Here is a 57671-nt window from a genome sequence, read left to right on the forward strand (position 1 = left end):
ATTCATAAACATATAATGTGAGAGTTATGTAGAATATAAGATAATATGGGAATAACTTTTTAGTTAATCCTTGAATATAATTTGGTTAAAGGAGAAAAAATGAGATCAAGAGGAATATCAGCTTGTATTCAAGAAAATAACTATGAAACTCCTGAAACAAATGCGGATGCGAGATGTTTGGAGACAACATGCGAGGAACTGTTTAAAAACGTATCGTCAAAATTAGAAGATCAAGTAGGATCAGATGTATATGCAAGCTGGTTTCAAAGACTTAAATTCCGATCAGTATCACACAACATAGTATATCTATCTGTCCCAACTAATTTTCTAAAAGCTTGGATTAAAAATCGCTATATTGATACTATAACTAAGCTTTTCCAAGAGTCCATTAGCTCTATACAAGGAGTTGAAATTATTGTTAGATCCGCGGCATTAATGCCTTCTGAAACATCGTCATCTTCTGCCATTGCGCATACTACGGCAAAACCACCTATAATAAATACAGGAAAGATTTCTACCATCCAAGGTAAACAGTCTATTAATCCTGTATTTGGCTCACCTCTTGACAGTAAATTCGTTTTTTCAAACTTTATAGAAGGACCTTCTAATCGTGTGGCTTTAGCAGCTGCACATACAATTGCAGAAGAAAATTCTAGTTCATGCACAGTAAGATTTAATCCTTTGTTTATTCATGCTTCTGTAGGTCTTGGAAAAACACATCTTTTACAAGCCATTGCAAATGCTGCAATCAAAAAGCAAAATAATCTTCGAGTAGTATACTTAACTGCTGAGTATTTTATGTGGAGATTTGCCACAGCTATACGTGATAACTATGCACTTAATTTTAAAGACTGTCTTCGTAATATTGATCTGCTTTTAATTGATGACATGCAATTTTTACAAGGAAAATTAATCCAACATGAATTTTGTCATTTATTAAATTCCCTTTTGGATAGCGCAAAACAGATTGTCGCAGCAGCTGACCGCCCTCCTTCTGAACTAGAATCTTTAGACTCGCGGATACGTTCTCGTCTTCAAGGAGGAGTTGCAGTGCCATTAGGAGCACATGACATTGAAATGCGTCTTACAATATTGAAAAATCGACTTAAAATGGCAAAAAAAGATAATCCTAAATTATATATATCAGAAGAAATCCTGCAACGTGTTGCACAAACTGTAACAACTAGTGGACGCGAATTAGATGGAGCATTCAATCAGCTTGTTTTCCGCAATTCATTCGAACCTGTACTAACAATCAAAATGGTAGATGAATTGTTATCACATCTAGTAAGCGCAGGAGAAACAAAAAAAATAAGGATTGAAGATATCCAGCGTATGGTATCTAAACACTATAATATCTCACGCACTGATCTTTTATCTAACCGTCGGGTACGTACTATTGTAAGGCCTCGCCAAATCGCTATGTATCTATCAAAAATTATGACACCCCGATCTTTTCCAGAGATTGGTCGCCGTTTTGGAGATAGAGATCATACAACCGTCCTTCATGCTGTGAGAAAAATAGAAAAATCAATGGAAAAAGACACTGTAATAAAAAAAGAAGTAGAATTACTAAAAAGACTAATATCAGAGTGAGTTAATGATTATAAAAGTTAATTTGAATTATATTATCTCAAATCATCAAGAAAGCATTTAATATTTAGATTAGGTTCTATCATGCTTTTTAATTATAAAATAAATTATTAATATTATGATTATATTCGTTATATTTATCAATAATTAAAATTAATCTTATAAAGATAAATCGTAAATAAAAATATTATATTAAGTTAATAAAAGATTATTAATCAAAATATTACAAAGAAGATGCACTGTATTAATAAAAATTCATATGGCTAATTAAATAATTGATGAATTACTAAAATTGACTAATTCATCATTATTACTAATGTAGGATGACTTATTGATTAGTTGTTAGTGTAATTTCATATAGATAAATTAGCGACTATTGAATCAAGCATCAACATTCCTAATTGTGTACATCTTAAATTTGAAGATCCTACACGTTCTATTAAACCTTGTTCTCGAAGTCTCATCTCACGTTGAATATCTAAATTTCTACCTGAAAATCTTTTCCATATACTAATATCTATACCTTCTCTTAATCTCATACCCATCATCAAAAATTCATCAGCTTGTTGCTCTAAGCTTAGAAATTCTTTTTCGATAATAGCATTGTTATTTTTTTCTATCATCTTTAACCAACTTTCTGGATGTTTTTCTACAGATATTGCGATGCGATAAGGATCAATATTAATGCGACTATGAGCTCCTGGTCCTATGCCAATATAGTCACCACATCTCCAATAATTAAGGTTATGTAAGCTTTCATTTCCAATACTAGCATGATTTGATATTTCATAAGAATAAAGATTATATTCACTAGTTATATCTTGAGTTAAATTATACAAATCCGATGATAATTTTTCATCAGGAAGAATCATAATCCCATCTTTATGTAATCTGTAAAATAAAGTTCCTTTTTCAATTGTTAATTGATACAAGGATATATGATCCATCCCATAATCAAGAGCTTTACGCAATTCACTTTCCCATTTATCTAAACTTTGACCTGGAAGTGCGTATATAAGGTCAAATGAAAAACGCGGAAAAATATCACGAGCTAGATTTATAGCTCTTACAGCATCAAAAGAATTATGATTTCTACCTAAAAATTTCAAAGAGTTGTCATCTAAAGATTGCACACCTAGCGAAACACGATTAATTCCAGAATTCCTATAGCCTAAAAAACGATCTGCTTCAACACTAGATGGATTTGCCTCAATTGTAATTTCAGCTTTTGATTGTATGTTCCAATGCCTTGCAATATTTTCAAGGATTATAGCAATATTTTGAGGTAATATTAGAGAAGGAGTGCCACCTCCAAAAAAAATGCTGGAAACATCTCTAGGGCCAATTAATTGCCTCATCCAGTTCATCTCTAGAAGTAAAGCATGGATAAAACTCTCTTGATTGATTTCATGTCGACGAACATGACTGTTAAAATCACAATAGGGACACTTTTTAATACAAAAAGGCCAGTGAATATAAATACCCAAAGCATTAGGATGAATTTTTTTTTGCGACTCGTAATGATTCATCTTAAATCCATGGAAGAAAATTATCTACAACAGCCATTGATAAAAAGCTTAAATGCACGAGATCTATGAGAAAGACTATTGAATCCATCATCTCCTAATTTATAATGATCTCTTTCTCCTCCACAACCATTCTTTTCTTCTTCTGTCATTTCTCCAAAAGTAAGATAACATCCTACTGGTTGGAAAATAGGATCATAACCAAAACCTAATTTTCCACGTGGAGGCCAAACAATCGTTCCATCTACTCTGCCAAAAAAACTCTCCATATGACCATCCGGCCAAGCAATACATAAAACAGAAACAAAATGTGCAGAACGTAATTCAGGGATAGTAGCACCTTTAGCAACAAGAATATTTTCAATCTTTTGCATCGCCATATAAAAATCACGATTATCAGATTCTGTTTCAGCCCATCTAGCGCTATGTATTCCTGGCTGACCATCAAGAGCATCAACAACTAATCCAGAATCGTCAGAAAGAGCAGGCATAAATGTGCTTTTAGAAGCGCTTAAAGCCTTAATAGCGGCATTATCTTCAAAGGAATTACCTGTCTCTTCTGGTATAATCAGGCCTAATTCTATAGAAGATTTAACAGAAAATCCCAGAGGCATAATAAGATTGCGAAGCTCGCTTATCTTATCATAATTATGACTTGCAATAACGATTTCTTTTTCACTTATTTTACGCACTTATTGTTTAACTCCAGATATCACATCCTTTTGTAATTTTATCAAATCATCAATTTTATCCTTTGCTAAAACCATCATAGAAAGCAAATGATCTTGAGAAAAAGAATTTCCTTCTGCTGTTGCCTGAATTTCAACAATATCTCCAGAATCAGTCATAACAAAATTAGCATCAACATCAATTTTGGAATCTTCATCATAATCAAGATCAACTATAGCGTTGCCAGAAGAAATCCCACATGATATAGCCGCAACATGGCCTTTAATTATTTGTGATAATTGCAATTTACTACTACGATCTACCATATGTTTTAAGCAATCATATAAGGCAATCCATGCACCAGTGATTGCTGCCGTACGAGTTCCTCCATCAGCTTGAATAACATCACAGTCCACAATAACCTGGCGAGATCCCAGAGCAGAAAGATTAACAACTGAACGAAGTGAACGACCTATAAGGCGTTGTATCTCTTGCGTTCGCCCTCCTTGTTTCCCAATAATGGATTCACGTTTAACGCGATTTCCCGTAGAACGTGGCAACATTCCATATTCTGCAGTAATCCATCCCTTTCCTGTATTTCGTAGCCAAGCAGGAACTTTATCTTCAAGTGTAGCAGTTGTTATTAAGTGAGTATCGCCAAACTTTACTAAGCAAGATCCTTCAGCATGTTTAATAACTCCTCGTACGAAAGATATTTCCCTCATTTGATCTGCTTTTCTACCAGATAAACGCACTATTATTTCCTCCATTATTTTCTAATATACTTAACATAATTAATATAGAAATAAACAATGAAATGACTATTTGGCATATAATTGACAAATAAGTTATATTTAAATGATCTATACAAAACACAAAAAATATCAAATTTGAAAATATTGATTAAGAAATAAATTGATAAACGACTAATAGTGTTTAAAAAACAATTAAACATAATTCTATAAACTTAGTTTTACGATTTAAATACTGATGAGGATTTTTTTAATGTATGTTAATGTGTATTGAATATATCCAAATTGAAAATATCTATGTCTTCCAGAAGGCTGATAAAACATGAAGAGATATGAGATAACAAACGCTCTCCTTTTTCAGCAGTTGCAGATGAAGCACTACCAACGACACCTGCAGAATTTAAATCATCCATACTCCAACCAAAACTATGTGGACCATATGCACGCAAATACTTAAATTTTTGCATGAATTCCGTTTGACGTGAGGAAAAATTTTTAGCTAAATTCATATTAACCAAATGAGGTGCTAGCGCAAGCATCATACTAGTTTCAGTTTCTCCTCCATGTATACCTATTTCCTTTTCATAAGCAGAAATAATATCATTTGGAATGACAAATCTTGACCAACTTGTATATGCCACCAACATTGAAAAACGCACTCGTGATTCTATAGCAACAATAGGTAAAATCGGTGAATTACCACCATGTGCATTCAACATTATAACTTTAAATATACCAAAATTATGTAATTGATTTATAATATAAAGCCAACGTTCTATAGCATCATTATAAGATAACGTCTTAGTTCCATCAGCGTACATATGTTCAATTGAATAACCAATAGATTCTGCGGGCATAAAGGTAACCGGAAGTTTAGAAGGAAGTATACTTATCACACGTTCTACCAAACCATTTACAATAATAGTATCAGTATCCATTGGCAAATGTGGGCCATGTTGCTCGTATGCACCTAATGGTAAAACTACTATCCAATCTTTGCGTTCAAATATGTTTAGGCTAGATGAATTATCTCCAAACTTCAATGAAGGATGCACCATCTTAAATTATACTCCTTAACTTTTAAAAACATTTGTAGAAAAAAAATTTGAAAACTATATATTACTACTATCCCGTTATTTTATGTAATATGATGATCATTCAATATTATTTTAATATATTTATAAATGGAAATCCTACATGCGTCTAGGTGGACAAATTACAGCAGCTATTGAGATACTTACTGACATCAATAATTATAAAAAGACAGCAATAAATGCCTTAAAAGATTGGGAAATATCTCACCGTTTTGCCGGATCAAGTGATAGAGCATCAATTAATAATATTGTTTATGACGTGATTAGAAAAAGATTATCTAGCGCTTATATAATGGATGATGATAATCCTGCTTCTCTAGTTTATGCAATTATAATCAAGGAATGGAATATCCCTTTTGAAGAAATAACTATCATATTAAAAAATGATCGTTTTGCTCCTCCTCTTCCCAAAGAATCAACTATTGCATCATTAAATTGTCGTCAATTAGAAAACGCACCTTTACATATTCAAGGAAATATTCCTGAGTGGTTACAAGCATCGATACAATCAAATTTTAAATCAAATTGGCTCTTAGAAGTCAAAGGATTATCAGAGCGTCCTCCATTAGATTTAAGAACTAATACACTAAAAGTCAGCCGTCAAAAATTATTAAAGAAACTCCAATGCTATGACATAAATTACTCGCCCATATCTAGGTTCGGACTACGTATACCTGCAACGAAAAGAACATTACGTTTACCCAATATAAAAAATGAAATTTCATTCCAGCGCGGATGGTTCGAAATACAAGATGAAGGATCACAAATAGTATCAGATCTTGCGGCAAGAAAAAGCGGTCATCAGATTCTAGATTTTTGCTCTGGCGGGGGAGGCAAAACATTAGCACTATCTATGCTATTAAACAATAAAGGGCAAATTCATGCTTGGGATAAAAACAAAAATAGAATGGCTCCCATAGTTGCTCGTATCAAGCGTTCTGGAGCCCATAATATACAACTACACAACAACTTAAAATCTTTGCAACACTTATACAAACACTTTACAACAGTTTTAGTTGACGCACCATGTTCGGGAACCGGAACATGGAGAAGGCGCCCTGAAATAAAATGGAAATTATCAATAAAAAATCTTCAAGAAAGAATCGAAGAACAAAAACATATATTGCAAGAAAGCTCAAAATTCGTACGCCCTGGCGGATATCTTATTTACATCACCTGTTCTATACTTCCCGAGGAAAATATACAGCAAATCCATATTTTTTTAGAAAATAATCCTTTTTTCAAAATTGATCCCATAATCGATGATTGGAATACATTGTACAATATAGAAGCACCCAATTCACTTTTATTAGAAAATGGATGTTGTACTCTCACACCAGCTTCAACTAATACAGATGGATTTTTCTTTTGTAGACTGAAACATCATACATAATAATTTTTATGATAAATTATATTAATAAAATAGCTTCATACAAGTATGATACAATTAGAATAATCATCTATATGACGATTAAATATCTCTTTAAAGTAAAATTACTCATTATCTACCATAAGACGTAAAATCTACCATGAGATGTAAATATATTCGTTAATATAAAATAAATAATTAACAAATAAAGCCCAAATACATAAAATTAAAGCTAATTTGACATAAAGACGGAATAAATATATGCAAAAATTTTAATTATGTCGAATTTCTCTTGGAGAAAATAATGAAATATATTTTATTTATACGTTTTTTTACTAGTATTATTATATTTTTAATTAACCCATTAAGTTTGCCTAATGCTTTAGCAGCAGTTAATCCAATTGATGTATTACAACACTATGCATATGTTGCCCATGCAAGATATGAAGACGCACTCAACAGCGCCAAACAATTAGATAATGCAATTGATGCTCTTATTGCTTTCCCATCAAAGGAAAAACTAGATGATGCGCGTCTTAAATGGATCAAAGCCCGTATTCCATATCAACAATCTGAAGTTAATCGTTTTATTAGTCCAACCATCAATGAATTGAATAAAAAAATAAATGAGTGGCCTATTGATGAAGGTTTCATAGACTATGTTGATATTTCATATATTCAAGATGACAATGAAAATGAATTATACAATGCAAATATAATAGCTAATTCAAAAATTTCTGTAAATGGACAAGAAATAGATATATCTGTTCTAACACCTGAACTAATTCGAAAATTACACGGAGCAAACGGCGTATCAAGAAACGTGACAACTGGATATCACGCAATAGAATTCCTTCTTTGGGGACAAGATCTGCAAACAAAAACTCGAAAGGCTGGAGATAGGCCTTACACAGATTTTAGCATAAAAAAATGTACGGGAGGAAATTGTAAAAAACGTGCTGATTATCTAAAGATCGCTTCCACATTGCTAATATCTGATTTGGAAAAAATGGCAAAATCTTGGAGTGCTGAAGGAGAAACAACTAAGCTTCTGATGAAAGATATAAAGTCAGGATTAAATTTGATGATCAAGGGAATGACTTATATGTCCTATGGTGAATTAGCAGGTGATCGTATGAATCTTGGCTTAGTATTACATGATCCTGAACAAGAAATAGACCGTTTTTCTGATAATACTCATGCGTCTTATTTAAATAATATCATTGGAATTGCATCTAGTTATACAGGAGAATACACTAGAATTAACAGCGAAAAAATAAGCGGCGCTTCTATTTCAGATCTTATAAGAAATAATTATAAAAATTTAGATATAGAAATAAATAATAAATTATATGATACACTAAAAGACGCATATATAATGGCAGAACATGCATCACACGTTGAATCATATGATCAAATGATTAATGACAACAATCCCATAGGGAATAAAATAGTACGTAACGTAATAGATGATCTAATTAGACAAACAGAATCATTGAGAAAGCTACGAATTGTCTTTGATCTAAAAGAAGCGGATGTGACATAAGATTTTTTCCAATATACTGCTAATTAATATACTAATAATTAATCCAATGTTTTTGATTAAAGTATTTCATACAGATAATTATTGAAAACATTGGATCATATTATATATTAAAGCATCAGTAATTTACCAAATAACTGGGCGCAATTTATAAATATTTTATACTATTGATAACGTTAAGATATCTTTCAAAAAGTAACGTGCATTTGTTATTTATGTTTAAAATAAAAATGCTAATGATTACTGCTCATTATTGATTATTTATAATATATTCATGACTCATTTTTAATATAGTTAAAAAATACATATAAAAAATATTTTCCATATAATTTAAAAATAGCCGCCTTGAAATTACACATTATGTCATAAATTTAGCTTGCAAATAATCGTAATTGTTAATTTTACTCTTGCTTCTGGATATTATTTAAGCAATATATTACTTATTGATTTTTTTATAACGACTGTTTGTTTTTAAACATAATATATCATAAGCGGGCGTAGCTCAGGGGTAGAGCACAACCTTGCCAAGGTTGGGGTCGAGGGTTCGAATCCCTTCGCCCGCTCCAATGTGTAGTAAAATTATTGTAACGGGATGTTGATAATATTTGACAGTTGTAAATGCAATAGGCATAATATACGATATATTTTGCTTGCGATCAAATTTACATTTAGTATTATAGTTTTGTAGATAAATACATCAGTATAGCTTTTTATACTATAGTAAGATATAATAGTTTACTATAATAATAAAAATATCTTCCAATATATCCATAAAAGATAGAATTATCTATCCTTCATAGTTAATTCTAACTATGGGCAAAAATATCAATATTATCCCAGCCAAGCAAATCCAATTCAGCCCTACTTGCTATAAAGTCAAAACAAGAATTAGCCAAATGCATTCTATCCAATTTCTCAAGCTTTTCAATTAATTTTTTGCGCAACGCATGAAGATAAATAACATCTGAAGCAGCATATTCTAGTTGTTCATAAGATAGAACATCAGCATCCCATTCTGATGATTGTTTTGACTTTGATATCTCAACCCCTAACATTTCTTTTAAATTATCCTTAAGTCCATGATAATTAGTGTAAGTTCTCACTAAACGAGAAGCAATTTTTGTGCAAAAAACTGGAGCAACTACAAAACCAAATTTATTCAATAATACTGCTATATCAAAACGACCATAATGAAAAATTTTTTCTCGCTTTCGATCTGAGAGCATAATCTCAAGATTAGGGGCATTTTTTTGATCCTTAGAAATCTGTATAATATCTGCAGTCCCATCTCCTGGAGATAGCTGAACAACACAAAGCCTATCTCGGCGTGGAACCAAGCCAAGTGTTTCCGTATCGACAGCAATAGCATCAGTATACATATCAATACATTCGACTGGGATATCACCATTATGAACACGTATATTAGACATAATTTATAATCTAACCTTCTTAACATTTATAAAATTATGCATCAATCACGGATCATGACAACCAAAATATTCTCAATTTAGTAGACATAAAAATTAATATATAACAAAGTCCGGATAAAATATGCATCTTTATTTTACTGATTCAATAAAAATTAAATTAATCACTAATCATCACATAATCTACAGCTTAACAAATAATATGTCGATTTAACAATCAGTTTGTTTAAATACAATGATTTAATTTCCTAATAGATAGAAAAAATAAAAAATTACATGATATAATTTAAGGGAAACTATATGTAGCAATTATTCATCATCTCTATCTAGTCTAAAGCTGTATAATTTATGAATTTACATTTTGTTAATGATAAAATTATTTTGAATAATTAATCGGCTATGAATCAAAATTATAAAAAAATTAGTAAAAATAGCACTTTTGTTTATTAAACGAACATTAAATTTTATCAACATGACATATTTTAAACAATTCTTATTCATACTGCTTCTTGCAGTTATCAAACTCCCTACTTATATGTATTATGCAATCGCATTAATATTGCGTTCATTTACTAAGTATTATTAGGGACTGCAAAAGGAAGGCTCTTTAAGAGATCCAAACAGTCTGCTTAAAAGGAGAAGTAATTATGTCAAAAGTCATAGGTATTGACCTCGGGACAACGAATTCATGCGTTGCTGTCATGGATGGAAAAAATGTACGAGTTATCGAAAACGCCGAGGGTGCTCGTACTACTCCTTCTATGATTGCTTTTACAGATGATGGGGAAAGGATAGTAGGACAACCTGCAAAACGTCAAGCTGTAACCAATCCTCATAATACAATATTTGCGGCGAAACGCCTTATAGGACGTCGTTATGATGATTCTATCATAAAAAAAGATGCTGAATTAGTGCCTTATAAAATAGTTAAAGGGAAGAAAGGAGATGCTTGGATTGAGGCTCATGGTAAACAGTACTCTCCTTCTGAAATATCAGCAATAGTCTTACAAAAAATGAAAGAAACAGCTGAAAATTTCCTAGGAGAAAAAGTGGATAAGGCAGTTATTACTGTGCCAGCGTATTTCAATGATGCCCAAAGACAAGCAACTAAGGATGCTGGTCGCATAGCTGGACTTGATGTATTGCGTATTATAAACGAACCAACAGCAGCTGCACTAGCATATGGATTAGAAAAAAAAGAAGGTAAAACCATTATAGTATTCGACTTTGGTGGGGGAACTTTTGATGTTTCAGTCTTGGAAATAGGTGACGGTGTTTTTGAAGTAAAATCAACAAACGGAGATACATTCCTAGGGGGAGAAGATTTTGATTCTTGCCTCGTAGAACATATATGTAATACATTTAAAAAAGAAAATGGCATAGACCTTAAGAAAGATACTCTTGCACTACAAAGGCTAAAAGAAGCGGCTGAAAAAGCAAAAATTGAATTATCCTCAACACAAAAAACGGAAATAAATCTTCCATTTATCTCTGCTAATAACTCAGGCGCACAGCATCTAAATATGAGTATAACACGTTCCCAATTTGAAGCTTTAGTTGGTCATCTTATACAGAAAACTATTGAACCATGTAAGAAATGTTTGGAAGATGCAGGTTTATCACCTAGTGATATTGATGAAGTGGTACTAGTTGGCGGTATGACTCGTATGCCAAAAATTCAAGAATCAGTTCAAAATTTCTTCAAAAAATCTCCTAACAAAGGAGTTAATCCTGACGAAGTTGTTGCTATGGGAGCAGCTATACAAGCGGGAGTTCTTCAGGGCGATGTAAAAGACGTTCTTTTATTAGACGTAACTCCTCTTTCTCTTGGAATTGAAACTTTGGGCGGAATTTTCACACCCCTTATTGAGCGTAATAGTACAATTCCAACAAAAAAATCACAAGTATTCTCAACCGCTAGCGATAACCAGTCAGCAGTAACAATAAGAGTAAGTCAGGGCGAAAGAAAAATGGCATCTGATAATAAGCTATTAGGGCAATTTGACTTGGTGGGCATACCTAATGCTCCTAGAGGCGTCCCTCAAATAGAAGTAACATTTGATATTGATGCTAATGGAATAGTTCATGTATCTGCAAAAGATAAAGGAACAGGAAAAGAACAGCAGATCCGAATTCAAGCTTCTGGTGGACTCTCTGAAGAAGAGATTGAGAAAATGGTAAAAGATGCAGAAATGCATTCTGAAATGGACAAGAAACGACGTGAAGACGTTGAATCAAAAAATCAAGCAGAAAGTCTGATACACTCAACAGAGCAATCACTAAAAGAACATGGTGATAAAGTATCTGAAGAAGACCGTAACTCTATCCAAGAAGCAATCGATAAGCTAAAATCTGCTGTCAATGATACAGAGTCTGATGAAAATTCCATTAAGGAAGCAACTCAAAAGCTAATGGAAGTTTCTATGAATCTTGGAAAGGCTATATATGAAGCACAAGAGAAACAAGCTAAAACAGAAAATTCCTCTCAGGATTCTACTAATGAAAAGGAGGATACGAAACCTTCCAAGGATGATATAATTGATGCAGATTATGAAGAAATAAAAGATGAAAAGAAAAAAACCTAATATTTCTTAATAAAAATCATTAAGTCATTAGAAGAAATCCGGCTGTGTCACAACAACCGGATTTCCATTATTTAAGGATAACTTTAGTATGAAAAAAGCTGATTACTATAAAATACTAGGTGTAGATCGTAATGCCAGCGATCGAGAGCTTAAAGCTGCATTTCGAAATATGGCAATGAAATATCATCCGGATAAGAATCAAAATAATCAAGAAGCAGAAGAAAAATTTAGAGAAGCCAACGAGGCGTATGAAGTTCTTCGTAATCCTCAAAAACGCGCTCTTTATGATCAATACGGACATGCTGCTTTTGAAAATGGAGGCCCTTCATCTCAAAGCTCTGCTGGATTTGGATCTACAATGAACAGCAGCAGTGTTTTTGCCGATATTTTTGAAGATATTTTCGGCGCAGCTTCAGGTTCATGGGGGAATAAACGATCATCCTCGACAAAAGAACCTGGAGCAGACCTTCGTTATAATGTGGAAATTTCACTTGAAGAAGCATTTTCTGGAAAAAATATGCAAGTCAGAATTCCTAGTATTATTAAATGCAATACTTGTGATGGATCTGGAGCAAAGCCAGGAACAACTCCTAAAACTTGTAATACCTGTAGTGGTTCTGGAACTGTATATACCACTGCTCAAAGCTTTTTTTCAATTGAAAGAACATGTCATAGTTGTAAAGGGTCAGGACAAATTATATCTAATCCTTGTGCTAAATGCTATGGACAAGGTCGCGTAGAAGAAGAGCAAATCGTATCTTTCGATATCCCACCAGGAGCTGGTGATGGAACTCGTATCAGGTTATCAGGTAAAGGTGAAGCAGGTCTGAATGGCGGAAATGCAGGAGATCTGTATATTTTTATATCTGTAAAGAAACATCAATTTTTTCAAAGGGATGGTGCAAATTTATACTGTAAAGTGCCTATATCTATGATTACTGCGACAATTGGAGGTAAATTTGAAGTTGCAACTCTTGATGCTACGCAATCTAGGGTAACAGTGCCAGAAGGCACACAGACAGGAAAGCAATTTCGTCTTAAAGGAAAAGGGATGCCAATCCTCCATTCTGGTCGAAAAGGAGATCTATATGTCCAGATTCAAGTAGAAACACCACAGAAATTAAATAGCCGTCAGCGCGAGATATTAGAAGAGTTTGAAAAAATATCTTCAAAAGATAACAGTCCTCAATCTATAGGATTTTTCTCAAAAATGAAGGATTTCTTTGACACACTTGGAGGATGATTTTACAAATTAAAGAGTCAAATATTATACTAATTGCTTTATAAGTAGTTGGTCAAACTTTAATATACAAATAACGATATATTAAAATTATAAGATTAAATAGCTTGCAAAACTTTTTAGATTAGCTTGCAGATTATCGATTATTTTCAGTCTATAAATATAAGATATCTTTTAATGATATAGCGCACATAAATACTAAGAGTATGGAATAGATTTAGATACGCGAATATAATAAATTAATAGGTATATTAAAAGTTATAAAATAGAAAGGAAAATGAATTTACATATAATATCATAAATTGTGGAGGAGAGAGGGGGATTCGAACCCCCGATACCAATAGGTACTCCGCATTTCGAGTGCGGTACATTCAACCACTCTGTCACCTCTCCAAATTGTTATTCAAATATCATTAATATTAATGTTATAATCATAAGAAGTATTATTTGCCATCATACTTTTCTTGACATAAGATGAAGGTTTGATTAGCTACTAATAATAGCGGAGTTTGTCTACTATTGGAATAGATAGTCTCATGATTATTATCCCACTTCAACGGATAATTTAGTCGTTATTGGCATAATTTTAATTTTCTTGTGTAAAAACTAGAATATTATGTATAATTTATTAAAGGATGAAAGGACATGAATTATGTTTGCAGTGATAAAATCTGGAGGTAAACAGTGCCGAGTATCTGCCAACGATATTGTCACTGTAGAAAAGATCATTGCTGAAGATGGTGATAGTTTTAGATTTGATACAGTTCTGGCAGTTGGAGATGGTTCATCTATCTCAATAGGAACTCCTTGCGTAAAAGGCGCTTATGTTCAAGCTGAAATTGTAAAACAAATTAGAACAAAGAAAGTTGTCGTTTTTAAGAAACACCGTCGGCAGAATTACAGAAGAACGCGTGGACATCGTCAGGAAATGACTGTTGTCCGCATAACCGATATTGTATCATCTTAAAGAAGATATGTTGGGAAAAGATTGTATAGGAAGAAAGTATAATGGCACATAAAAAATCTGGTGGATCTACTCAAAATGGAAGAGACTCAGCTGGTCAAAGGCTAGGGGTGAAAAAATTCGCAGGAGAAACTGTGATAGCAGGAAATATTATTATACGTCAACGTGGAACACGTTATCGTCCTGGCAATAACGTAGGTATGGGAAAAGATCATACTATTTTCGCACTTGTTGATGGGAACGTGAAATTTAAGACTAACTATAAAGGACGTCCATGCGTATCTGTTATTCAAAACAAAGAAATTTCTAAATAATTTTTAATATTGACATAATTTATATATATATGGTTTTTAAGTACTATCGTTTAGATCTGTATTTGTCTAATTAAATTATTGTGAAATAAGTTTATGGTGCTTTTTATATTAAGAACATATCTTTTACGATATAAGCGCATAGACATCAATTATAGTCTGCTTGCATAATTTTTTTATTTTTAATTAAATAATAAACATTAGGAGCTTCCGCAAAGGATTTTTTTTATTTTATTACAAAAAAAATAATATTTTATAGGTATGGCAGGACTGCATGAAGTTTCTAGACGAAGCAAAGATTTATATAAAATCTGGAGATGGTGGTGCAGGATGCGTTTCTTTTAGGCGGGAAAAATTTATTGAATTTGGCGGACCGGATGGAGGCAGCGGTGGAAACGGCGGAAACGTATGGATCGAAGCTGTAGATAATCTCAATACCCTCATAGATTTTCGATATCAACAACATTTTAAAGCAAAATCCGGCAACAAAGGTATGAGACAAAATAAAAGCGGAGCAAAAGGAGCAGATGTCAATATTTTTGTTCCTGTTGGAACACAAGCTTTTGAAGAAGACGGTAACAGCATTATTTGTGACTTAGTAGAAAAAGGACAACGTATTCTATTAGCACCTGGAGGCAGTGGCGGTTTTGGCAATACAAGATTCAAGTCATCAACTAATCAAGCTCCTAAATATGCTAATCTAGGCTTACCTGGACAAGAAAAAATAATTTTGCTTAAATTAAAAGTAATAGCTGATGTTGGCATTATTGGGCTTCCTAACGCAGGAAAATCAACTTTTTTAAGAGCAGCTACAAAAGCAAAGCCAAAAATTGCAGATTATCCATTTACCACTTTATATCCTAACTTAGGATTAGCAAAAGTAGGATACGATGAATTTATACTAGCCGATATTCCTGGAATTATAAAAAATGCTCATAAAGGCGCAGGAATTGGCGATAGATTCCTGAAACATACAGAACGAACACACATTCTATTACATCTTATCTCTGCTCTTGAAGAAGATGTAATAGATGCATATGAATCTATATCACACGAGTTATCTGCTTATAATAGCGAATTAAGCAAAAAGTTAGAAATAGTTGCACTATCGCAAATAGATATGGTTGACCATAATGTGCTCGCAAAAAAACAAGCTGATCTTTGCTACATATGCAATCAAACTCCATTTGCATTATCGTCTATTACAGGCAGAGGAATATCAGATATATTACAATATATTCACGATAAAATCATGTTCTTGCGCGAAAAAGAAAAGGACTAAAAATCTTTTTTTTTCACCATATGCTTTTACTTTTAATCTTATTTAACCCGGAATATTAGAGGGAAAATATCTAAATAAGTAGATATAACCATCCTATTGCGGTGTTATTCGAACATAATTAAACGTTTAATATAAAAAATAATTAATAAATTGAATTAAGGTATTAAGAAATAAAACATATATCTTTAAAATTTAAAAAATATTGATTCGAATAGATATTGAAAATAATTGCTTTTTATATAATACGTTTTCAATATTTTACAGAAAATATTATATATAATATCATTATTATACATAATTTTTTCATATATAAATAGCAGCAAAATAAAAAACATGGATCGTATCTAAATATTTAAAAGGGAATAAAGATATAAAATAGATCAAACTTTAATATATTATATATTTAAAAATATTATATTGTCTCTTAAACCAAGAGAATAAACATACATGCAAATAAATAAATATCTCAAAAGTGCTATACGCATGCCTAATGCAAAATCAGGCATGAAAATCGGATTATTCGGAGGAACTTTTGATCCTCCGCATCACGGACATATATCAATAGCTAATATTGCCATTAAGAAGCTTGATTTAGATCAATTATGGTGGATTATTACACCATATAATCCTTTTAAGAATTGTAAGTCGATATCACCTCTTATAAATCGCATTGAATTAAGCAAAGCATTAGTAAAAAATCCAATTATACGTATCACCGCATTTGAATATTCTCTTAATCATACAAATAATACTATTGATACAATACTTAAGATAAAAGCTCATAACAAATCAGTTAATTTTGTATGGATAATGGGAGCAGATAATATAACAAAATTCCATCGTTGGTATCAATGGAAAAGGATTGTAACAACAGTGCCTATCGCAATTATTGATAGATGTGGAACAACTCTAAATTATATATCATCTCCAATGGCAAAAGCATTTAAATATGCTCAATTAGATGAATCAATAAGCAATAACTTATGCAAAATAGCAGCACCGTCTTGGATATTTATTCATAACAAACACCACTTAATAAGCTCTACACTCATCAGAAAATATAGAAATGATATCGACTTAAAATAAATATTTTATATTAATTGAATAGATGAGCCAAACATAATGATGAAATTAATAAAATATGCTCAGAAAACATAATTAAGATTTATGATAATAATTGATTGGTGCGCCCGAAGAGATTCGAACTCCTGACCCCCAGATTCGTAGTCTGGTACTCTATCCAGCTGAGCTACGGGCGCAAAAATAATATACCCTGTTCTATGTAAAGCGATATTAATTAGATTGCAATAATAGTTTATAAAAAAAGTCAAATTTGATAAAAAATCAATAATATCTTAAAATAGATAAAAATGATATCTAATCAGGAATTATTAATTTGTATATTAACCCATAACAACATCATATACATATACAGGAAAAAGTATATATATGTAGCTTTGTTTTTATTGCTTATATAAACCTAATTTAAAATAATATTATACTGCACTAAATAAATATAATCTAACCATTACCACCAATATTTATAATAAGATACATCCCATTACAAGTCTAATCAATAAGAACACATAATCAAATGAAATATATCATATACATGTCAAAAATGTTATATAAACATCCTAATTTTGAAAAAACAATTCAAATTAAACCAACATAATATATAAAATAAATATTGAATAAGTATAAAACTAAAAATTTCCAAAACAAGCTTCTAGCAACTTAATTTGCGTTTGAACATGATTTATATTATCAGGGAAACTATCAAAATTATTACCATAAATTTCTTTATCTAGAGATATTATCCTATTCTGAAGATGCAATGAACGTTCTACAAGGTTCTTAAAAAAACACGGCATATCATTCCATTCAGGACTATCATAGTCTATCTCATCAACATTAAACTGTATTTTCTTCTTCTCTGTGATTACTTGCTCAAGGGACATTTCTTTATCTTCAAAAGCACGTTGCAATAATAACCAAGAAATCATTTGCATCAAACGCGTAGTTAAAAGAACTGATTCAGAAATATATAATGAAGATGAAACACGAGGTAATAATTTTGATAAAGAAAGTCCCTCCTCATCGAAATAAGAAGACGCTTCTTCTACAAGAGACATGCTCTCCTCATAAAGAACCCTCAATCGAATAGAAGACACCGTCCTATTAATAAAACTAATCGAACCCGAAACAAGATTAGACATAAATTAATCCCTATTTACAATTCACTAAATCCATAGATTCCAAATATCAAAAATAAGCTAAACATATTATAGAATATAAAAACTAATGACTATAGACATGTTATAGATACTACATCATAAAAAAATAATTTTTATGATTTTTAAATAGCATATAACCTTTTTCCAAAATTATTTTCCATTACCAGATTCTAAATTTTCTTTCCAACATCCCATGCTTGCCAAACTATTCATATGAGCACGATGTGATAAAACTCTTTGAGCAGCAACTACATTTTCTTTCTTACCCTGCCACGTACGTAATGCAGTTTCTTGCAATGCACGACCATAAGAAAAACTTAACTTCCAGGGGCAATTACCCACTAAGTTCATTGCAGAAAGACGAGATGTAGCATCTTTTTCTGACTGACCTCCAGAAAGAAACGCTATCCCTTGAACAGCAGATGGAACAACACGTTTAAGTGTTCTTATTGTTTTAGTAGAAATCTCTTCATCTGACACCATATCTCCATCTTTCCCCGGCAATATCATATTAGATTTCAGAATCAATCCCTCTAAACAAACCCTCATATCAGATAATTCATCAAATAAAGTACGCAATACAAATTCTGTTACTTCTGCACAACGGTCAATTGTATGAGATCCATCCATTAAAATTTCAGGCTCTACTATTGGCACAATTCCAAAACTTTGACAGGTAGCTGCATAACGAGCTAATATCTGCATATTGGACTTAACAACAGCAATACTTGGCAACATATCAGAAACAGATAAAACAGCACGCCACTTAGCAACACATGCTCCAACTTCTTTATATGATTTCAATCGCATATCTAAATCATCTAATCCAGCTACAACAGTTTCTCCCGGATACATCGGACAAGGTTTTAAACCACGATCTACTTTAATACCTATCAATACACCAGCATCATTAATAAGATCTACAAACGAGGTTTCATCCTGAGTTTTCTGATATAAAGTTTCTTCGTAAAGAAGAATAGTAGAAATATATTTCATAGCTTCCTTAGAGCTAAACAACATCTCTCTATAATCACGTCTTGAATTTTCTGTTGACTCCAAATTGATTAAATTAAAACGCTTTTGTATAGTAGCATTGGATTCATCTGCTGCTAAAATTCCTTTTCCTGTCCGGAATATTTTTTCAACAATATTCTCAATTTCTTCAGCCATTTAAAACTATCTCCGTAAAATATAAATCATATAGGAGGAATACTTCCCCGATTGCAACTTAAGAACAAGTAAAAATATACAATAATACCTATTTGCCGGATCATACTTTTAAGCATTCAAGCCATTTTAGAAGATAATCCAACGATACCAGGCAAATTCTTTCCCTCTAACCACTCGAAAAATGCACCTCCAGCAGTAGAAACATAGGTAAAATCATTAACAGTCCCTGCATGAGAAAGGGCAGCAATAGTATCGCCACCACCAGCAACAGAAACAATTCTTTTTTCTTTTGTTAATTCAGATATATAACGAGCTATTTCAACTGTAGATTTATCAAATGGCATAACCTCAAAAACACCTAACGGACCATTCCATATCAAAGTTTTAGAATGATAAATTACCTCTTTGATATATTCTACTGTCTTACAACCAATATCTAATACCATAAAATCTTTTGGTATAGATTTTATTGAAACATTTTTCGTTGCAATGCCTTTTTTCAATTCTTTTGCAACAACAACATCAATAGGCAAAATGATTTCACAACCAGATTTATTAGCTTCAAATAATATCTGACGAATACTTTCAGAAAAATCAGTCTGGCATAATGAAGTTCCTATGTCTAACCCATCTGACACTAAAAAACTATTAGCCATACCTCCAGCAATTACTAATTTATCAACTTTCTTTGCTAAATTGATTAGAAATTCAATCTTTGTAGAAACCTTAGATCCTCCAGTAATAGCAACCAATGGTTTTTTAGATCGCTTAAACAAACTATCCAGCATATTTAGTTCTTTTTGCATAGATAGACCAATGAAAGAAGGTAATGCTCGAGATAAACCATCAACTGAAGCATGAGATCTATGGACAACAGAAAATGCATCATTCACATAAAAATCACCATTTTTTGCTAGCATACTAACAAAATTTGGATCGTTATTTTCCTCTCCAGAATGGAATCTCACATTCTCAGCAAGAATAATACCACCATCTGATAAATAGGATAAATCATCATTTAATGAACTACCAATACAATCTGTAACAAAAGTAATTTTTTTTTTGATAATATATTCTGCTATAGGTACAAGCTTGATTAAAGAAAAACTATCATCTTTACGATTTTTAGGACGACCTAAATGAGAAAGAATAACAATTTTTGCTTTTCTTCTTACTAGTTCAAGGATAGTAGGCACAACACGCTCAATACGAGTAAAATCAGAAACTTTACCATCTACAAAAGGAACATTCCAATCAACTCTCAATAAACAACGACGCCCCACAACATCAGGCAAATCATCAATGGTCCTAAGTTTCCTCATAAGATCAACTTTCATACTAAAAAATCACATAACAATGAAAATAAAGAAAGTCCTAATGGGAGATTATCCCATATCTTTTATCAAAAGAAAAAACAAATAACATACTAAGAAGATTAATATATTATATATCTAAATAAATTTCCCCATAATAGAAGCTGTATCCAACATTCGATTAGAAAAGCCCCATTCGTTATCATACCAAGAAAGAATGCGCACCATATTACTAGAAACGACCTTTGTCTGATCAGCAGCAAATATAGATGAACAAGGATTATGATTAAAATCAACAGATACCAATGGAAGATCTACATATCCTAAAATATTTGATAATTCATTATCAGAATATGATTTAATTGCATTATTTATTTCGGCAGCAGTAACGTTACGACTTGCAATAAATTTTAAATCTACCATTGAAACATTAGGAGTAGGAACTCGAATGGCTGAACCATCTAATTTTCCTTTTAGACTTGGTAAAACCAATTCTACAGCCTTAGCAGCACCTGTAGATGTAGGGATCATCGAAAGAACTGCAGCACGAGAACGATAAAAATCACTATGCCCTGCATCTAATATATGCTGATCACTTGTATAAGAATGAACAGTTGTCATATAACCTTTTTCAATGCCAAAAATCTTATCACAAACATATACTATTGGCACTAAGCAATTAGTAGTGCAGGAAGCATTAGAAACTATTATATCATCTTTATTTAAGGATTTATGATTAACACCATAAACTATAGTCTTATCTGCATCTTTACAGGGAGCAGATACTAGGATACGCTTAGAACCGTTAGATAAATGTATAGAAGACTTCTCCTTGGTAGTAAAAAATCCTGTACATTCCATTGTAACATCAACACCATCCCAGGGCAATTCTTTAGGATCACGAAGGTTTGTAACCTTTATTGGACCAAATCCAACATCTATTGTATTCCCAGTAACTTTGACTTTACCTTGAAATTTTCCATGGACAGAATCATAACTAAGCAAATGAGCGATTTTTTCTATAGAATTAAGATCATTAATAGCGACAAGCTTCACATCATCACGATCATATTCGACTATAGAGCGAATAATGCTTCTTCCAATACGTCCTAATCCATTTATAGCAATCTTGTTAACCATACTTTCTTTACTCCGGATAATTAAAAAATCATCAATATAAGCAGCATATTAAGCCGATAATCTTCTCTCAACAACAGATACTATAGCATCAGAATCTATATTAAAATGACGGTAAAGAAGGTCACAGGAACCAGACATACCAAAGCCTTTCATACCAATAAATTCCCCATCAGATCCTATTAAAGAATCCCAACCTTGACGTATACCTGCTTCAACCGCAATATTTATAGGAGATGAACCTATAATTTGTCTACGATATAAAATAGTCTGCTCGAAAAACAACTCAAAACAAGGAACTGAAACCACACGCGTAGAAATATTCCTAGCAGTTAAAATATTGCACGCATCAACTGCAATCTTTAATTCAGAACCAGAAGCAAAAATAGTAACCTGAGGATTACTACAAGAAATAAAATCATAAGCCCCTAAAGAACAAAGATTATCCTCTTTAAATTCAGAACAAAGGAAAGGAAGTTTTTGTCTGCTCAAAGATAACACAGATGGACGCTGTCTTTCTTTAATAGCTATCTGCCAACATTCCAAAGTTTCTATTGAATCTGCTGGCCTAAACACTAGAAGATTAGGGATAGCTCTCAATGCTGCCATATGCTCAACAGGTTGATGTGTTGGGCCATCTTCACCTACTCCTATAGAGTCGTGAGTCAAAACATGAATAACCCCTATCTTCATCAAAGACGCCAATCTAATAGACGGCCGACTATAATCAGAAAACACCAAAAAAGTGCCAGAATATGGGATGAATCCTCCATGCAAGGCAATACCATTAATGGCAGCAGACATAGCATGTTCACGAACGCCATAATGCAAATAGCGACCTGAAAAATCACCTGCATAAACAGAATTCATTTGACTAGGCTTAGTACAATTAGAAGATGTTAGATCCGCTGATCCTCCTATTACTTCGGGAATACAGTCATTAATAACATCTAAAACCATTTCAGAAGAATTCCTAGTAGCTAATTCAGGTTTAGACCGCCAAATATCTTTCTTATGTTTTAACATAACTTCATCAAAATTTTTAGGTAATTTCCCTGAAAATCGACGTAGAAACTCCTCACGAACATTGCTATTAATAGAATCAAAATATTCTTGCCAATTTTTTCTTATTTGAGACAGATTATATCCAATTAAACGCCATTCTTTCATTATTTCATCAGGGATATAAAAAGGATCTGCATCCCAATCCAATTCTTTACGAACAGCAGCTACTTCATCTCTTCCTAAGGCAGAGCCATGGACTTTATTGGTCCCTGATTTTTTCGGAGATCCAAAACCAATAATAGTCTTACAGGCAATCATTGTAGGCTTATCTGAAGTTTTTGCTTCAAGCAAAGCAGATGCGATAGCATCATGATCATGACCATCAACAGATAATGTATTCCATCCAGAAGCACGAAAACGAGCATGTTGATCAGTTGAATCAGACAAGGAAATAGAGCCATCTATTGAAATTCCATTATTATCCCAAAGCACAATCAATTTATTAAGACCTAGATGACCTGATAAAGAAATAGCTTCTTGGCTAATACCTTCCATCAAGCAACCATCACCAACTAACACATATGTATGATGATTGATCAATGAATCGCCAAATTCATCTCGCAATTTACGCTCAGCAATAGCCATTCCAACAGCATTAGCTATTCCCTGTCCTAGAGGGCCAGTAGTTGCTTCGATCCCAGATATACATCCATATTCCGGATGACCTGCTGTTTTTGAGCCAATTGTTCGAAATAGTTTTATATCGTCAATTGTTATATCCCTATATCCCAGAAGATATAATAACGAATAGTATAGCATAGAACCATGCCCCGCTGATAAAACAAAACGGTCACGATTAGGCCATAACGGATATTCGGGATCAAAAACCATGAACTGTGAAAAAAGTACAGTTACTACATCTGCCATTCCCATAGGCAATCCAGGATGACCAGAATTGGCATTTTCTATAGCATCTATCGATAAAAATCTTATAGCATTTGCCATTTTTTTATATTTATAATTCGAATCCATATGTATCACATATTTCCCTCAAAAACTGCACCTATTTACTTTAAATATCTCTCCAATAATCACAGAAACATTCTAGAAAACAAAACCATAATAAAATATTCCAAAAGTATGGCTAAATAATATAGATAATGCAATTACCATTTGATGATCAATGTTAAATGATAACATCACAATAAACTAATAAAATTATTTGCTCAATAAGAGCACTATAAATTAATTGAAAAAAGAAAAAACAATAAATAAACAACTTATACTAAACTATACATTTAAAATATTGATTAATTAACGTATAATTAATGGGTATTTTAAATATAAAAACATGTTTTAAAACAATCATAGCTTTTTTATTTATACTAATAAAAGTTATGTAGAATAGAACAAAGGATTATAGATGAATAGGAGAGAAAAGAAACATCTATTACGTAAACAAAAATCCGTATTACGTGATCTTTTATCTCTCAAATATCGTCACAGTAAAAGCGTTGCTTTAGCAATTCTAGGAGAAAAAAAAATTTCTATAAAGCCAGGAATGAAAATAGCAACTTTTTATCCCATTAAATCCGAAGTAAATGTAAATATTCTTGTTCAAAAGCTTAAAAAAAAAAGATGTTCATTTTGCATGCCATCTTTTAAAGAAGATAAAATGATTTTTCGCCAATATACAAACAAAAAAAATCTTGTAAAATCAAGGTTTAATATTCTATCTCCTACAATAAATTCCCCAGAAATTGATCCTGATATTATCCTTATTCCACTTATTGCTTTCGATTCTGTCGGAAATCGCATAGGATACGGCAAAGGAAATTATGATTTTGCAATAGCTAATGCTCGACTTAAAGGGAATAATCCTTATATTGTGGGTATTGCATTTGACATTCAGGAAACATCATATATTCAAGCTGAACCCAATGATATTCGAATGCATGCAATTCTCACTGAAAGTAGATTTTGTCAATTTAACAATAATATATAGGGGAAATATGAGACTTTTATTCCTTGGTGATATAGTTGGTAAAACAGGAAGATCAGTTGTATACGAAAAACTACCTAATCTTATTCGAGAATTTAAACTCGATTTTGTAATAGCAAATGGAGAAAATAGTGCTAGCGGATTTGGCATAACTGAGAAAATATTTCTTGATATAATTGATGTCGGAGTTGATGTAGTAACAACAGGGAACCATGTATGGGATAAACGAGAAGCACTTATATTTTCTCAACGATATCATAATTTCCTACGACCTGCAAATTATCCTACCGGAACACATGGAAACGGATATGGTCTTTATAAAGCAAAAAACGGATCAAATGTTTTGGTTGCAAATATTATGGGACAAGTTTTCATGAACCCAATACTAGATAATCCGTTTATGGTATCTAATAAAATTTTGGAAACTTGTATTTTAAAGGAACAAGCAGATGTCATAGTCTTCGACTTTCATGCAGAAACCACCAGTGAAAAACAATGTTTTGCACATTTTGTAGATAATCGTGCTAGCATTGTAGTTGGAACACATACTCATATTCCTACTGCGGATGCCCGTATTCTTTATGGAGGCACTGGTTATATATCTGATATCGGAATGTGTGGAGATTATAATTCATCAATTGGGATAGATAAAGAAGAACCCATAAATCGCTGTATTACAAAAATCCCCAAAAATCGTTTTGCTGTTGCAGAAGGGGAAGCAACATTATGTGGGATATGCGCCGAAATTTCAGATAAAAACGGATTAACTGAAAAGATAGCTCCTATTAGGATAGGCCCTAATATTAAGGAAACAATTCCTGACTTTTGGAACTAATTTAAAAACAAATTCAGCATGCAATATAGCATATTAATAATCAGAAATCACATATAGGAAAAGAGAATATAACATGGCTGGACATTCACAATTTAAAAATATTATGCATCGCAAAGAAAGAAAAGATGCTATGAAATCAAAAATTTTCTCTAAACTATCTCGTGAAATAACAATTTCAGCTAAATTATCTGGACCAGATCAACTGGAAAATCCGCGTCTACGAGTAGCTATTCAAAATGCTAAAAACCAGTCTATGCCAAAAGACAATATCGAACGCGCTATCAAAAAATCTAGCAGCAATGACTTGGGGAATTATATTAACATTCGATATGAAGGATATGGTCCTGGAGGAGTTGCTATAATAATTGAAACATTAACCGATAATCGCAATCGTACTGCTTCTAATATACGTTCTATTTTTACCAAAGCAAACGGATCTCTTGGAGAAACAGGATCAACTTCTCATTTCTTTGAACAAATAGGAGAAATTACTTACCATGAAAAAACTGAAGATGCTGAAGTAGCAATGGAAGCTGCCATTGATGCTGGTGCCAATGATTTTTTTGCTAAAGATAAAGATTTAATCTTTTACTGCGATTTCGAAAATATAAGCCAAGCATATAAAATATTAGAAAAACATCTCGGCGAAGCAAACAGCGTGAAAGTAATATGGAAACCAAAAAATCTGATAAAAATATCTAATGAAGGCTCGGCTAGATCAATTATCAAAATGATTGATAATCTTGAAGATGATGATGATGTACAAAATGTATATTACAATTTTGAAATTGAAGATGAAATTATCGATAAAATTGATATTACCTAATTTTAAAGATAAAAATGAACTAAATCCAATATCTTTTAATATAATTATGACGGATAAATGTATTTTTTAAAATTTTTCACTTCTTAGCCTTGCATTATGAAAAGTGAGTTAAATTTAATTAATAATGCGTCCCATTAATAGTTAATAAATAGTGCATATACTGCATTTTACGACTATATTTTATTTATCTGATATTTAAAGAAGACCATTGCCAATAACTACTTATTATCGATAATGCAATTATTACTGAAAGACTTTTTTTAAAAAGAATATCACTATAATAAAACAATGGATTAATACTAAAAATTAATTAATTGCAACTATATATAAACGTGTCTACTGTCTGCAGTAGTTTTTGATAGTATAAATATAAATCATCAAGTAACAAATCAGGCATTGTTAAAAGACTTATAAATTCCTCAATAATTTCTTAAGATATGGCACTTATCCACATCTGCAAGCAGCTAATAATAGTCAAAAAAATAAGTATGATCGCTGATAATAAATTATCAGTATTTAAAAAAGTAAAATCATGAATTATTAGATTGGCCGCCTTAATAAGGCTTAATAAGGCTTAATAAGAAAAAAATATATCAAATAATCTGTTAATTACATGAAAAGAAAATGAAAATAGTTCATAGTAAAACATATAAAAAAGGTAAGTCTACGCATTTCATAAGCAATTGATCATTAATAGTTAGAATTTGGTATTATATGCAAATTATTTATTTTACCTGATAATGGCGGAGAGGAAGGGATTCGAACCCTCGATATGATTTCCATATACACCCTTAGCAGGGGCGCGCCTTCAACCACTCGGCCACCTCTCCGATAAAGGAGATATGTTGATTAAATAAAATAATCAAGCACTTTATTTGATTTAATATATAAAAATATAATATTATGCTAATTAAATATCAAAAATGATGTAATCTATCCAATAACATAATAAATAGTAATAAGATAAACGATCACCTCAAAATGATATCTAAGTAAAATTTAATTTTATATCTTATAATTTTGATGCATAAATAACTGATTCGATGTTTATCGAAACATTTAGTCTTTTAAATTAATATACTGTATTAATTATTATAATTTTTCTGTATACTGTTGGATAGGTAGTTATTAGAAAGATCAAAAACAGGAATTTTAACATCCTTAGGCATAATTTGTTTTAGATAATCAAATAATTCTATAATCAATTTTCTTTTATTTTCATCATCTTTATGAGTTAAATATAGATTTATCAATTTACGTACATATTTATCAATAAAAGGTTGAGTAAAACGATTTTTAATGTGCTTCATCCAAATATCTTTTTCTTTATTATCTAAGGTATGAGGGAAATTGCGCGCCCTATATCTAAAAAACAATGGGTTCAATCTCTTATCAATAAATTTAATGTCCAACGTAAAAAATTTTTCCGGCTCAGTAGAAATTATTATATCCATCATCTTGCGATCATGATCACAGAAAAAACCATCATATAATTGAGTATCAACGTCTTCTAAAGGAAGAAAAGGATTGGTATTATCATATATTGAAATTACTTTTTCTCTAAGATCACTTTGCTCACATAATAACTTCAAGTTATCTAAACATCTCTTTTTATCAATTCTAACTTGCTTAGCATTTTTTGATGGATCAATAACTGTAATAGGTGCAATAATCGGACATTTATTAAGATGAACTAACTTCAATGGTATAGCAGAAGCCCCATTCAATTCATCACGAGAAGTATATAAACGTGCACGTAACTCATAGCTATCTAAATCTCGAAATACCTGCATATCACCGCTTAAATCACATACGATAACATAATCATTATAAATAGGATGCCAAGCTATAGGAGCAATCATAGCAGTGTTAGCGCGATAAGCTCCAAACATGCCTGAAACATGTAATAATGGATCCATATTATCTATATTAATCAATCTCCTTAAACAATCTTTATTACGATAATTATAAAAATAATCAAATAATTTTGGTTGCGCCCTACGAACTAATCTAGCTATCTCAAGAGTTCCACGAACATCCATCTCTGCATCATGAGCTTTAAATTTAAAACCATTATAAATAAGCATGTCTTCAAGCTTAAAACTAGGCAATCCATCATCCATAATAGGCCAATTAATACCATGTGGACGAAATGCATAGCAAGCTCGAACAACATTTAATAAATCCCAACGAGAGTTTGCATTCTTCCAGGACCAACTATAGGGATCATAAAAATTGCGATAGAAAATATTTCGACTATATTCATCATCAAATCTTATATTATTATAGCCAACAATGCAGGTATTGTGTTTGCTGAAAAATTCATGAATATGCCGAGCAAATTCAGATTCTATAAGGCCCTCACGTAATGCTTGCTGTGGCGTAATACCTGTTATCAGTACTGAATCTGGATCAGGAATATAATCATCAGCCGGCTTACAAAAAAAAACTTTGCTATCTTCTATTTTTTCAAATTGATTATCAACTATAATAGCAGCAAATTGTGATGGCCGATCTAAAGACGGACTGTTACCAAACGTTTCATAATCATATATTAAAAAGTTCTTATTCAAGTTTTTACCACCTATTTAAGATATTAATATATAATTCAAATAACCTTCTTTATTATAAAAAATAATACAGCAATACAAATTATAGACATTTATATATCACTGTTAACACATCAAATATTTAATAGAAATCCTGATAACAGATGGGTTGCAACTGTTATATGAGCGACAGTTAATTCTTCTGAATCAAGAATATCGAAAACTTGATTTTTAACTACTTGCAATTTATCATTCTGCATAATATCAGAAACAGATACCCCAGCAGTAATCGCCTTAGCGATCATTTCACGTCGAGCGGAATACATCCAATCTAAACCAGCTGAAAGTGCAACATTATCATAATGATCATCTACAACAATATTATTGGCAACTGACAATAATCTATCAACCCCTAGCCCCTCTGAAATAGCAGACCACATATCCAAAACTAATAATAATCCAGTATCACATGTTTCCGATATATCAATTAAATCAGGAACTACCATCAAAAATTGCATACGGACAATCTTTTCAGCAATATCATGAGGAAAATAACTTTTAGTTAAATGCATAACCCTGCTATTGAAACGATCTTTCCACTCTATAGGTATATTTCCCTGTAAAAAATTATTTAGATGATCAAATGCAGTTTGAAGACGTCTGACTGAATTTTCCATATCTCCGTAAAATGTACCATTTTTTATCAGAAGACGTGTAATATTGATTAAAATCAATCTAATCTCTTCATATATTTTATTCTGAAGTTCTCCACTAATCTTATTATCAAGTATATCTACTTCTCTCCAAATTGATTCTAATCCATAACCATAATATGCTATTACAGCAGAACGAACTACGTTTTCAATTGAACAACCGGTTTCTTTTGCTAAACTTATAACAAAACATGAGCCTCCATGATTAATAATTTTATTAGCTAAAACTGTGGCAATTATCTCTCTACGCAACTGATGACTCATAACATCTTCGAGATATAATTGACCTAGCTCTTGGGGAAAATAACTAACCAAACAAGCGGAAAACCAAGGATCATCTATTAAATTATTTTTTAATAATTGTTCTGATAAATTAAGCTTAGCATACGAGAGTAAAACACCTATTTCTGGACGAGAAAGAGGTATTTCATCGCAATTACGCTTTTCAAAAGAAGCAAAATCAGGCAAATGCTCTACTTCTCGATCCAAAGAACCTTCTTTCTCTAGAACAGTCATCAGTTGTGAATAATTCCACATCATAGACATTCCCTTACGATACTCCAAGGAAATAGCTAAGGATTGTAGATAATTATTACGCAAAACAAGATCTATAACTTCAGAAGTCATTGAAACCAAAAGTTGGTTTCTATCTTCTAAAGTTAATTTGCCATGACTCATTGCTGAAGCTAATGCTATTTTTATATTAACTTCTAAATCTGAACAGTTAACCCCACCTGAGTTATCAATTGCATCGGAGTTAATACGACCGCCATTTAATGCATAAACAATACGAGCCCTCTGAGTAACTCCAAGATTAGCACCTTCACCTATAACCTTTGCCCTCACTTTATCAGCAGTTATACGAACTAAATTATTTGTCCTATCTCCTATATCAGCATCATTCTCTTTAGGGGCGCTAATATAAGTACCAATGCCACCAAACCATAAAAGATCTACAGGAGAACTTAAAATTGCTGAAATAATTTCAGAAGGAGTAACAGAAACCTTCGAAAGATTAATTATAGCCGCCGATTCTGGAGTAAGTTTTACTGATTTCAATTTTCGTGAAATAATCATACCACCTTTGGATAACACATCACGATTAAAATCCTGCCAACTTGAAGATGGAGAATGAAAAAGCCTTTTACGCTCATTAAAGGTTGTATCCATATCTGGATCTGGATCTATAAATATGTCTCTATGATCAAAGGCAGCAACAAGCTTAATCTTCTTAGATAATAGCATACCGTTTCCAAATACATCTCCAGACATATCACCAACTCCTGCCACAGTAAAAGGCATGGATTGAATATCAATATCAATTTCACGAAAATGTCTCTTAACAGCTTCCCAAGCACCACGTGCAGTAATTGCCATTTTTTTGTGATCATACCCCATAGATCCACCAGAAGCGAAGGCATCATCTAGCCAAAATTTTGATTCTCGAGCTATGCTATTTGCTGTATCAGAAAAAGTTGCTGTACCTTTATCTGCGGCGACTACAAAGTAAGGGTCATCCTCATCCAAGCAAACTGTATTCGCAGGATGAATTATTTCCTTTCCTGCAAAATTATCTGTAATAGATAATAACGCACGAATATATGTTTTATATGCCTCACGTCCTAACCTAATAATCTCATCTCGATTACCATCAATCGGCAATCTCCTAGGATAAAAACCTCCTTTGGCGCCAACAGGAACAATAACCGAATTCTTAACTTTCTGTGCTCTAACCAATCCAAGCACTTCTGTACGATAATCCTCTGCTCTATCAGACCAACGCAAACCACCCCTAGCTATTCTACCAAATCGTAAATGCACTCCCTCAACCTCAACCCCATATACAAAAATCTCCCGATGGAGTTTCGTAGCATCTAAGTTATTTATTTTAGAAGAATCAAACTTAAATACTAGGGCAAAATCATATTGATGTTTTTGAAAATAATTAGTCCTCAAAGTAGCCATGATTAAATTAACATAACAACGCAATACAGTATCATCGTCTAAACTAGAAACATTTAAAAGAGCGTTTTCTATTCCTTGCAAACTATTTTGAGTAAGTTTTTCTCTCATCTCTTCCGACAAAATAGGATCAAAACGATTTTTAAAAAGCTCAAATAGCAAACTGCTGATTAAAGGATTCTTACTCAAAATCTGCGCAATAAAATCTTGTGACCATGTAACAGATGCCTGGCGTAAATATCTAGCATATGCACGTAAAACACCGATCTCATATACCCTTAAATTAGTTGAAAGTATCAAATTATTGAAAGAATCATTATCTACCCTAGACTGGAAAATATACTTGAAAGCCTCTATAAGAGCATCTATATGATTGATAAAATCAACACGAAGAGTATTAGCTGGCTTCAACTCCATCTGATATAAAACAACAAGATGTTCTCCATCATCTGCTATCATTTTAATTTCAAAGGTATCTTCGCTAATAACAGTAAAACCCAAATTTTCAAGAAGTGGAACACGTTTTGATAGGGGGAAATGCTCATTTGCATGAAAAATCTTAATTTGAATGCTATTGCCTTCCCTGCAAGAAAAATCTATGCAAAGTTTTTCCCTTCCCTCGGCACAATTTATAAGATAATGCAAATCATCAACAGCTTTCTCTGGAGAAAACAAATCTTGAAAAATTTGAGGGAATACGAAGATAGGAGCCTTCTCTCCTGCTAATTTACTAAATTTTTCTTCCCATCTGGATACTATAGAACGCACACCTTCTTCAAGAGAAGTCTGAGATGGCTGCGGAGTTTTACCTCCTGTACGACCTATAACAAAATGTATTCTTACCAATCCTTCTTCTAGAAAGCTGGAGTAAAAAGCAGATACATGACCTTCATAAACTTCTGATAAATAATTCCCAATTTTTACGCGAATAGAAGAATCAAAATTCTCACGCGGTATATATACAAGCAATGAGACAAAACGATTAAACCTATCTATCCTTGGAAGCACTCGTATACGCGGTCTATCTAAAATATCAATTATTTGCTCACAAAAAGAAGCTAGAAGCATTGGATCAATTTGGAAAAATTCATCCCTAGGATAAAACTCCAATGTGTTCTGTAACATACGCCTTGAATGACTATTATAATCAAACTTAAGCAAATTCTGAACTTTAATAATTTTTTCACGTAATAAAGGGATCTTATAGGCACTTTGTGAATATGCTAAATGAGTAAATAATCCAACAACACGCAATTCACCAGTTAAATTACCATCTTCATCAAAACATTTAATGCCTATGTAATCCATATATGCCCGACGATATACAACAGACATAATATTAGATTTAGTAACAATTAAACAATCTGGACCTTCTAAAAAATCACGAACTTCTGGTGTTATAAGCGTTTTTTCCTGATCATTTCTCAAAACTAACACATCAGAATTCCTTAAAATTCCCAATCCAGATTCGTTAATATGATCTAATTTTAATTTTTCCCCATCGCTAATAAGAGAATAATAACGCATCCCAAGCAACTTGAAATTATCATCTTTTAACCATTTAAGGAAGTTCATCGCCTCAATCATGATGATCTTGTTTTTATTACTAATCCTTATTAATTCAGCAAAAGAGTTTTGTACTTTATTAATATAAGAAATCATATCTTTAGAATCTTGCGAAACTAATTTAAGCTGTTCAGTGACAAAAACTAAACCTCTTTTAAGTTCTTCTATCTCAGTTTGCGAAATCTTCGAAATATGAATCTGTATTAAACTTATTTGTTGTTGAATTAGATCAGCATTATCAGGATCGTATAATTTTAAATCAGAATTTTCATCTTTTACAAAAATGGGATGGATAGCCATGAGAATATGTTTACGACTTGCCAATATATCCCCAACGATGGATTGATATAGAAAGGGAATATTATCCATTACAAATGTTAAAATGGTTGTAGGTATCCCACTAGGATTAACTCCCTCTATCTCTCTTATATCTATATATTCACTAGAATGATTTAGTTTCAAAAAAATCTCTTGTGAAGAAACGGCGACTAAAGCTAACATTAGAGGGGTATATTTTTCAAGATCATCAAGACTTGCTTTACCAAACAATGCAAAAGGACTTAAAGCCGGAAGTCCTAAAACAGCTATCTCATCATTGATTTTGTCAATGATTTTATCCCGTTTTAAATCTCTAGAAATCACTGTTTTCCCCTTTAAAAAAATCATTTTTATATATCATGGTCAAAGTATCATAATTATAGTAGTTTTTATAACAAATCACTGGCAATAATATCTTAAAAAAATAATAAAAAATACCAAGGATGATACTATCATGCAGCATATATATTAGCATATTTAAAAAATGTATCTAAAATAGATAATAACCATTGTAATATGATTTTTTATATATATTCAACTATCAAATTTATAGAATAAAACTATATGAAGTGCTAATTAATCTTTATAAAAATAATTGCAAAGGATAGATTAATGTCTGATTTTCCAATAACATTACTTAGAAGTCATCGTAATTTCATTGCAGATAATTATGATAGAAAATTATTCCAAGAACTTGCTAATCAGCAAAATCCTAAAACAATGATTATATCTTGTTCTGATTCACGTGTTGCACCCGAGACAATATTCAATGCAAAGCCAGGAGAATTATTTGTGGTAAGGAACGTTGCCAACATTATTCCACCATATGAACCAGATGGTAAACACCATGCAACATCTGCTGCAATTGAATTTGCAGTTCAAGGTCTCAATATAAATCATATAGTGGTTATGGGGCATGCTAATTGCGGAGGGATAAAATCAATCTTAGACCCTATAAAAAAGCCACTTTCTCCTGGAGATTTTATCGGAAAATGGATGGATGTTATAAGGCCTATAGCTCAAGGGATAGCTGAGGATAGTATTTATAAAAAACAAACTATCCTAGAACAACTTTCAATACGCAACTCCATAAATAACCTAAGAAAATTTCCTTGGATTAATACTTTAGAAAAACAAAAAATACTATATATACACGGCGCTTGGTTCGATATTAGCTCTGGGGAATTATGGATACTAGATCCTAAAAGAGATAAATTCATTGCCTCACATGATAATTTATAAGATTATATAACGTCATATTATCAATGGCGAAAATGTCTTATCCCCGTAAAAACCATTGCTATATCATTATGATCTGCTATTTCAATTATTTCATCATCTCTAACAGATCCTCCAGGCTGAATAACAGCAGTAACTCCTGATTTAATTGCTGATAAAATCCCATCGGGAAAAGGATAAAACGCCTCAGAAGCAATAACTGATCCATGTGTTGTTATTTTATGGTTTCCAGAATTAATAGAAATTCCTTCAGATTTTATTGCTGCAAAACGAGTCGAATCTACCCTACTTGTTTGACCGGCACCAATACCAACTGTACGACCTTCTTTAGCATATACCACAGCGTTTGATTTCACATGTTTAACTACCTTAAAAGCAAATTTCATGTCACTAATCTCTTGAGGAGTTGGAAATCTCTTAGTAACAACTTTCAATTCTTGATCATCTGCCATGATGTTATCACGTGTTTGCACAAGTAACCCCCCAGCAACCGTTTTGAACATCATTTCTGAAACACGAGGATCTGGCAATTCAGAGATATTTAAGAAACGCATATTTGGCTTTTTAGAAATTATAATTTCAGCCTCTTTAGAAATATTTGTAGCAATTACAGCTTCAGTAAAAATCTTTATTATCTCGCTAGCCGTATCTTGATTCAATATCTGATTAAATGCAATGATCCCACCAAATGCAGATACAGGATCAGATGCCAATGCTCTCAGATATGCTTCAACAGTAGTATCAGCGATTGCTACACCACATGGATTAGCATGTTTTACAATGACACAAGCTGCACAATCATCAGGATGAAATTCCGAAACAAGTTCACAAGCAGCATCAAGATCACTGATATTATTGTATGAAAGCTTTTTTCCCTGTAGCAAAGACGCATTAGCTACGCCTGATCTTTTCCCTGCAATAGTAGAATAAAGAGCTGCTTTTTGATGAGGATTTTCACCATAACGCATCTCTTGCTGTTTCACAGCCGTAATATTTAAATATTGAGGAAAATCCTCTTTCTCAGAGCGAGAAAACCAATTATAAATTGTCGAATCGTATGAAGCTGTTCTGGCAAAAGCCTTAGAGGCCATTTTTGTACGAAAATCTAAAAATGTTTTTCCATTATTAGAATCTATCTCATCAAGAAATGGAGAATAATCCGTCGGATTAGTCAATACAGTTACATATGCATGATTCTTAGCTGCTGCCCTAATCATGGATGGGCCACCGATATCAATATTCTCAACTATCTGTTGATAGTCGTCTTTATTACAAGATTCTTCAAATGGATATAAATTAACAACCACAAGATCAATTGGTTCCAAACCATATTCTTTCATAGAAATAATATGATCTTTATTATCACGAACGCATAGAAGAGCTCCATATATATTTGGATGTAATGTCTTAACACGACCATCCATTATTTCAGGGAAACCAGTAATATCAGAAATATTTATTACAGGAATATTTTCCTTTTCAAGCAATTGGCAAGTACCACCGGTTGATATAATCTTAACTCCATATGAAATCAATCGTTTAGCAAATTCAACGATACCTGTTTTATTATGGACAGAGATAAGAGCCGTATTAACAGATACTCCGTCTTGATCACAATATTTCTTATAATCGGAATTCATAAAATCCCTATCCTCCCTAATATAAACAATACAAACAAACGTAAAGATAATATCTTCATCACTTATGTTGCACTACAAACAACTAATACCATGATATAGTGGCAAAAATTTAACAAATATTTTACTATATTATTTATCTTTTCCATAATAAAAAACCATACACATTTATAATAGTATCAACTCAATCTAAAACAATCCTTCAAAACCAAAACTAAATTGTTCATATTTCATAACCTTATGTTAAGAATGCATTAAAGCTATGTAATACGACGTAACAAAGCCGCATAGAACCCATCAATGCCTGAAGGAGCTCCTTCTATTTCTATATCTTTTAACATATCTGGGATAATTCGTAGCCATCCTTCGGGAGTTATAGCCATAGCAATATTTTTCCAATCATCTCTTTTTAAAGGAACAAGTTCGACTGGGAATAAAGAATTTTTCAATACCTTTTGCACAACTTCTTCACTATCTTCTTTATCTAAAGAACAATTAGAAAAAACAACCATACCATTAGGTTTAACAAGACTTAATCCATGTAAAAGCAATCTTTCCTGAAATTGTGCTAATTTCACTATATCTTCTGTATTTCGGGTCCACAATACATCAGGATGACGTCTCATCGTACCTGTAGATGAACATGGAGGATCAACCAAAACAGCATCAAATAATTTTTTAGGAGAATAATCAAAAGCACTAGATTCGATAATATCTGCAGATAAACGCAATCTTTTTAAATTATATTGAAGTTTTCTTAAACGATTTTTTGAAATATCAATGGCCGTTACCTTAGCTCCAGCCATAACAAGCTGAGCTGTTTTTCCTCCAGGAGATGCACATAAATCTAAAACAGAAAGCCCATCTAATTTCCCGAATAATTGAACAGGTATCGAAGCTGAAGCATCTTGCACCCACCATTCACCTTTTTCAAAATCAGGGAGAGAAGAAATATTTCCTCGAAAGTTCCTAAGACGTATCCCACCTGTAGGCAAAACAACAGCATTTAACTTTTGTGCCCAAATCGCAGCATCAGATTTTACTGTTAGATCAATATAACTTGGCTTAATAAAAAAATCAGATATAACACTTACAATTTCATTGCCATAAAAACATTCCAAGCGATCTCCAAACCATTTAGGAATAATTGATATAGCTGAAAAACGCTTCAATAATTCCGTTTTTTCTCTAGAGACTCTTCTCAAGATAGCATTAACAAGTTTAGCAAAGTGTTTGGTTTTTTTATCGCGTTTAACTTGCTCAACAGATAAATCTACCACTGCATAATCCGCCACATCTAAATACATAATTTGGGCAACAGAGATGCGTAATAATTGTCTTAGACAATTATTACTCTTTTTTGGAATGCTAGAAATAAGAAAAAAATCAATTACAGCATCAATACGTGGCAAAAAACGTAATGTAGCGCTTAAAATAGCATGAACTAGTGACTGATCCTCACGAGATAATAGACGAAATGCATGATCTCCATGCTCTGCATCCAATAAACGAGATAGAGAAATATTTTTAATCACTACGCTATATAATAATCTATAAGCAATGAAACGAAGGTTCATACCAGGCTTCAATAATACCACCTATCAATAAAAACCATATGAATAACCTCAATTAAATATATAAAATCCATATTTCAATAACCACTACACAAATAAAAGCAAATTGCAAAATCTTAAAATGATAAATAATAGCTTCAAGTTAATATGGAGAATAATAAATATTGATATAAATCAACATATAAATATCTATATACTAACAAGTAACCAATAACATATAAATTTAATATTATAATCACAAAAAGACGTTGTAATGAAACTATGAATATAATGCCATACAGTAAAATTATTGCTTGAAATAATTTAAAAATATATGCGAAAATTAAATAAATATAACTAACGGTATGCCATGAGTAATCATATAGAAAAAAATATTTCATCTATTGCAAAGCGAGCTTTGGAAGAGGCAGAAAGACGCAGATCCTTAGCTAAAAATAATGCATTAAAATCAAAAGAAATTGGAGGAATAGAAGGGCCGGAACCTACTCGTTTTGGGGATTGGGAAAAAAATGGATTATCAATAGATTTTTAGAATTATAATCACATTAATTTCACTGGAATAGTTTCTTTATTTTATAATAAATAATAGTTAATTATAATCTATAAAAAACAAAATACGAACAATTATTATTTTTAAAGAAACATAAAAATATATATTAAAAGTCTTATAGCACATTATTAACGGAAAAGGCTTGAAATAGATTGCTCTTGGAAAGTTCGGCTTATAGCCTCAGCGAGCAAATTTGCAACAGTAACAAAACGTATCTTAGAAGAAGAATTTACCGAATCATTTGCTTGTATAGAATCAGTAATAACAAGCTCTTTTAGTTTAGAAGATTCTATTAGTCCAACAGCCTCACCTGATAAAACACCATGAGTAATATAAGCTGTAACACTAGAAGCCCCATGTTCATACAAAATATCAGCAGCACCACAAAGCGTTCCACCAGTATCAACAATATCATCAATAAGAATACAATCTCTATCCTTAACCTTTCCTATGACATTCATAACTTCAATTTTCCCTGGATGCTCACGCCTTTTATCGACAATTGCCAACAAACATCCCAATCTTTTTGCAAGAGAACGAGCACGAACAACACCTCCAACATCGGGAGATACTACCATAATATTAGAGATGTTATAGCAACGCTTTATATCACGCTCTAAAATTGGTAATGCATATAAATTATCAGTTGGAATATCAAAAAAACCTTGAACCTGTCCCGCATGTAAGTCCAAGGTCATAACACGATCAGCTCCTGCCTGCGTTATTAAATTTGCAACAAGCTTAGCAGATATGGGTGTACGAGGACCTGCTTTACGGTCTTGTCGACAATATCCAAAGTAAGGGATTACAGCTGTAATACGACCTGCTGAAGAACGCCTCACAGCATCTATCATAACAAGCAATTCCATTAAATAATCATTTGCTGGGCAAGAAGTAGATTGAATAAGAAAAACGTCTTCTCCCCGTACATTCTCTTCAATCTCAACAAAAACCTCTCTATCAGAAAAATATCTAACAGCAGCTTTCCCTAAAGATATCTTCAAATAGTCACAAATATCTCCTACAAGCTTCCTATTAGAATTACCCGAAAAAATTTTCATATAATAAAATACCTCATGAATCGCAAAAACATCCTTAAATTCAATTGTTATTCCGTATGATGTTTTATAGTCAATGATTGATTCAAATCATTAAAGCCTTAATGCGAATTGTGAATTTATAAAAATAAAAATCACTTAAATAAGATTAAAACTATAATGATATACATGGATTAATATTGAAACACGTTATTGCCAATAATATAGCTATAAATATAAAAATCAATCAAATATGAAACAGATAAATATAAATAAGTAGGAAAATATTATTAGATAATAAATATTACTAATAAGGGACTTATAATTTTTTATAATGATAATTCACAAAATCAATATTGTCGCTAAAAACATCATTAAATCATATTTTTAGTCAAATATAAAAGGAATAAGATCTATCTTTTCATGAGAAATAGCTAGAACTTTAAACAACTCTCCCATGCTTTTTCTATCATGATTTTTCCCCATCAAACGCAAAACGGAATCTAATACATCAGTTGATTGTGCTGAATTACTCATAAAAGATAGCATTCTTTGCCAAATTCCTAAACCTTCCAAAAATTTTCTTTGAGTAGTACATCCATTGATATATAATTTATGAAGTTTAGCAACTGAAGATAATCGCTGGAAATCAACATGACTACTAAGATCAGCCATCCCTGGATTCATCAAAGGATGATCATATTTATGATCCTTAATTGCCTGCATAGTATCACCTATACCAGATTGTAAATGACCATAATCAATAATAAGAGCCGTTCCTCCTTCTAACACTAATCGATTAGAAACCGATCTCATAGCATCATCACGAAATGGAGAAACTTCAAATATCGATCCATAATCATAATCACAAAAAGAAATAAAATTATCTTCTATTTCTAGATCTATCTCACTAAAAACGAGGCATTGATTACTATCTATATCAATCGCACGCTCACGTATTCCATCCTTTCTAATAATGAATTGTTTAATTGGCAAGCTATCAAAAAATTCATTAGCGATAATAAAAGTAAACCCATTTGGAACATCATTAAGATCAAAATGCCAGCTAATTTTATCTATAAAAGACGATAACTTTTGCTTTTGAATAAACCTTAATCTCTTGCTATTTTCTACAAAATGAATAGATAAGGCAGAAAAAAAATATGGTTTCAATTTGCGAATTACACGAATAATATCAAGCATCATGGTACCTCTACCAGGACCCATTTCTATTAATCTCACACTATTTGGAGAACCATGTTTTTCCCAAGAAGATATTAAAAAAATTGCCAACATCTCACCAAAAATTTGACTTATTTCAGGCGCAGTAATAAAATCTCCCGATGAACCAAATGGATTACAAGTATTATAATAACCAAATTCATGATCAGAGAGGCATAACAAAAAATATCGATCAACAGTAATCGGGCCATTAATTTTGATTAAATTTACTATTTTTTCTGTTAATTCATTACTCAATAAACGTCTTTTCTTTCTAACCTAATTGCATTAATGATAATTATGCATCCAATAATTAACATTGGCAGAGATAATAGCATACCCATTGTTAACCATCCACCTAAAATGTATCCCAATTGATAATCTGGTTCACGGAAAAATTCCATAAAAATTCGTGCTATGGCATAACCAGAAATAAAGACTCCTGTTGCCAGGCTCTGCCTTTTCAGGGCTCCGCAATAAACTATCAATTGCATTATAAAAAAAAGCACAATACCTTCAAAAAATGCTTCATATAATTGACTTGGATGACGCGGCAAACTACCACCAGAAGGGAAAACCATAGCCCATGGAACCCAAGAAACCCTACCCCATAATTCACCGTTTATGAAATTAGCAATTCTTCCAAGAAATAGACCAAAAGGTGCAGATACTGCAATAAGATCAGAAAACAACCAAAAAGAAATTTTATTAACACGAGAAAATAATAGTATTGACACAAAAACACCTATTAATCCACCGTGAAAAGACATGCCACCTTCCCAAATATAAAATATGCGCAACGGATAATCTAGCAATAGTCCTAAGTTATAAAAAAGCATATAAACTATTCGCCCACCAGCAATCATACCACAAATCATCCAAAGCATACAATTTGCTTGGATATCATTATTTATGTGAACCAGGTTCTCTTTGTTTTGTCGCGCTGTCCATAATGTATCCCTATTTAACAAATTTCGTATATGCCAAATACTGAACAATATTCCGAAAAGATAAGATAAGCCATACCAACGAATAGAAATTGATAGAAATGGTATTGATATTGCCACAGGATCAATTGACGGATACGTCCAAATAAAACAAAGCATGATTATATTTCCTATTAACTACTATTATTAACGCTAAAAATATTTTACCGTAACACTTTATAGTATTTATTTAGTAAAATATGTATGACATATTATAAAATAAACTAATCAATTGTGTCATTTTATTTTTAGGATATAATTTAGGCCAATTATTACTAAAGGATATGATAATGTCTTCTAAATCAGATATTTTTGAAAAAACATGTAGATTCGTAGATTCTGCCTCTGACACAATAAAAGACATAACTAAGGAAGCAGAAGAATTCGCTCATGTTAAAATACAAAACGCCCTTAATTCAATGGGAGTTGTAAAAACAGATGAACTTGAAGCAATTAGATGCATGGCATCTAAAATACATGATGAGTTATCTTCTGTAAACGAGCGTTTAGATAAAGTTGAAAAAGATATTTTAGATCTAAAATCTATATTAGAAAACAAGTAAATCGGAAAGCGGCATATTGATTTATATTAAAAATCAAAATAGACCCATTTTGTTGCAGATCAAATAAATACCTTTTGAATAAGTGATATTTTTATATTTTAAAATTTAAAACAAATATATGGAAATCTAGTTCTATGTATATAATAAATTGCATTATTCATTGGAAGAAATTTTAGTTATAATCAAGATTGAAAATAGATACCAATATCACACAATCATAAAGCATAAAATATAAGTTTATAATATTATACAATTATGCGAGTGATAAATAGCGATAATTTGATGAATATATTTCATAAATTCATTATGAATTAGAGCATAATAAAATTTTATGAATATATATTATTGCCATGATATTAATTAATTAGTACAATTGTTTATTAAAGCATCTTATTAATCTAGATTTATCTTTTTTATACAGGTTATTAAAAATATCCATATGAAAAAAATTGTAAATATAGCAATTCAGATGGATCATATATCTACCATCAACGTGACAACAGATTCAACTTTTGCAATAACATTAGAAGCGCAAGTACGTGGTTATAATTTATTCCATTATACACCAGATCAGCTTTATATGCGTGATAATAAGGTTTTTGCAAATGCAGAACCAATGTCTTTACGTGACAATAAACAAGACTATTACTATCTTGCAAAAAAAGAGATAATTGATCTTTCTCAAATGGATGTAGTTCTCATCCGCCAAGATCCACCGTTTAATATGAATTATATTAGCAGCACTTACCTTTTGGATAAAATAAATACGAAAACATTGATAATAAATAATCCGTTTTGGATACGAAATTCTCCAGAAAAAATTTTTGTTACAGAATTTATTGAACTAACCCCTCCAACTCTAATTTCACGAGATATTACTCAAATAGTTAAATTCTACTCAGAGATTAAGGATGTAATTATTAAACCTTTATATGGCAACGGAGGAGAAGGAATTTTTCGTATAAATCAAGGAGATAGAAATTTATATTCTTTAATCGAAATGCTATTATCACGATATCCTGAGCCATTGATTGTCCAATTATATTTGCCACAAGTTCGAAATGGGGATAAACGCATTCTTCTGTTGAACGGCAAACCAGTTGGAGCAATTAATAGAATACCCTCTGAAAGTGAAAATCGATCAAATATCCACGTAGGCGGCAAAGCAGAACTTTCAGAACTAACAAACGCAGAAAATAATATTTGTCGTCGCATCGGACCAATACTGCAAGAACGAGGTTTGTTTTTTACAGGCATTGATGTAATCGGCGATTATATAACAGAAATTAACGTTACTTCACCAACTTGTATACGTGAGATTCATAAACTAGGGGGAGATAACATAGCATCTCTTTTTTGGGATAAAGTTGAAACACTATTTGAAACTTTAATAAAGAAATAATATGAAAATAAAACACTACTAATTTATAATATTTTAGAGATAATAGAAATATAAATCAAAAAATAACATTAATATCAATTATTTATACAAATTATCTACCAGAAGACACAATTGCCTTATTAGTGCAATAATCAGCAGCAAATCGTAGCTCACGTAAATCTTTAACTTTCGAAATGGAATCAAGATATAGTGGATGCTTCTTAAACGCATCCAAGGATTGTTGAGAATCAAATTCTCCATAAACAACTAAACTTATCTCCTTACTCCAATGATCAAAATGAAGATTATCACCAATTTCTATGCGACGCGCATATGGAATACCAACTAGGATAGCAAGACCCGAACGAACAGCATCGTAGTTTTCTGGCAAAACAGTAAAGAAAACAATATGACGAATAATAGGAATATTCTCCCAAAATATATAATAAAACAGTCATTTATACTCGACTTAAACTAAAATATGCAATTCACGAAGTCAAACTTTTAATTATAAAAATAATTACTGTTAATATGGTACGATTGGGTGGATTCGAACCACCGACCTCAGGTGCCACAAACCTGCGCTCTAACCAACTGAGCTACAACCGCATATGGAAACAGAATAATACACTATAAAAATAAAAAAAGGCCAGACTTATTATTTATGGAAAATCTATAAAATCGTCAACTTATTTTAAGTTAGCTGCCCTAAAATTATATTACTAGATTAAAAATGATACAAGAACAAAAATCATTCAATAGGCGCGTTAACCTTACTAACAGATTAACGTTAATTATTTTAGATTCAATCTTTCAGATAAAATATTACTAGTTATTCTTATATCGAATGTTAAATAATCGTCAATCAACTGGTTTAACATAGATGTGAAACAAGCGTTTTAAATAGATATGTGATGGATGAAGAAATGATAAAAATACAAAGTTGATTCCTTTTCGTAATCATGTACAAGAAAATAGGAATTATTACAGAATACAAAGATAATAAAGTAGATCAATCCATATTTAGATAAAAAAATTAATTATGGGATAGTTGAATTGTAAAATTCCATATCAAATTAGGATAATACTAAGAGCGCACGAATGAGTATCGATTACATCAACTCTAAAACTAAGAATATTAGTGATAAAAATTGCACTGATACTAAGAACAATACTTCTGAGATAGACATAAAATCTAAATCCATAACAACAGATTTTAATGTAGAAAATGCTATCAATAAAGAATCTTTAAAAGAATTGCCTATTATAGACAGCAAAAAGAAAATTGAAATTGATATGCATACCTCTGGGGAAAAATCTGAGTCAAAAAATGAGTTTTTATTTGATCCAAAACATAGTACGGTACGATTTACGTGGAAAATAAACGCTGAAGGATATATTGTTGATATTTCGAAGGAGTTTCCTCAAACTATTGGGCAATATACTCACAAAGTTGTTGGCATGCGCTTCTGCGATATTAATAATCTATTGCGAATTGATCCTAACAACTATTTATATGAAATATTAAAACAGCAAAATACCTGGTATGGAAAAACTACTTTCTGGCCTATAGAAGGGACGAAATTACATGTTCCAATTGACCTATCTGCCTTACCAATGTATTCGCAAAATCATGAATTCAAAGGATTTAAAGGACTGGGCATTATTAACATCAGCCAAGCTAAAAATGATCCACACCAATTCGGAACAAAATTGGACTCAATCTTTTCTGAATCACATAACAAAACAGAAGATAAAAGTGCTATTAAAAAATATGAACACCCTATCGCCTCTTCTAAAAAAGTACCACTTTGCAGTAAACCCACTATTCATACTATAAAAGAACAAAGATATATAGAAAATAATACAGATCTAGAATTTTCAAAACACACAATATCTTTCCCTGAAAATCTTGATGTAAAAAACAAGATGGAATTTATATATAAACACTATCTTACCAAAAGAGACATATTAAAATCTGCAAAACAATTGTCATACTCAGTAGATGAACCTTCTTTTACTGTTAATAATGATAGTATTCATACAATTAATTTAAATACATATGTAGAGAGCATAAAACCACAAATTAATACTATCGATGATGAATACGAAAAAGCATTCCATTATAGACATTATTCATTATCTACATACTTCGGCGAAAATAAAAATTTAACCCCTGAACATGCCGATAAATATCATATTCCTTTGCTTGTACATTCAAATGGCAATTTATTGTATGCAAATCCCTCTTTCCTTCTTTTAACAGGATACAAAAATATTGAGGAAATTGAAAAATCAGGAGGAATAGATAATTTATTGAACGCTCAAAAATTACCAAATAGTAAAAGAACTTTGGGCTCTATCTCTTTATATCATATTGATGGCACAAGTATTACTGTAACATCTCGTTTACATTCCATTCGATGGAATGGAGAGAAATCTCTGGCTATTACTTTTGTCCATATTGATAGGAATAATAAAATTTATAGGCCTATTGATAGCAGTAGAATAGATAATGGGAAGAAAGAAAAATGCAATTTAAGTAATACTGAAATTGAAGCAATGCAATTATTCTCAATTCTAGAATTAGCATCAGATGGAGTGGCTATAATTAATGGAGATGGAAAAATAATCTCCGCAAATCAGGCAATCAGCAAGTTATTTGGTTATTCTTCAAAAGATCTATTAGAACAAAAAATCAGTAATTTTTTTGTACGTGAATATCAAAATACAACAAACAGCTATATATCAGAGATTTTAAAACTTAAAGCTGGAGATAAGATTGAAAAAACAACTATCGGTCGCACTAAAAAAGGAGAATTAGTTTCTTTACGCATTACAATAACAAAATTACCTTTTTCCATATATTACTGCATGATAATTCATGATATTTCTGAATGGAAACAAGAGAAAAAAAAATTATATGATGCTAAAAAAACAGCAGAAAAAGAAAATTCATATAAAAGTGATTTCTTGGCACGTATTAGCCACGAGATAAGAACACCTCTTACTGCTATTATTGGCTTTGCCGAAATTATTAAAAATCAAAAATTAGGACCTGTTGGTAGTAATCGTTATATAGAATATGCTGATTATATAAATAAATCTGGCAATTTAGTCCTAGATATCGTCAATGATCTACTTGATATATCAAAAATAGAAGCTGGACAAATGGACTTTCATTTTGAATCAGTATCATTAAATGAAACAATCTCAGAAGCAATTTCTCTAATTAATTTATACGCTAATGAAAAACGCATACTGATACGCACTTCTTTTTCTAGTGAAATACCTAGAATATTTGCAGATATGAGATCCATAAAGCAAATTGCTCTCAATATATTATCTAATGCAATTAATTTTACACCTTCGGGAGGGCAAATTATAATCTCCACTGCCTATATAAGAAATAAAGGTGTAATCCTTCGCATAAAGGATACTGGCATAGGTATGAACAGTTATGAGTTAGAAAAAGCAATGCAACCTTTTAGACAGATTATTAATCCTACGCGCGTAAGAAAAGAAGGAACAGGATTAGGGCTCCCTCTTACCAAGGCAATGGTAGATGCTAATATGGGTAAATTTTCCATCTTTTCAACCCCATCAAAAGGAACATTTATAGAGATAATATTCCCTGTCAATACTCACAATAAAGTTTTATAGATCTGAAATAAATTTTGATGTGATAATATAAAATGACATCAGATAAAGTATAAACAAAGTACATCATTAAAAATGATGATTAGTAACCTTATATCACAATGACTAAATCATAGATAAATTAACTACTCCCATTCAATGGTAGCAGGAGGTTTGGAAGTTAAGTCATATACGACTCTGTTAATTCCAGGAACTTCATTGATTATTCTCGTAGATACTTGACTTAAAAAGTTCATATCATGCTGATAAAAATCAGCTGTCATGCCATCAATTGATGTAACAGCTCGTAAAGAACAAACATACTCATATGTACGGCCATCACCCATAACTCCCACAGTCTGCACAGGTAATAAAATCACAAATGCCTGCCAAATATCATTATAAATTCCTGCTTTAAGGATCTCATCACGATAAATAAAATCTGCCTCACGTAAAATAAGAAGTTTATTATCAGTTATCTCCCCAATACAACGAATAGCAAGACCTGGTCCTGGGAATGGATGACGCTCTATAAAATGATCTGGCAATCCTAATTCTTTACCAAGAAGTCGAACTTCATCTTTAAAAAGTTCTCGTAATGGTTCAACAAGATGCATATTCATATGTTTAGGCAATCCTCCTACATTATGATGAGATTTGATAACAGATGAAGGACCTCCAAAAAAAGAAACACTTTCAATAACATCAGGATATAAAGTTCCCTGACCAAGAAACTTAACATCCCCTATTTTTTTTGACTCTTCTTCAAAAACTTCTATAAATAGTTTTCCTATAATTTTACGCTTGATTTCTGGATCAATAACATTTTTCAACTCTCCAAGGAAACGATCTGATGCATCTACAACAATCAAAGGAAAGTCCGGATAATCCTTAAATAGACTAATAACATCATCTATTTCATTTTTTCGCATCAATCCATTATCAACAAGTATACAAGTCAGATTTTTTCCTATAGCTTCATATATAAGAAATGCTGCAACAGAAGAATCAACTCCTCCTGACAACGCACAGATCACACGATCATTTCCCACTTTATCCTTAATAGAAGATATAATTTCTTCTCGATAAGAAGACATAACCCAATCACCTTTAATGCCAGCAACACTATGTAAAAAATTAGAGATCAATTTATCACCATTTAAAGTATGAATTACCTCAGGATGGAATTGAACGGCATAATATTTTTTCTTATCATCTGCAATAAAAGCAAAAGGAGTACTATCTGAAGAAGCAATTACTTCAAATCCTTCTGGGATGCTATCCACTTTATCACCATGACTCATCCAAACTTGATGAACAGATCCTTTTTCCCAAAGCCCATCCAATAACAAACAATCTTTCTTTATCTCAATGAAAGCACGACCAAATTCACGATTTTGTGATTTTTTAATTTTACCGCCAATGGACATACACATGATTTGTTGTCCATAACAAATCCCTAACAAAGGAATTTTAGAATCAAATATTTCTTGCGGGATATTAGGGCTATCGATATTCAATGACGATGCAGGACTTCCTGAAAAAATAATAGCTTTGGGCTTTAATTTTAAAAAATATTCCAACGATCTCTCAAAGGGAGCTACCTCGCAATAAACATTGTTTTCACGTACACGTCTTGCAATAAGTTGGGTAAATTGACTTCCAAAATCAATAATAAGCACTTTTCCTGATTTTTTATTAACCATTATTCATTACTACTTCTTATTCCACATTTAATTATCCTAATTTGCTAGAAAGAAATCACTAGTTTGAACAGCAACATAGTAATAACTAGTTTACTGTATATAATTTAAATCTAATAAAGGTATTATATAAAAATAATTTTTTAAATTTTATATTTAAATTCATCTATATCAGGTTTTAACCCTACTAATTTTTACACGATCAATATTATGGCCGTCTAGTCTTATAATTTCAAAATTTAGATTCATTTCAGTAAAAACTTCCTTTTCTTGAGGCAAATGTCCTAGCTTCCATAAAATAAATCCCGCCAAAGTAGAATAGCGATCATCTTCATCTACCAAATCAACTCCAAATAATTTTGATGCTTGACGCACATCAATCCAACCATCAACTATTAAAGAGCCTTCTTCACTTACAGTAATATCAAGTTTTTCATCATCTTCATCGGGGAAATAACCCGCAATAGCTTCTAGAATATTATCAGGTGTTATCATACCTTCTAAAACTCCATATTCGTCTAAAACCATAACAAATGTCTTCGAAGATTTGCGTAATCTTTCTATTAGTTTCAAAGCACTAACATTTTCATGAACAAATAAAGGCTTTCTAATAGATCTTTCTAAATTTATATTTCCATCTTCAAGAAGATCCCTTAATAAATCACGAGCAGATACAACTCCTATAAAATTATCTAAACTGCCTCGAGCAACAGGGAATCTAGAATGTCCTAACTCGAGAATTTTCCATTGCAAATCGTCATTAACATGATCTATATCAAGCCATACAATCTCAGTTCTAGGGGTCATAATTGATCTCGCAGGTCTATCAGCAAGTGTTAAGACGCTTTGTACCATATCTTTTTCCTGCTCTGATATGATTTGCTCCTTATCTTGAGATGATACGTCAAAACCTGTATTGATATTAAATCTCTGTTGTTGGACAGGTTTACCTCCTAATAATCGTAAAACTGCATCTGCGGCACGAGCTCTTAATCTTGATGAAGACATAAGCCTATCTCGATTACGTCTTGCCATTTGATTTAGCAGTTCAATAGAACCAGAAAAAATAATAGACGCATAAAGATATCCTTTTGGCACATCAAAATGTAGTCCTTCAATGATAAGGAAAAAACCTATCATCAATAAAAAACCAAGACAAAGTATAACTACATTTGAATGCCTAGAAATATAATTAATTATCGGCTTAGAAACAGCCATCATCATAAAAACTGAGATAACTACAGCAATTGCCATAACAATAAAATCTTGTACCATGCCAATCGCAGTTATAATACTATCTATAGAAAAAATAACATCTAAAACAACAATTTGCAGCACGATAATCTGCCAAGATACAGGCCTGATAAATTTTTGCTTTTTATCAAAATGATCACCTTCTAATCGATCATGCAACTCTGTAGTTACCTTAAACAATAGAAAGAAACCACCAATAATTAAGACAATATCACGCCCAGAAAACTCTAATCCACTCATAGACAACAAAGGCTGTTGTAACATAACCATCCAATAGGATATAGATGCAAGCAAGCCTATGCGAGTTAACATTGCAAAGGTTAAACCAAATATTAAAGCTCTTTCCCTCTGAAATTGAGGTAGCCTATCTACAAGGAGAGTAATAAAGATTAGATTATCTATGCCTAGAACAAGCTCAAGAGATATCAGAGCAGCAAGACCAATCCATGCGTAATAATCGTATATCCAACTAAAAAGCATCTAATTAACTATAAGAACTAGATTGCAATATAATCTACTTATCACTGGATTAAAATCTCCCTGAATTTTGATAAAATAAATAAATTGATATAGACAAAACAGAAAAAACATTTAGCAATCAAAAAAAATAAGTAAAAGAAATGATATAAATTAAACTGAAAAGAAAGCCATCTGTTACATAAACTGTCGAAAAAATACAATTCTCAATAAAAATCTCATTCATTCACATAAAAAAATACAAGGCTAGGATAGTTTACTTTAAAATTAGAAAAATGCAATATCAGCATATGATATTTGGAATTAACATATATGATTTTGCATGAATAATAGCAACAATAAATCTTATAAAAAATGTAATTTATAATATAGTTAAAAATATTCCAATATATCGAAAAAACTTCTTTCCTTTATAAAAGCAATCTACACATTTATAATTGATAAAACCTTAAAAAGATATAAATTTATAGATATATTAGTAGGCTTTTATAACACTATATGATAAAGTTTTAGTGTCAATATTATACTGATTTTGAAGTCATATTTATGTAGACATATCGGTATTATCTTATACATTGAAAGGTGCTTATGACATACGTAGTAACAGAAAATTGCATTTCATGTAAGCATACAGATTGTGTGGAGGTCTGTCCTGTAGATTGTTTTTACGAAGGAGAAAACTTCTTAGTAATAAATCCTGAAGAATGTATCGATTGCGGAGTATGCGAACCTGAATGTCCTGTTGATGCTATCAAAGCTGATACTGAGACTGGATTGGACTTCTGGCTGGAAATAAACTCAAAATACTCCTCTCAATGGCCAAACATCACAGAAAAGAAAGATCCACTTCCTGAAGCAGCAGAAATGGACGGAGTAGAAGAAAAATATAAAAAGTATTTTTCTTCTACTCCTGGTGGAAATTAATAAAATTCAATCCAATATTTAACTATTAATAAATTATTTTGTGTATCTAAAAAAGTTAATTCTTGATTAAAACCTACTTTATAGTATACAATGGCCTCTGATATCTTTAAAACAGATGATTTAATTTATATAGCGGATTAATTATGATTTGTGGCTAATTACTAGAGTTTTTATGATTTTTTCTTGATTATTCTTGTATTTTAGAAACTAACTTAATCCTATTTTTATATTGTAATTAGAGGGGGAGGAATGACAATCCAGCATAAAGGTTCTTTCGTACGCCAAGGCTTCAAAACAGGAGAGCATATCGTTTATCCCGCTCATGGTGTAGGCACTATAACAGAAATAAGAGAACAAGAAGTTGCTGGTATGAAGCTTGAGCTTTTTGTGATTGCATTTGATAAAGATAAAATGTGCTTAAAAGTTCCAGTTGAAAAAGCAATTGAAATCGGAATGCGCAAGCTTTCGGAAGCACATTTTGTAGAGAGAGCTCTCAAGCTTGTTCGTGGAAAAGCTAGAGTAAAGCGAACAATGTGGTCTCGCAGAGCTCAGGAGTATGATGCTAAAATAAATTCCGGAGATTTGATAGCAATTGCAGAAGTTGTTCGCGATCTGCACAGAACAGATAATCAGCCGGAAAAATCTTATTCTGAACGCCAACTTTATGAGTCGGCTTTAGATCGTATGGTAAGAGAAGTAGCTGCTGTAAATAGCATTTCCGAACCAGAAGCCATAAACTTAATTGAGCTTAATCTTTCTTCGAAAAAATCCAAATCCAAAAAGGAGATAGGAGGAAGTCAAGAGGAAGCTGCGTAGTAGCATTAATTTGTGTTTAGAGATAATAAATATGGATATTGCCTATATGAGATCAGATTTATTATAACTTATCTATAATAAAACTAAAAAAGGGATTAATATCCGTGACATTTCGTTCAGTTTTATCTGTTTTTTACAATATATTATTATTTAGGTTTGAAAAAATTTAGATCATTGTTTGCTAAAAATTATAGTACTACAATTACTTATTTTAAACATAATGATAACAGGATGATTTGCCTCTCCTGGATTTATCATTTTTAAAGGGAATAATCATCTATGGATCAGCAAGATTACAAAATAAGCGCAGTAGTTAGAAAAAATGTTGGGAAAGGCCATTCCCGTTTACTCCGCAGAAATGGCAGCATCCCTGCTACCGTCTATGGAAACAAATCTGAGCCTAAATCAATAGCATTGCCTGTAAAGGAAATATCACGAAGATTGCATAGTAAGAGGTTTACGACAACTGTTTTGACACTAGATGTTGAAAATGAGCTGATTAGTGTTCTTCCGAAAGATTATCAGCTTGATCCTGTAACTGATAATCTTATGCACGTTGATTTTCTAAGGATATATAAAGATTCTAATGTTTCTGTACAAATTCCAGTTCGTTTTATAAATGAAAATAAATCGATTGGAATAAAACAAGGGGGAATACTAAACGTGATCTGCCATGAGATATCCCTGCTCTGTCCAGCAAATAAAATACCAGATTCAATATCTGTTGATATTGGCGGATTGAAGATTGGTGACAGCATTCACCTTAAGGATTTATCTTTCCCAGAAGGAATTTCTCCAGTATCTAATTGTAACATTACAATAGCTACAATTGTAGCCAATACATCAGATTTATAGATATACACAAATAAATTTAATTTTATTTGATAAAAGATAACATATTATTTAACGCATTGTCTTCATTTTTGAAATATAAGAACGGTATTAATATATAAATACTGTTCTTACATTTTAGTTTTGAGTGATTGCCGTTTAAAGGGTTGGTGTATACTTTTATTAAAAGATAAAGTTATAATATTGCATATAATCTTATAATCTTAGATAGTATTTGATTATAACTTGTCTTTATTGTTATCTATGACGCGCAATCCTAGCTCACGAAGTTGGCTAGGACTCGCAGCAGAAGGCGCTCCCATAAGCAAGTCGCAAAAATTTTGGCTCATAGGAAATAACGATATATCTCTAACATTTTTTGCATCTAAAAGAAGCATAACTATCCTATCTATTCCAGCAGCCATACCACCATGCGGAGGCATCCCGCATTGAAAAGCACGATATAATCCTCCAAAACGATTTTCAACCATACATTTATCTATACCAACGTTTGAAAATGCCTTAATCATTAATTCAGATATATGATTCCTAATTCCACCAGAAGCAATTTCAAATCCATTACATACCAAATCGTATTGGAAGGCCTTTACAGATAAAAGATCTTTCTTTTCAAGAGATGCCATCCCTTCTTGCGGCATAGAAAATGGATTATGAGCAAAATCTATTTTCTTTTTTTCTTCATTCCATTCATAAAAAGGAAAGTCTACAATCCAACATAGCTCAAAACTATTATTATCAATAATTCCTAATTCTTGAGCTATATGATTACGCGCTTCCCCAGCAAATTTATAAAATATTGATGGATTTCCAGCAACAAAAAAACATGCATCTCCATCCTTCATATTAAGCTGAGAACGAATATCTTCGGTATTTTTATGGCTAAGATGCTTAGCAATAGGACCTGATCCTATCAAAGAGCATCCTTCTAATTTCCATAAAATATAAGCAAGTCCAGGGTGTCCTTTAGATTGTGCCCATGCATTCATACGATCACAAAAAGCACGATTAACAGCCTTTTTAGCAGGGATTGCCCAAATTTCATATTCTGAATTAGAAGCTAACATATTAGAAAATAATTTAAAACCAGACCCAATAAAATGATTTGTAACATTAGCCATAGTAATAGGATTGCGCAAATCAGGCTTGTCTGATCCATAAATACGGATAGCATCGTCATATTTAACTCGTGGAAAACTCTGAGTCACACTCTTTTCATTGGAAAATTCCTCGAAAACATCACGTATAATAGGCTCCATAGTAGTTAAAACATCTTCTTGCTCAACAAAACTCATCTCAATATCAAGCTGATAAAACTCTCCTGGCAATCTATCAGATCTAGGATCCTCATCACGAAAACAAGGAGCTATTTGGAAATATCGATCGAAACCAGATGCCATTAAAAGTTGCTTATATTGTTGCGGCGCCTGAGGAAGAGCATAAAAAAGACCTTGATTAACTCTGCTTGGAACAAGAAAATCTCTAGCTCCTTCTGGAGAAGAAGCTGTCAAAATTGGCGTAGAATATTCAACAAAGTTATTTTCATTCATACGACGCCTCATAGATGCAATAATCTGAGATCTTTTTACGATATTTTTGTGCAAAGTATCACGACGCAAATCAAGAAATCGATATTTAAAACGAATATTCTCAGGGTATTCTTTCTCTCCAAAAACCGGCAAAGGAAGATCTTCTGAGACAGAAATAATCTCTATCTCCTGTGCATATACTTCAATTTCACCAGTTATAATATTTGGATTGATAGTATCTTGGTTCCTAGATTTAACTAAACCATCAATTCTAATAACCCATTCACTACGCACAGACTTAGCAAGATCAAAACAAGAAGACTCAGGATTTGCTACTATTTGCGTTATACCATAATGATCACGCACATCTAGAAAAATTACACCTCCGTGTAGACGAACACGATGAACCCAGCCTGCAAGACGCACAAAAGAGTCAACATCTGAGATTCTAAGATCTCCACAATAATGAGTACGATAACGATGCATAAGACACAAAAAACCCTATAAAATAACAGTAAAATTAATATCAAGAAAGAAAGCAATTATTGCATATATAAAATGAATCATTCTTTTAAAGTTGTACTTGCTATACACAATATAATTTTTATGATCTTTCATAAAATAAAAAACTTCCCCATATAACATCACATAACGTCACCATTAAATGAATTGCAATTCAATATATAAACAACCATTGCTACTTCTATCTAAAAAAATAATATTAGAAACTAACACAGTTTCATCCATAAAACACAGCAATTTAATATAAAAAATCCAAAACTTAAAAAGTACAAGAGATTTGGATATATATTAAAGAAAAAATATCCTATGCTAGCATGAATTATATTAATTTCGCTATAAACCTTTTCTAATACGCATAAAGTCCACGAAATAAGAAAAAAGATAGTGACTATCTTGAGGACCTGGAGAAGATTCTGGATGATATTGAACGGAAAAAACAGGCTTATCAATAATGCGCAATCCACAATTGCTTTTATCAAACAGTGAAATATGAGTCTCTTCTATATTTGCCGGCAAAGTTTTGGAATCTATTGCGAAACCGTGATTCATAGATACTATTTCTACTTTTCCAGTTAAGAGATTCTTTACAGGGTGATTTGCACCATGATGCCCCTGATGCATCTTAACAGATCTAGCACCAAGTGATAGTCCTAACAATTGATGTCCCAAACAAATACCAAAAATAGGAAGACCGAAATCAATAAGATCACAAATAATAGGAGATGCATAATCAGCAGTTATAACAGGATCACCAGGACCATTCGAAAGAACTATCCCATCTGGAGAAAAAGACAATATCTCTTTAGCAGAAGTATCTGCTGGAACTATAGTTATTTTACAGCCTAAATCAACTAAATGTCTTAGAATATTGCTTTTAACTCCATAATCAACGCAAACGACGTGATATATAGCATCATTTTCATTAAGGAAAGAAGCCTCTCTTCCCCATTGCCAAGTTTTCTCCAGCCAAGATATATTTTTAGGTGCTGTAGCACGCATTACTAATTCAGAATCTTTTAAATAATTATAATTTTGAACCCTTGATTTTAGATCTTCAATATCGAATTGACCATTGGGATTATGGGCTATAACAGCATTTGATACGCCATTATCGCGTATCCAAATAGTCAAAGCTCTAGTATCAACACCCGATAATCCAATAATTCCACAGGACTTTAACCAATCATCAAAATGCATATTCGAACGATAGTTTGAGGGATCTGTAATCTCAGATTTCAAAACAAGTCCAAAAGCTCCCTTGAATTTTTTTGTAGATAAGTATTCAAAGTCCTCATTATTGACGCCAACATTTCCTATGTGCGGAAAGGTAAAATTAACTATCTGGCCTAAGTAAGATGGGTCAGTTAAAATTTCCTGATATCCAGTTAAAGATGTATTAAAACAAATCTCAGCCTGTATAGAACCAGTTGCACCACAGCCCATACCTTCAATAACACTACCATCCGCAAGAACTAAAACCGCTGTATTATTCTTAATATTCCATCGAGCAGTCATAGCCATATAATTAATCCAATCAAATAAAAATATAACATCATTCTCACATAAATATTATATACATACCTATATATGACATATAAAAAAATATTTATTAATTATATTATATTGTATATATTAAATGAAAATGATATTCTTTACTGCAAGTAAAAATATGATTTTTGTGTTTATAAGTCAATTTTATATTCTAAATAAAATTAAATTCGTATATTCGCAAATTGTTTTTCATAATATATTACAATATATTGCGTTCCAATGAACTAAATA

42 protein-coding genes and 5 tRNA genes are annotated in these 57671 nt (G+C 31.9%); 21 read left to right on the forward strand and 26 right to left on the reverse strand.

The genetic code is table 11. The annotated features are described in order from the left end of the window. Positions 1-99: 99 nt before the first annotated feature. Positions 100-1596, forward strand: a complete 1497-nt coding sequence (gene dnaA / locus LAM_RS00005; RefSeq protein ID WP_007556618.1) for a chromosomal replication initiator protein DnaA — start codon at positions 100-102, stop codon at positions 1594-1596. Positions 1597-1946: 350 nt separating this feature from the next. Here dnaA and hemW read toward each other — a convergent pair whose 3' ends face one another. From hemW to LAM_RS00025, 4 genes are all read right to left on the reverse strand, one after another. After that, positions 1947-3122 (reverse strand): radical SAM family heme chaperone HemW, encoded by a 1176-nt coding sequence (gene hemW / locus LAM_RS00010; RefSeq protein WP_007556619.1) that lies wholly within the window; start codon positions 3120-3122, stop codon positions 1947-1949. A gap of 20 nt (positions 3123-3142) precedes the next feature. Next, positions 3143-3811 carry a non-canonical purine NTP pyrophosphatase gene (locus LAM_RS00015; RefSeq protein WP_007556621.1) on the reverse strand — a complete coding sequence of 223 codons (669 nt, stop codon included), beginning with the start codon at positions 3809-3811 and terminating at the stop codon, positions 3143-3145. After that, entirely contained in the window at positions 3812-4543 is a 732-nt protein-coding gene (rph, locus tag LAM_RS00020; RefSeq protein WP_007556622.1) for a ribonuclease PH, read from the reverse strand. It abuts the gene before it with no gap. Positions 4544-4800: 257 nt separating this feature from the next. Continuing rightward, positions 4801-5598, reverse strand: coding sequence for a creatininase family protein (locus LAM_RS00025; protein WP_007556623.1), 798 nt, complete (start codon positions 5596-5598; stop codon positions 4801-4803). A 139-nt stretch (positions 5599-5737) separates the two neighbouring features. Between LAM_RS00025 and LAM_RS00030 the strand changes: the two genes are divergently transcribed. From LAM_RS00030 to LAM_RS00040, 3 genes are all read left to right on the forward strand, one after another. Then, on the forward strand, positions 5738-7027 hold the full coding sequence (locus LAM_RS00030) for an RsmB/NOP family class I SAM-dependent RNA methyltransferase (protein WP_007556625.1): 1290 nt from the start codon (positions 5738-5740) through the stop codon (positions 7025-7027). A 280-nt stretch (positions 7028-7307) separates the two neighbouring features. Then, complete coding sequence (locus LAM_RS00035) at positions 7308-8549, forward strand: imelysin family protein (protein ID WP_007556626.1); 1242 nt, start codon at positions 7308-7310, stop codon at positions 8547-8549. A gap of 488 nt (positions 8550-9037) precedes the next feature. After that, positions 9038-9112, forward strand: a tRNA-Gly gene (locus LAM_RS00040). Positions 9113-9352: 240 nt separating this feature from the next. Here the strand turns inward: LAM_RS00040 and LAM_RS00045 are convergent. After that, complete coding sequence (locus tag LAM_RS00045; RefSeq protein WP_040055811.1) at positions 9353-9979, reverse strand: ribonuclease D; 627 nt, start codon at positions 9977-9979, stop codon at positions 9353-9355. A gap of 641 nt (positions 9980-10620) precedes the next feature. Between LAM_RS00045 and dnaK the strand changes: the two genes are divergently transcribed. After that, on the forward strand, positions 10621-12558 hold the full coding sequence (gene dnaK / locus LAM_RS00050) for a molecular chaperone DnaK (protein ID WP_007556629.1): 1938 nt from the start codon (positions 10621-10623) through the stop codon (positions 12556-12558). An 88-nt stretch (positions 12559-12646) separates the two neighbouring features. After that, a complete protein-coding gene (gene dnaJ / locus LAM_RS00055; RefSeq protein WP_007556630.1) occupies positions 12647-13801 on the forward strand; it encodes a molecular chaperone DnaJ in 1155 nt (384 codons plus the stop codon). A 302-nt stretch (positions 13802-14103) separates the two neighbouring features. On the opposite strand, the gene LAM_RS00060 is transcribed toward dnaJ, so the two are convergent. After that, a tRNA-Ser gene (locus tag LAM_RS00060) sits at positions 14104-14191 on the reverse strand. 259 nt (positions 14192-14450) lie between these two features. Here LAM_RS00060 and rplU point away from each other — a divergent pair. The 4 genes from rplU to LAM_RS00080 all read left to right on the forward strand — a co-directional run bounded on the left by rplU (position 14451) and on the right by LAM_RS00080 (position 17441). Next, positions 14451-14765, forward strand: coding sequence for a 50S ribosomal protein L21 (rplU, locus tag LAM_RS00065; RefSeq protein WP_007556631.1), 315 nt, complete (start codon positions 14451-14453; stop codon positions 14763-14765). A gap of 41 nt (positions 14766-14806) precedes the next feature. Beyond that, entirely contained in the window at positions 14807-15076 is a 270-nt protein-coding gene (gene rpmA, locus LAM_RS00070; RefSeq protein WP_007556632.1) for a 50S ribosomal protein L27, read from the forward strand. A gap of 271 nt (positions 15077-15347) precedes the next feature. Beyond that, on the forward strand, positions 15348-16355 hold the full coding sequence (gene obgE / locus LAM_RS00075) for a GTPase ObgE (RefSeq protein WP_007556633.1): 1008 nt from the start codon (positions 15348-15350) through the stop codon (positions 16353-16355). Between the two features lie 447 nt (positions 16356-16802). After that, positions 16803-17441, forward strand: coding sequence for a nicotinate-nucleotide adenylyltransferase (locus tag LAM_RS00080; protein WP_007556634.1), 639 nt, complete (start codon positions 16803-16805; stop codon positions 17439-17441). A 96-nt stretch (positions 17442-17537) separates the two neighbouring features. Here LAM_RS00080 and LAM_RS00085 read toward each other — a convergent pair. From LAM_RS00085 to tkt, 6 genes are all read right to left on the reverse strand, one after another. Next, positions 17538-17614: transfer RNA gene (locus LAM_RS00085), tRNA-Arg, on the reverse strand. A gap of 447 nt (positions 17615-18061) precedes the next feature. After that, a complete protein-coding gene (locus tag LAM_RS00090) occupies positions 18062-18574 on the reverse strand; it encodes a DUF1465 family protein (RefSeq protein ID WP_007556635.1) in 513 nt (170 codons plus the stop codon). 168 nt (positions 18575-18742) lie between these two features. Beyond that, the gene (locus tag LAM_RS00095) at positions 18743-19762 is read right to left on the reverse strand and encodes a class I fructose-bisphosphate aldolase (RefSeq protein ID WP_007556636.1); all 1020 of its coding nucleotides are present in this window, start codon (positions 19760-19762) and stop codon (positions 18743-18745) included. 116 nt (positions 19763-19878) lie between these two features. Next, complete coding sequence (locus tag LAM_RS00100) at positions 19879-21084, reverse strand: phosphoglycerate kinase (RefSeq protein WP_040055819.1); 1206 nt, start codon at positions 21082-21084, stop codon at positions 19879-19881. 129 nt (positions 21085-21213) lie between these two features. After that, complete coding sequence (gene gap / locus LAM_RS00105; protein WP_007556638.1) at positions 21214-22215, reverse strand: type I glyceraldehyde-3-phosphate dehydrogenase; 1002 nt, start codon at positions 22213-22215, stop codon at positions 21214-21216. 48 nt (positions 22216-22263) lie between these two features. Further along, positions 22264-24249, reverse strand: coding sequence for a transketolase (gene tkt, locus LAM_RS00110; protein WP_007556639.1), 1986 nt, complete (start codon positions 24247-24249; stop codon positions 22264-22266). 391 nt (positions 24250-24640) lie between these two features. On the opposite strand from tkt, the gene LAM_RS00115 reads away from it, so the two are divergent. The 3 genes from LAM_RS00115 to LAM_RS00125 all read left to right on the forward strand — a co-directional run bounded on the left by LAM_RS00115 (position 24641) and on the right by LAM_RS00125 (position 26880). Further along, entirely contained in the window at positions 24641-25222 is a 582-nt protein-coding gene (locus LAM_RS00115) for a 5-formyltetrahydrofolate cyclo-ligase (protein WP_007556640.1), read from the forward strand. Positions 25223-25229: 7 nt separating this feature from the next. Beyond that, a complete protein-coding gene (locus tag LAM_RS00120; RefSeq protein ID WP_007556641.1) occupies positions 25230-26054 on the forward strand; it encodes a TIGR00282 family metallophosphoesterase in 825 nt (274 codons plus the stop codon). 73 nt (positions 26055-26127) lie between these two features. After that, positions 26128-26880: a YebC/PmpR family DNA-binding transcriptional regulator gene (locus LAM_RS00125; RefSeq protein WP_007556642.1), complete on the forward strand. Its 753-nt coding sequence runs from the start codon at positions 26128-26130 to the stop codon at positions 26878-26880. 741 nt (positions 26881-27621) lie between these two features. Here the strand turns inward: LAM_RS00125 and LAM_RS00130 are convergent. The 3 genes from LAM_RS00130 to LAM_RS00140 form a co-directional block, all read right to left on the reverse strand. After that, positions 27622-27710 (reverse strand) — tRNA-Ser (locus LAM_RS00130). Between the two features lie 255 nt (positions 27711-27965). Next, on the reverse strand, positions 27966-29453 hold the full coding sequence (gene sbcB / locus LAM_RS00135) for an exodeoxyribonuclease I (RefSeq protein WP_007556643.1): 1488 nt from the start codon (positions 29451-29453) through the stop codon (positions 27966-27968). Between the two features lie 110 nt (positions 29454-29563). Beyond that, on the reverse strand, positions 29564-34312 hold the full coding sequence (locus LAM_RS00140) for an NAD-glutamate dehydrogenase (protein WP_007556644.1): 4749 nt from the start codon (positions 34310-34312) through the stop codon (positions 29564-29566). A gap of 288 nt (positions 34313-34600) precedes the next feature. Here LAM_RS00140 and LAM_RS00145 point away from each other — a divergent pair, with 288 nt between their 5' ends. Then, positions 34601-35230, forward strand: a complete 630-nt coding sequence (locus tag LAM_RS00145) for a carbonic anhydrase (RefSeq protein WP_007556646.1) — start codon at positions 34601-34603, stop codon at positions 35228-35230. A gap of 20 nt (positions 35231-35250) precedes the next feature. Here the strand turns inward: LAM_RS00145 and purH are convergent, their stop codons facing one another. Both purH and LAM_RS00155 read right to left on the reverse strand, forming a co-directional pair. Then, positions 35251-36867 carry a bifunctional phosphoribosylaminoimidazolecarboxamide formyltransferase/IMP cyclohydrolase gene (gene purH, locus LAM_RS00150; protein WP_007556647.1) on the reverse strand — a complete coding sequence of 539 codons (1617 nt, stop codon included), beginning with the start codon at positions 36865-36867 and terminating at the stop codon, positions 35251-35253. A 257-nt stretch (positions 36868-37124) separates the two neighbouring features. Next, positions 37125-38462 carry an RsmB/NOP family class I SAM-dependent RNA methyltransferase gene (locus LAM_RS00155; RefSeq protein WP_244432428.1) on the reverse strand — a complete coding sequence of 446 codons (1338 nt, stop codon included), beginning with the start codon at positions 38460-38462 and terminating at the stop codon, positions 37125-37127. A gap of 325 nt (positions 38463-38787) precedes the next feature. Between LAM_RS00155 and LAM_RS00160 the strand changes: the two genes are divergently transcribed. Then, positions 38788-38970 carry a DUF1674 domain-containing protein gene (locus LAM_RS00160; protein ID WP_007556649.1) on the forward strand — a complete coding sequence of 61 codons (183 nt, stop codon included), beginning with the start codon at positions 38788-38790 and terminating at the stop codon, positions 38968-38970. 146 nt (positions 38971-39116) lie between these two features. Here the strand turns inward: LAM_RS00160 and LAM_RS00165 are convergent, their stop codons facing one another. From LAM_RS00165 to lgt, 3 genes are all read right to left on the reverse strand, one after another. Continuing rightward, positions 39117-40049, reverse strand: coding sequence for a ribose-phosphate pyrophosphokinase (locus tag LAM_RS00165; protein ID WP_007556650.1), 933 nt, complete (start codon positions 40047-40049; stop codon positions 39117-39119). A 363-nt stretch (positions 40050-40412) separates the two neighbouring features. Further along, positions 40413-41504 (reverse strand): class I SAM-dependent methyltransferase, encoded by a 1092-nt coding sequence (locus tag LAM_RS00170; RefSeq protein ID WP_007556651.1) that lies wholly within the window; start codon positions 41502-41504, stop codon positions 40413-40415. Then, a complete protein-coding gene (lgt, locus tag LAM_RS00175; protein WP_007556652.1) occupies positions 41501-42352 on the reverse strand; it encodes a prolipoprotein diacylglyceryl transferase in 852 nt (283 codons plus the stop codon). Before lgt ends, LAM_RS00170 begins: the two co-directional genes overlap by 4 nt. Positions 42353-42522: 170 nt before the next feature. Between lgt and LAM_RS00180 the strand changes: the two genes are divergently transcribed. Beyond that, positions 42523-42795 carry an accessory factor UbiK family protein gene (locus LAM_RS00180; protein WP_007556653.1) on the forward strand — a complete coding sequence of 91 codons (273 nt, stop codon included), beginning with the start codon at positions 42523-42525 and terminating at the stop codon, positions 42793-42795. Between the two features lie 439 nt (positions 42796-43234). After that, on the forward strand, positions 43235-44197 hold the full coding sequence (gene gshB, locus LAM_RS00185; protein WP_007556655.1) for a glutathione synthase: 963 nt from the start codon (positions 43235-43237) through the stop codon (positions 44195-44197). 91 nt (positions 44198-44288) lie between these two features. On the opposite strand, the gene LAM_RS00190 is transcribed toward gshB, so the two are convergent. Both LAM_RS00190 and LAM_RS00195 read right to left on the reverse strand, forming a co-directional pair. After that, a complete protein-coding gene (locus LAM_RS00190) occupies positions 44289-44597 on the reverse strand; it encodes a Dabb family protein (protein ID WP_040055812.1) in 309 nt (102 codons plus the stop codon). A gap of 111 nt (positions 44598-44708) precedes the next feature. Next, positions 44709-44785 (reverse strand) — tRNA-His (locus LAM_RS00195). A 492-nt stretch (positions 44786-45277) separates the two neighbouring features. Between LAM_RS00195 and LAM_RS00200 the strand changes: the two genes are divergently transcribed. Continuing rightward, the gene (locus LAM_RS00200; RefSeq protein ID WP_007556657.1) at positions 45278-47839 is read left to right on the forward strand and encodes a PAS domain-containing sensor histidine kinase; all 2562 of its coding nucleotides are present in this window, start codon (positions 45278-45280) and stop codon (positions 47837-47839) included. Between the two features lie 122 nt (positions 47840-47961). Here the strand turns inward: LAM_RS00200 and guaA are convergent, their stop codons facing one another. Further along, a complete protein-coding gene (gene guaA / locus LAM_RS00205; protein WP_007556658.1) occupies positions 47962-49521 on the reverse strand; it encodes a glutamine-hydrolyzing GMP synthase in 1560 nt (519 codons plus the stop codon). Positions 49522-49689: 168 nt separating this feature from the next. Continuing rightward, on the reverse strand, positions 49690-51252 hold the full coding sequence (locus tag LAM_RS00210; RefSeq protein ID WP_007556659.1) for a TerC family protein: 1563 nt from the start codon (positions 51250-51252) through the stop codon (positions 49690-49692). A 585-nt stretch (positions 51253-51837) separates the two neighbouring features. Here LAM_RS00210 and fdxA point away from each other — a divergent pair. The 3 genes from fdxA (at position 51838) to LAM_RS00225 (ending at position 53844) form a co-directional block, all read left to right on the forward strand. Continuing rightward, entirely contained in the window at positions 51838-52173 is a 336-nt protein-coding gene (fdxA, locus tag LAM_RS00215) for a ferredoxin FdxA (RefSeq protein WP_007556660.1), read from the forward strand. A gap of 249 nt (positions 52174-52422) precedes the next feature. After that, positions 52423-52989: a CarD family transcriptional regulator gene (locus tag LAM_RS00220; RefSeq protein WP_007556661.1), complete on the forward strand. Its 567-nt coding sequence runs from the start codon at positions 52423-52425 to the stop codon at positions 52987-52989. A 279-nt stretch (positions 52990-53268) separates the two neighbouring features. Continuing rightward, complete coding sequence (locus LAM_RS00225) at positions 53269-53844, forward strand: 50S ribosomal protein L25/general stress protein Ctc (protein ID WP_007556662.1); 576 nt, start codon at positions 53269-53271, stop codon at positions 53842-53844. A gap of 215 nt (positions 53845-54059) precedes the next feature. On the opposite strand, the gene aspS is transcribed toward LAM_RS00225, so the two are convergent. Beyond that, complete coding sequence (gene aspS / locus LAM_RS00230) at positions 54060-55853, reverse strand: aspartate--tRNA ligase (protein WP_007556663.1); 1794 nt, start codon at positions 55851-55853, stop codon at positions 54060-54062. Positions 55854-56222: 369 nt separating this feature from the next. Beyond that, positions 56223-57410: a glutamine-hydrolyzing carbamoyl-phosphate synthase small subunit gene (gene carA / locus LAM_RS00235; RefSeq protein ID WP_007556664.1), complete on the reverse strand. Its 1188-nt coding sequence runs from the start codon at positions 57408-57410 to the stop codon at positions 56223-56225. Positions 57411-57671 lie beyond the last annotated feature (261 nt).

Source organism: Candidatus Liberibacter americanus str. Sao Paulo (assembly GCF_000496595.1).
Taxonomy (GTDB): Bacteria; Pseudomonadota; Alphaproteobacteria; order Rhizobiales; family Rhizobiaceae; genus Liberibacter; species Liberibacter americanus.

Bases quoted from the DNA above. Each gene is read 5' to 3' on its own strand.
- LAM_RS00125 (WP_007556642.1), top strand. From the start codon at position 26,128: ATGGCTGGACATTCACAATTTAAAAATATTATGCATCGCAAAGAAAGA.
- LAM_RS00095 (WP_007556636.1), bottom strand. From the start codon at position 19,762: ATGGCTGAAGAAATTGAGAATATTGTTGAAAAAATATTCCGGACAGGA.
- purH (WP_007556647.1), bottom strand. From the start codon at position 36,867: ATGAATTCCGATTATAAGAAATATTGTGATCAAGACGGAGTATCTGTT.
- dnaK (WP_007556629.1), top strand. From the start codon at position 10,621: ATGTCAAAAGTCATAGGTATTGACCTCGGGACAACGAATTCATGCGTT.
- obgE (WP_007556633.1), top strand. From the start codon at position 15,348: ATGAAGTTTCTAGACGAAGCAAAGATTTATATAAAATCTGGAGATGGT.
- lgt (WP_007556652.1), bottom strand. From the start codon at position 42,352: ATGCTTTGTTTTATTTGGACGTATCCGTCAATTGATCCTGTGGCAATA.
- gshB (WP_007556655.1), top strand. From the start codon at position 43,235: ATGAAAAAAATTGTAAATATAGCAATTCAGATGGATCATATATCTACC.
- gap (WP_007556638.1), bottom strand. From the start codon at position 22,215: ATGGTTAACAAGATTGCTATAAATGGATTAGGACGTATTGGAAGAAGC.
- LAM_RS00090 (WP_007556635.1), bottom strand. From the start codon at position 18,574: ATGTCTAATCTTGTTTCGGGTTCGATTAGTTTTATTAATAGGACGGTG.
- dnaJ (WP_007556630.1), top strand. From the start codon at position 12,647: ATGAAAAAAGCTGATTACTATAAAATACTAGGTGTAGATCGTAATGCC.
- LAM_RS00200 (WP_007556657.1), top strand. From the start codon at position 45,278: ATGAGTATCGATTACATCAACTCTAAAACTAAGAATATTAGTGATAAA.
- LAM_RS00120 (WP_007556641.1), top strand. From the start codon at position 25,230: ATGAGACTTTTATTCCTTGGTGATATAGTTGGTAAAACAGGAAGATCA.
- LAM_RS00100 (WP_040055819.1), bottom strand. From the start codon at position 21,084: ATGAGGAAACTTAGGACCATTGATGATTTGCCTGATGTTGTGGGGCGT.
- LAM_RS00220 (WP_007556661.1), top strand. From the start codon at position 52,423: ATGACAATCCAGCATAAAGGTTCTTTCGTACGCCAAGGCTTCAAAACA.
- dnaA (WP_007556618.1), top strand. From the start codon at position 100: ATGAGATCAAGAGGAATATCAGCTTGTATTCAAGAAAATAACTATGAA.
- LAM_RS00145 (WP_007556646.1), top strand. From the start codon at position 34,601: ATGTCTGATTTTCCAATAACATTACTTAGAAGTCATCGTAATTTCATT.
- LAM_RS00165 (WP_007556650.1), bottom strand. From the start codon at position 40,049: ATGAAAATTTTTTCGGGTAATTCTAATAGGAAGCTTGTAGGAGATATT.
- fdxA (WP_007556660.1), top strand. From the start codon at position 51,838: ATGACATACGTAGTAACAGAAAATTGCATTTCATGTAAGCATACAGAT.
- LAM_RS00025 (WP_007556623.1), bottom strand. From the start codon at position 5,598: ATGGTGCATCCTTCATTGAAGTTTGGAGATAATTCATCTAGCCTAAAC.
- LAM_RS00225 (WP_007556662.1), top strand. From the start codon at position 53,269: ATGGATCAGCAAGATTACAAAATAAGCGCAGTAGTTAGAAAAAATGTT.
- carA (WP_007556664.1), bottom strand. From the start codon at position 57,410: ATGGCTATGACTGCTCGATGGAATATTAAGAATAATACAGCGGTTTTA.
- LAM_RS00210 (WP_007556659.1), bottom strand. From the start codon at position 51,252: ATGCTTTTTAGTTGGATATACGATTATTACGCATGGATTGGTCTTGCT.
- hemW (WP_007556619.1), bottom strand. From the start codon at position 3,122: ATGAATCATTACGAGTCGCAAAAAAAAATTCATCCTAATGCTTTGGGT.
- guaA (WP_007556658.1), bottom strand. From the start codon at position 49,521: ATGGTTAATAAAAAATCAGGAAAAGTGCTTATTATTGATTTTGGAAGT.
- rpmA (WP_007556632.1), top strand. From the start codon at position 14,807: ATGGCACATAAAAAATCTGGTGGATCTACTCAAAATGGAAGAGACTCA.
- LAM_RS00160 (WP_007556649.1), top strand. From the start codon at position 38,788: ATGAGTAATCATATAGAAAAAAATATTTCATCTATTGCAAAGCGAGCT.
- LAM_RS00030 (WP_007556625.1), top strand. From the start codon at position 5,738: ATGCGTCTAGGTGGACAAATTACAGCAGCTATTGAGATACTTACTGAC.
- rplU (WP_007556631.1), top strand. From the start codon at position 14,451: ATGTTTGCAGTGATAAAATCTGGAGGTAAACAGTGCCGAGTATCTGCC.
- LAM_RS00180 (WP_007556653.1), top strand. From the start codon at position 42,523: ATGTCTTCTAAATCAGATATTTTTGAAAAAACATGTAGATTCGTAGAT.
- LAM_RS00080 (WP_007556634.1), top strand. From the start codon at position 16,803: ATGCAAATAAATAAATATCTCAAAAGTGCTATACGCATGCCTAATGCA.
- LAM_RS00115 (WP_007556640.1), top strand. From the start codon at position 24,641: ATGAATAGGAGAGAAAAGAAACATCTATTACGTAAACAAAAATCCGTA.
- tkt (WP_007556639.1), bottom strand. From the start codon at position 24,249: ATGGATTCGAATTATAAATATAAAAAAATGGCAAATGCTATAAGATTT.
- LAM_RS00035 (WP_007556626.1), top strand. From the start codon at position 7,308: ATGAAATATATTTTATTTATACGTTTTTTTACTAGTATTATTATATTT.
- aspS (WP_007556663.1), bottom strand. From the start codon at position 55,853: ATGCATCGTTATCGTACTCATTATTGTGGAGATCTTAGAATCTCAGAT.